60 protein-coding genes and 1 tRNA gene (1 of these 61 running past the window's edge) are annotated in these 57,179 nt (G+C 56.0%); 45 read left to right on the top strand and 16 right to left on the bottom strand.

The window, feature by feature from the left end:
* A protein-coding gene (locus VEI50_12565) for a Fe(2+)-trafficking protein (GenBank protein HXX75953.1) crosses the window boundary here: on the bottom strand, positions 1–236 show its 5' portion. Its footprint begins 49 nt before the window's first position; 236 of the gene's 285 nt are visible here — the first part of the coding sequence; the start codon lies at positions 234–236; its stop codon lies off the left edge, out of view.
* A gap of 132 nt (positions 237–368) precedes the next feature.
* Here VEI50_12565 and VEI50_12560 point away from each other — a divergent pair.
* From VEI50_12560 to VEI50_12550, 3 genes are all read left to right on the top strand, one after another.
* Positions 369–455, top strand: a tRNA-Leu gene (locus VEI50_12560).
* Between the two features lie 224 nt (positions 456–679).
* Positions 680–1,441, top strand: coding sequence for a hypothetical protein (locus VEI50_12555; GenBank protein HXX75952.1), 762 nt, complete (start codon positions 680–682; stop codon positions 1,439–1,441).
* Positions 1,442–1,593: 152 nt separating this feature from the next.
* Positions 1,594–1,878, top strand: coding sequence for a sulfurtransferase TusA family protein (locus tag VEI50_12550; protein ID HXX75951.1), 285 nt, complete (start codon positions 1,594–1,596; stop codon positions 1,876–1,878).
* Here the strand turns inward: VEI50_12550 and VEI50_12545 are convergent.
* On the bottom strand, positions 1,875–2,657 hold the full coding sequence (locus tag VEI50_12545; GenBank protein ID HXX75950.1) for a ribosomal RNA small subunit methyltransferase I: 783 nt from the start codon (positions 2,655–2,657) through the stop codon (positions 1,875–1,877). The genes VEI50_12550 and VEI50_12545 overlap by 4 nt on opposite strands.
* Before the next feature lie 63 nt (positions 2,658–2,720).
* Between VEI50_12545 and ccsA the strand changes: the two genes are divergently transcribed.
* From ccsA to tyrS, 22 genes are all read left to right on the top strand, one after another.
* On the top strand, positions 2,721–3,524 hold the full coding sequence (gene ccsA, locus VEI50_12540) for a cytochrome c biogenesis protein CcsA (protein ID HXX75949.1): 804 nt from the start codon (positions 2,721–2,723) through the stop codon (positions 3,522–3,524).
* Entirely contained in the window at positions 3,508–4,929 is a 1,422-nt protein-coding gene (gene hemA, locus VEI50_12535; GenBank protein HXX75948.1) for a glutamyl-tRNA reductase, read from the top strand. The genes ccsA and hemA overlap by 17 nt, the downstream gene beginning before the upstream one ends.
* Positions 4,930–4,934: 5 nt before the next feature.
* Positions 4,935–5,294, top strand: coding sequence for a hypothetical protein (locus tag VEI50_12530; protein HXX75947.1), 360 nt, complete (start codon positions 4,935–4,937; stop codon positions 5,292–5,294).
* 9 nt (positions 5,295–5,303) lie between these two features.
* Positions 5,304–6,251 (top strand): hydroxymethylbilane synthase, encoded by a 948-nt coding sequence (hemC, locus tag VEI50_12525; protein ID HXX75946.1) that lies wholly within the window; start codon positions 5,304–5,306, stop codon positions 6,249–6,251.
* On the top strand, positions 6,248–7,813 hold the full coding sequence (gene cobA / locus VEI50_12520) for a uroporphyrinogen-III C-methyltransferase (protein HXX75945.1): 1,566 nt from the start codon (positions 6,248–6,250) through the stop codon (positions 7,811–7,813). Before hemC ends, cobA begins: the two co-directional genes overlap by 4 nt.
* 45 nt (positions 7,814–7,858) lie before the next feature.
* Positions 7,859–8,251: a CBS domain-containing protein gene (locus tag VEI50_12515; GenBank protein ID HXX75944.1), complete on the top strand. Its 393-nt coding sequence runs from the start codon at positions 7,859–7,861 to the stop codon at positions 8,249–8,251.
* A gap of 4 nt (positions 8,252–8,255) precedes the next feature.
* Complete coding sequence (gene hemB / locus VEI50_12510) at positions 8,256–9,227, top strand: porphobilinogen synthase (protein HXX75943.1); 972 nt, start codon at positions 8,256–8,258, stop codon at positions 9,225–9,227.
* Between the two features lie 5 nt (positions 9,228–9,232).
* On the top strand, positions 9,233–10,183 hold the full coding sequence (locus VEI50_12505) for a bifunctional riboflavin kinase/FAD synthetase (protein HXX75942.1): 951 nt from the start codon (positions 9,233–9,235) through the stop codon (positions 10,181–10,183).
* A gap of 2 nt (positions 10,184–10,185) precedes the next feature.
* Positions 10,186–11,664, top strand: coding sequence for a tRNA lysidine(34) synthetase TilS (tilS, locus tag VEI50_12500; GenBank protein ID HXX75941.1), 1,479 nt, complete (start codon positions 10,186–10,188; stop codon positions 11,662–11,664).
* A gap of 1 nt (position 11,665) precedes the next feature.
* On the top strand, positions 11,666–12,205 hold the full coding sequence (gene hpt / locus VEI50_12495; protein ID HXX75940.1) for a hypoxanthine phosphoribosyltransferase: 540 nt from the start codon (positions 11,666–11,668) through the stop codon (positions 12,203–12,205).
* A 102-nt stretch (positions 12,206–12,307) separates the two neighbouring features.
* The gene (gene ftsH, locus VEI50_12490) at positions 12,308–14,119 is read left to right on the top strand and encodes an ATP-dependent zinc metalloprotease FtsH (protein HXX75939.1); all 1,812 of its coding nucleotides are present in this window, start codon (positions 12,308–12,310) and stop codon (positions 14,117–14,119) included.
* Between the two features lie 197 nt (positions 14,120–14,316).
* Positions 14,317–15,180: a dihydropteroate synthase gene (gene folP / locus VEI50_12485; GenBank protein ID HXX75938.1), complete on the top strand. Its 864-nt coding sequence runs from the start codon at positions 14,317–14,319 to the stop codon at positions 15,178–15,180.
* The gene (gene glmM, locus VEI50_12480; protein HXX75937.1) at positions 15,173–16,522 is read left to right on the top strand and encodes a phosphoglucosamine mutase; all 1,350 of its coding nucleotides are present in this window, start codon (positions 15,173–15,175) and stop codon (positions 16,520–16,522) included. Before folP ends, glmM begins: the two co-directional genes overlap by 8 nt.
* 29 nt (positions 16,523–16,551) lie before the next feature.
* Positions 16,552–19,104, top strand: coding sequence for a DNA internalization-related competence protein ComEC/Rec2 (locus VEI50_12475; GenBank protein HXX75936.1), 2,553 nt, complete (start codon positions 16,552–16,554; stop codon positions 19,102–19,104).
* Positions 19,105–19,296: 192 nt separating this feature from the next.
* Positions 19,297–19,488, top strand: coding sequence for a hypothetical protein (locus VEI50_12470; GenBank protein HXX75935.1), 192 nt, complete (start codon positions 19,297–19,299; stop codon positions 19,486–19,488).
* A 99-nt stretch (positions 19,489–19,587) separates the two neighbouring features.
* On the top strand, positions 19,588–20,619 hold the full coding sequence (gene mtnA, locus VEI50_12465; protein ID HXX75934.1) for an S-methyl-5-thioribose-1-phosphate isomerase: 1,032 nt from the start codon (positions 19,588–19,590) through the stop codon (positions 20,617–20,619).
* A gap of 97 nt (positions 20,620–20,716) precedes the next feature.
* Entirely contained in the window at positions 20,717–21,136 is a 420-nt protein-coding gene (gene ndk / locus VEI50_12460; protein ID HXX75933.1) for a nucleoside-diphosphate kinase, read from the top strand.
* 80 nt (positions 21,137–21,216) lie between these two features.
* Positions 21,217–22,578 (top strand): tetratricopeptide repeat protein, encoded by a 1,362-nt coding sequence (locus VEI50_12455; GenBank protein HXX75932.1) that lies wholly within the window; start codon positions 21,217–21,219, stop codon positions 22,576–22,578.
* 87 nt (positions 22,579–22,665) lie between these two features.
* Complete coding sequence (gene gcvH / locus VEI50_12450) at positions 22,666–23,052, top strand: glycine cleavage system protein GcvH (protein ID HXX75931.1); 387 nt, start codon at positions 22,666–22,668, stop codon at positions 23,050–23,052.
* Between the two features lie 68 nt (positions 23,053–23,120).
* Positions 23,121–24,548 (top strand): dihydrolipoyl dehydrogenase, encoded by a 1,428-nt coding sequence (gene lpdA, locus VEI50_12445; GenBank protein HXX75930.1) that lies wholly within the window; start codon positions 23,121–23,123, stop codon positions 24,546–24,548.
* A gap of 70 nt (positions 24,549–24,618) precedes the next feature.
* Positions 24,619–25,098: a helix-hairpin-helix domain-containing protein gene (locus tag VEI50_12440; GenBank protein ID HXX75929.1), complete on the top strand. Its 480-nt coding sequence runs from the start codon at positions 24,619–24,621 to the stop codon at positions 25,096–25,098.
* The gene (gene tyrS, locus VEI50_12435) at positions 25,095–26,393 is read left to right on the top strand and encodes a tyrosine--tRNA ligase (GenBank protein ID HXX75928.1); all 1,299 of its coding nucleotides are present in this window, start codon (positions 25,095–25,097) and stop codon (positions 26,391–26,393) included. The genes VEI50_12440 and tyrS overlap by 4 nt, the downstream gene beginning before the upstream one ends.
* A 294-nt stretch (positions 26,394–26,687) precedes the next feature.
* On the opposite strand, the gene VEI50_12430 is transcribed toward tyrS, so the two are convergent.
* A complete protein-coding gene (locus VEI50_12430; protein HXX75927.1) occupies positions 26,688–26,873 on the bottom strand; it encodes a hypothetical protein in 186 nt (61 codons plus the stop codon).
* A 47-nt stretch (positions 26,874–26,920) separates the two neighbouring features.
* On the opposite strand from VEI50_12430, the gene ydiK reads away from it, so the two are divergent.
* The 19 genes from ydiK to VEI50_12335 all read left to right on the top strand — a co-directional run bounded on the left by ydiK (position 26,921) and on the right by VEI50_12335 (position 41,664).
* Complete coding sequence (gene ydiK / locus VEI50_12425; protein ID HXX75926.1) at positions 26,921–28,009, top strand: AI-2E family transporter YdiK; 1,089 nt, start codon at positions 26,921–26,923, stop codon at positions 28,007–28,009.
* Between the two features lie 171 nt (positions 28,010–28,180).
* Positions 28,181–28,444 (top strand): hypothetical protein, encoded by a 264-nt coding sequence (locus tag VEI50_12420; protein HXX75925.1) that lies wholly within the window; start codon positions 28,181–28,183, stop codon positions 28,442–28,444.
* 16 nt (positions 28,445–28,460) lie between these two features.
* Positions 28,461–29,171: a potassium channel family protein gene (locus tag VEI50_12415; GenBank protein HXX75924.1), complete on the top strand. Its 711-nt coding sequence runs from the start codon at positions 28,461–28,463 to the stop codon at positions 29,169–29,171.
* Positions 29,172–29,250: 79 nt separating this feature from the next.
* A complete protein-coding gene (locus VEI50_12410; GenBank protein ID HXX75923.1) occupies positions 29,251–30,336 on the top strand; it encodes a hypothetical protein in 1,086 nt (361 codons plus the stop codon).
* A gap of 71 nt (positions 30,337–30,407) precedes the next feature.
* A complete protein-coding gene (locus VEI50_12405; protein ID HXX75922.1) occupies positions 30,408–31,895 on the top strand; it encodes a M48 family metalloprotease in 1,488 nt (495 codons plus the stop codon).
* 30 nt (positions 31,896–31,925) lie between these two features.
* Positions 31,926–32,324 carry a hypothetical protein gene (locus tag VEI50_12400; protein ID HXX75921.1) on the top strand — a complete coding sequence of 133 codons (399 nt, stop codon included), beginning with the start codon at positions 31,926–31,928 and terminating at the stop codon, positions 32,322–32,324.
* Between the two features lie 79 nt (positions 32,325–32,403).
* Positions 32,404–32,964, top strand: coding sequence for a lipid-binding SYLF domain-containing protein (locus VEI50_12395; protein ID HXX75920.1), 561 nt, complete (start codon positions 32,404–32,406; stop codon positions 32,962–32,964).
* 73 nt (positions 32,965–33,037) lie between these two features.
* On the top strand, positions 33,038–33,517 hold the full coding sequence (locus tag VEI50_12390) for a hypothetical protein (GenBank protein ID HXX75919.1): 480 nt from the start codon (positions 33,038–33,040) through the stop codon (positions 33,515–33,517).
* Between the two features lie 82 nt (positions 33,518–33,599).
* A complete protein-coding gene (locus VEI50_12385) occupies positions 33,600–34,115 on the top strand; it encodes a hypothetical protein (protein HXX75918.1) in 516 nt (171 codons plus the stop codon).
* Positions 34,116–34,170: 55 nt separating this feature from the next.
* Positions 34,171–34,479: an asparaginase domain-containing protein gene (locus VEI50_12380; GenBank protein HXX75917.1), complete on the top strand. Its 309-nt coding sequence runs from the start codon at positions 34,171–34,173 to the stop codon at positions 34,477–34,479.
* A 204-nt stretch (positions 34,480–34,683) separates the two neighbouring features.
* Positions 34,684–35,361, top strand: a complete 678-nt coding sequence (locus VEI50_12375; protein HXX75916.1) for an ion channel — start codon at positions 34,684–34,686, stop codon at positions 35,359–35,361.
* A gap of 113 nt (positions 35,362–35,474) precedes the next feature.
* Positions 35,475–35,732: a MarC family protein gene (locus tag VEI50_12370; protein ID HXX75915.1), complete on the top strand. Its 258-nt coding sequence runs from the start codon at positions 35,475–35,477 to the stop codon at positions 35,730–35,732.
* Positions 35,729–37,060, top strand: coding sequence for a cation:proton antiporter (locus VEI50_12365; GenBank protein HXX75914.1), 1,332 nt, complete (start codon positions 35,729–35,731; stop codon positions 37,058–37,060). Before VEI50_12370 ends, VEI50_12365 begins: the two co-directional genes overlap by 4 nt.
* 73 nt (positions 37,061–37,133) lie before the next feature.
* Positions 37,134–38,186, top strand: a complete 1,053-nt coding sequence (locus tag VEI50_12360; GenBank protein ID HXX75913.1) for a hypothetical protein — start codon at positions 37,134–37,136, stop codon at positions 38,184–38,186.
* Positions 38,187–38,334: 148 nt separating this feature from the next.
* The gene (locus tag VEI50_12355; protein HXX75912.1) at positions 38,335–38,496 is read left to right on the top strand and encodes a hypothetical protein; all 162 of its coding nucleotides are present in this window, start codon (positions 38,335–38,337) and stop codon (positions 38,494–38,496) included.
* Between the two features lie 20 nt (positions 38,497–38,516).
* Entirely contained in the window at positions 38,517–39,161 is a 645-nt protein-coding gene (locus tag VEI50_12350; GenBank protein ID HXX75911.1) for a BON domain-containing protein, read from the top strand.
* A gap of 169 nt (positions 39,162–39,330) precedes the next feature.
* Entirely contained in the window at positions 39,331–40,227 is an 897-nt protein-coding gene (locus VEI50_12345) for an OmpA family protein (protein HXX75910.1), read from the top strand.
* Positions 40,228–40,245: 18 nt separating this feature from the next.
* Positions 40,246–40,932, top strand: a complete 687-nt coding sequence (locus VEI50_12340; protein HXX75909.1) for a lipid-binding SYLF domain-containing protein — start codon at positions 40,246–40,248, stop codon at positions 40,930–40,932.
* A gap of 561 nt (positions 40,933–41,493) precedes the next feature.
* The gene (locus tag VEI50_12335) at positions 41,494–41,664 is read left to right on the top strand and encodes a hypothetical protein (GenBank protein HXX75908.1); all 171 of its coding nucleotides are present in this window, start codon (positions 41,494–41,496) and stop codon (positions 41,662–41,664) included.
* Here the strand turns inward: VEI50_12335 and VEI50_12330 are convergent.
* The 13 genes from VEI50_12330 to VEI50_12270 form a co-directional block, all read right to left on the bottom strand.
* A complete protein-coding gene (locus VEI50_12330) occupies positions 41,652–43,010 on the bottom strand; it encodes an inositol-3-phosphate synthase (protein ID HXX75907.1) in 1,359 nt (452 codons plus the stop codon). The two genes, VEI50_12335 and VEI50_12330, sit on opposite strands and share 13 nt — an antisense overlap.
* Positions 43,007–44,071 carry a CDP-alcohol phosphatidyltransferase family protein gene (locus VEI50_12325; protein HXX75906.1) on the bottom strand — a complete coding sequence of 355 codons (1,065 nt, stop codon included), beginning with the start codon at positions 44,069–44,071 and terminating at the stop codon, positions 43,007–43,009. The genes VEI50_12330 and VEI50_12325 overlap by 4 nt, the downstream gene beginning before the upstream one ends.
* A 194-nt stretch (positions 44,072–44,265) precedes the next feature.
* The gene (locus VEI50_12320; GenBank protein ID HXX75905.1) at positions 44,266–45,330 is read right to left on the bottom strand and encodes a Gfo/Idh/MocA family oxidoreductase; all 1,065 of its coding nucleotides are present in this window, start codon (positions 45,328–45,330) and stop codon (positions 44,266–44,268) included.
* Positions 45,331–45,339: 9 nt separating this feature from the next.
* Positions 45,340–46,665, bottom strand: coding sequence for an aspartate aminotransferase family protein (locus tag VEI50_12315; GenBank protein ID HXX75904.1), 1,326 nt, complete (start codon positions 46,663–46,665; stop codon positions 45,340–45,342).
* Positions 46,662–47,504, bottom strand: coding sequence for a hypothetical protein (locus VEI50_12310; protein ID HXX75903.1), 843 nt, complete (start codon positions 47,502–47,504; stop codon positions 46,662–46,664). Before VEI50_12310 ends, VEI50_12315 begins: the two co-directional genes overlap by 4 nt.
* A complete protein-coding gene (locus VEI50_12305; protein HXX75902.1) occupies positions 47,501–48,244 on the bottom strand; it encodes an NTP transferase domain-containing protein in 744 nt (247 codons plus the stop codon). Before VEI50_12305 ends, VEI50_12310 begins: the two co-directional genes overlap by 4 nt.
* Complete coding sequence (locus VEI50_12300; GenBank protein HXX75901.1) at positions 48,241–48,966, bottom strand: HAD family hydrolase; 726 nt, start codon at positions 48,964–48,966, stop codon at positions 48,241–48,243. The genes VEI50_12305 and VEI50_12300 overlap by 4 nt, the downstream gene beginning before the upstream one ends.
* Positions 48,967–49,015: 49 nt before the next feature.
* The gene (locus VEI50_12295) at positions 49,016–50,026 is read right to left on the bottom strand and encodes a lysylphosphatidylglycerol synthase domain-containing protein (GenBank protein ID HXX75900.1); all 1,011 of its coding nucleotides are present in this window, start codon (positions 50,024–50,026) and stop codon (positions 49,016–49,018) included.
* A 114-nt stretch (positions 50,027–50,140) separates the two neighbouring features.
* The gene (locus tag VEI50_12290) at positions 50,141–51,097 is read right to left on the bottom strand and encodes a radical SAM protein (GenBank protein HXX75899.1); all 957 of its coding nucleotides are present in this window, start codon (positions 51,095–51,097) and stop codon (positions 50,141–50,143) included.
* Positions 51,094–52,095, bottom strand: coding sequence for a radical SAM protein (locus VEI50_12285; GenBank protein ID HXX75898.1), 1,002 nt, complete (start codon positions 52,093–52,095; stop codon positions 51,094–51,096). The genes VEI50_12290 and VEI50_12285 overlap by 4 nt, the downstream gene beginning before the upstream one ends.
* 323 nt (positions 52,096–52,418) lie before the next feature.
* On the bottom strand, positions 52,419–54,092 hold the full coding sequence (locus tag VEI50_12280; GenBank protein ID HXX75897.1) for a SulP family inorganic anion transporter: 1,674 nt from the start codon (positions 54,090–54,092) through the stop codon (positions 52,419–52,421).
* A 193-nt stretch (positions 54,093–54,285) separates the two neighbouring features.
* A complete protein-coding gene (locus VEI50_12275; protein HXX75896.1) occupies positions 54,286–55,377 on the bottom strand; it encodes a hypothetical protein in 1,092 nt (363 codons plus the stop codon).
* 309 nt (positions 55,378–55,686) lie between these two features.
* Complete coding sequence (locus VEI50_12270; protein HXX75895.1) at positions 55,687–56,616, bottom strand: hypothetical protein; 930 nt, start codon at positions 56,614–56,616, stop codon at positions 55,687–55,689.
* A gap of 369 nt (positions 56,617–56,985) precedes the next feature.
* On the opposite strand from VEI50_12270, the gene VEI50_12265 reads away from it, so the two are divergent.
* Positions 56,986–57,179 (top strand): cation transporter (locus tag VEI50_12265; protein ID HXX75894.1); only part of this gene is annotated, 194 nt, incomplete at its 3' end.

The following is a 57,179-nucleotide window of genomic DNA, read 5'->3' as shown; positions in this document are numbered from 1 at the left end:
GCTTGTTCCCCCAATTTCAGAAAGGCCTTCATTTGTTTCTTGACGAGTTCTCTGCCGCTCTCATCCCCCAGGTTCACTTGATACTCATTAATGACCATGACCCGCATCGCTTCCCATTTCTTCCAGCAAGGCCGACAGACCTTTGCCTTAATGTCCGCCTCAAACCGCCCCATGAAGAGGGTTTCGGTAATGGCCTCTCCGGACTGTCCGCAGGTCACGCATTGCACTTCAGACATGTGTATTGGCCTCCTCAGACGTGAGTTAAGTGGCGTGATTGTAACACTCGATTTTAGGCCAAGGGAAGGGGGAGTCGGCCGATTGACCCATCAGGAACTTCATGTTAGAAGTGGCCCCCTTATGAGATTTATGCCCGGATGGCGGAACTGGCAGACGCGCCGGACTCAAAATCCGGTTCTCGCAAGAGAGTGGGAGTTCGACCCTCCCTCCGGGCACCATCCTTTGAGGCTACCAGATGAGCGCTTTGGGGGCTGTAATTGTCGACATCGGAAGGGATGAACTTGTTCGCACGAGGGGCGGTCGACCCCCCTTGACATGAGCCCAACAGTAGCCTATAGTCCGCCGCCTAGCATGATGAAAATCCTTAAAAGTTTCGTTGAGTATCCTCATCTTCATGTCGTCCGTCATTTATCCATTTCTCTAACTCACAAGGAGGCAGCACATGCGTAACGTGTTGGCACTAGGAGCGGCACTTCTTCTTGTCGGCTCCGTGAGTGTGGCCATGGCCCAGGAGCGCTTACAGTCCAACCAACAGGGGATGGGCGTCGGCGCAGGCGTCGGAGATGTTTCAGGGTCCTCCACTCGGGTAACCACATTCGATCGGACCAATTTCATCGAGAGACTATCTCAGCCAGAGACGATCTATGGCCGAGTTCTCGCCGTCGATATTCCTGGGAACAAGATGCACTTAGAGACCGGTGGAAGCTCGCATGATGAAGGACGGGCTGGAACTGGGGCCATGAGTTCTCTGACCGTGTATCTGGATGATAAGACAAATATGGAGGCCATCAAGGCTCTCCAAGCTGGTGACGATGTCACGCTACAAGTTGTCGAAGCGACGACGTCCACTCAACAGTTCGGGACAGGACGCAAGCTCGTCCGTGAGGTGTCGGTGCTTCGTGCCAACGAGAAACTGGCTGGCTTCGGTGGGCTGGGACAGCGCCCCAATCCGATGACCGAGCGTGGAATCGAAACCAACAGCGGTGGTGTCACAGGTGGTCCGGTCGGAGGAGTGCTACCCGGCACCGCCACTGGAACTGTAACAACCGGCATTTCTGAGTTTACCGGTGCTGCGCCGTGCTGGAATTGTGAACCGCAGCCAGGGTGGGGTTACCAGACGGTTGCGCCTGAAACCAAGGTCCAGAACAAGTCGGACTACGGCACGGACGTTGCCAAGCCGAATCTTGTAAAGGGTCTGCAATAAACCACCAGTAGCATCATCGTGATGTGTGAGAAGGGGCAGCGTCAGCTGCCCTTTTTTTTGCCATTTTTTCCTCGGAAGGACAATCCTTGCGAGGTTCTCGTCTCCTTGATAGGATCCAGGCGAAGATAGACTACTGCTTGGGCTGTACGCTGATGAAAAACACCCACGACTCCCTCCCACCAAAGGACTCAACTGGATCCATCCAACCAGATGTGGAGTTGGACCTCCGAGGCGTGATCTGCCCCTACAACTTCGTCAAAACCAAACTGAAGTTGGAAACGATGGAGGGGGGGCAGATTCTGTCCGTACTTCTCGATGATGGAGACCCAATCCGGAACGTGCCTCAAAGTGTTCGCAACGAAGGCCACACGATTCTCTCCCAGGAACAAATCGACCGTGTGCATCGGGTGATCATCCGCAAGAGCGCTGCAGGTTAAGCGGGACTGCTATGCCCCGATCGTCGCGTGGGTCGACGATGCGAGGACAAACCTTCGATCACAACGGTCACGGTGTCTGCCTTTGGGGAGCGCCGCACGTGTTTCAACAGCGTGCTGGGTGTTCCCTCAAGCGTCTTTTCCCCCGATTTCGTTAAGTTCTGGGCAATGGTCACCCTCCTTGTCGGAAGCGTCCGTGCGAGGGCAATGAGCATGGGCGCAATGCTCTCGGATGCCATGAAAACCACGACTGTTCTCCGCTCATTTCGAAGTCCTGAACAAAATTTCGTGAGGGAAGTTTTCAACCGTGGCAGGTGTCCCTCAAAGAGTACCGAGTCTCCGGAGTAGCCGGAAATCGCGACGGCTGCGGTCAAGGCCGATGGACCGGGAACGGACCGAACCGGGATTCCCGCTCTGTGTGCTTCCTGAATCAATCGGCATCCCGGATCATAGATCACGGGTGTACCGCAATCGGATACGAGCGCGACGTGACAGCCGTTCTTGAGGCGATTCAGGAGAATGGCAATTTTTTCATCACGATTCCGAGGCCCATAGCTCGTAACGGTCCCGGTGGCGCGGTGATGTGCGAGGAGAGTCTGGGTTACGACCGGATCTTCCGACGCGATCAGGGCTACAGTCTTTAAAATCCGGAGCGCACGAACGGTGAGGTCGTCCGGGTTGCCAATGGGCGTGCTCACCACGTAGAGGGTGCCGAATCGGGCTGATCCGGACGGTCGATCGCCGTTATTTCGGGACTTTGGTTGACTCCCTTCTCGAACCATCGATATAATTCCTCTCCTAAAGACTGATCAGTTTGTCCTTACAAGTTGCGGGGATAGACCTCGATGGCCGCCGTGTTTTTTATGGTGACGATGGCGCTCTATTTTGGCGCCACTGTCTTATTTCTGGCCTATCTTCTCCGGCGTGCTGAAGCGCTCTCCACTGTGTCTCTCGGCATCACCGCGGCCGGTTTCTGCACGCACACCGTGGCTATTGTAGCCCGGATGATGGGAGCAACAGGAGGTTCACCACCGACATTCCATGAAGCCCTCTCATTTTTCTCATGGATGCTCGTCCTCGTGTTTCTCGCAGTGGAGTTTCGCCATCGGATTCACGTGCTCGGCTCGTTTATTGTCCCGCTCGCGCTCGTTTCCCTTGTCTCAGCGGCTGCGCTCCCCGATACCGCCCCCACGCTCAGGCCAATGTTTGGCACCTTGTGGGTCCATGTGACCTTGAGCATGTTGGGCACGGTCGGATTTGCCGTGGCGTTCGTAGCCGGTGTGATGTATCTGATTCAGGACGGTCTTCTCAAGTCCAAACGGTTTAACGTGCTGTATTCGAAGCTGCCCGCGTTGGATTTCCTGGACCAATTGAATCAGCAGTCGATTGTCATGGGGTTTCCGCTGCTCACGCTCGGCATCATCACCGGCGCGATTTCGGCCGAATTCGTTCAAGGATCCTATGTGAGCTGGAATCCCGAGCAAACGTGGGCCCTGGTCACCTGGCTGTTTTATTTCGCTGTGCTCGTTGGACGGCTGACGGTGGGTTGGCGCGCGAAGCGGGCCGCCTATCTGACCATTATTGGATTTGCAGGAGTCATTCTGACGCTTGTCGGTGTCGTGCTGAAGAGTTATGGACCGGTCTCTTAACATGCACATTGTTGTCGTCGGACTCAGCCATAAAACAGCTCCGGTGGAAGTGCGGGAAAAGCTGGCGGTTCCCGAAAGCCGCTTGGGTGAAGCCTTGGCCAGGCTTTGCTCCTATTCCGGTGTGAGGGAAGGTCTGCTGCTTTCGACATGCAATCGTGTCGAAGTATATGCGGTGGTCGACGACATTGAGGCGGGGTACGGCCGCATTCAGGAATTTCTGGCCGATGCGCATCTTTCGCTGCCTTCCGAGGAGCTGACGCCGCATCTCTATTGGCATTCGGGAGATCGTGCGATCGGCCACCTGTTCCGCGTCGCTGCGAGTCTCGATTCCATGATCGTCGGCGAATCTCAGATCCTCGGCCAATTGAAGGATGCGTTCGAGGTGGCATTGACCCATAAGACAACCGGCGTGATCTTGAACAAGGTCGTGAAGAAGGCCATTTCCGTCGCGAAGCGGGTCCGGACCGATACGAAGATTGCGGAGATGGCGGTGTCGGTCAGTTACGCCGCAGTGGAGTTGGCGAGAAAAATATTCTCCGACCTCTCCGGGAAAACCGTGCTCTTGGTCGGGGCCGGTGAGATGGCGAAGCTGGCCGCACGGCACTTTGTGGCCAACGGCGTCCGACATGTCCGCGTAACCACGCGGAGCCCTCACCATGCACTGGAATTGGCTGACAAGTTTAACGGCACCGCGGTGCCGTTCGAACAGTTCGGAGAAGACATGGCATCGGCTGATATCGTGCTTGTTTCCACAGGGGCGGCGCATTACCTCATCGGCAGCGACGATGTGCAACGAGCGGTCAAGCAACGTATGAATCGTCCGATGTTCTTGATCGATATCTCGGTTCCACGCAACATCGATCCGTCGGTTCGCCATGTGGACAACGCGTTTTTGTTCGATATCGACGACCTCAAACTCAGAGTCGAGCAAAATATGGAAGATCGGCTGCGCGAAGCGGAGAAGGCCGAACAGATGGTGAGCGAGGAAGTGAAAGTGCTCCGGCAATGGTTCCAATCACTCGAGGTCACTCCCACCATCGTGGCGTTGAAAAATCGTGTGGATGACATCAAGCGGGTTGAATTAGAGAAGGCACTCGGACGGCTCTCTCATCTTTCGATCCAGGAACGAGAGCTGGTCGAAGGCATGGCCTCTACGATCGTGAACAAGCTGATTCACAGTACGCTCGTGACATTGAAAACCGAGGTCAACTCATCCGATGGTGTTGCGTTTGTGGAGGCGGCCAGGCGGTTCTTTAACCTCGGGGAGACCTCATCTTCGGACCAGAATGGGCTCTCTTCTTCATCGGCTGCTGAGTCCGACCACGAAAAGGGGGACGACGAACCGCGATTTGAAAGTCTGAGATCCCCATCAATTATCCAGAACCCACGAGGGACAGGGAAGTAATGTCTATGTCGGGTTTGATCGCGCGGCTGTGGAGGAACGTCAGGACACGAGAGAATGCTTCGCCGAAATTGTTCACCTGTCCCAAATGTCGGGCGACGTATCTCGGCTATGGGTCTCTCCCGGACTGCCCGCGGTGTGGATATGACTATCGAGGGCAAGAACGATTCCGGTGGGATTTGCTCGTGTACTTACTCTCGATCCTCGGCCTCATCAGCTTTCTCCTGGTGTCGTCATCCTATCGTAGTATTTTAGGCGAGCCTTCTACTGATCGCGTGCGATTGTCGGGCGGTGAGGGAGCCGAGAAGTTGCCGGGGTCGGATCGACCCGCGACGTTTCGTACCCCGTACCATGAGCCGGCTCGATGAAAGGAATCCATGGTCGTCTCGATCCCTGAGCGTTCCACCATTGTTCTCGGGACGAGAGGCAGCAAACTGGCGGTGCAGCAAAGCGAATGGGTGCAGGCCAGGTTGAGAGCACTTGCGCCAGAGGTCACGGTGACCTTGCGGCGGATTCAAACGTCCGGAGATAAGATTCTCGATGTTCCGCTGGCGAACATCGGAGGCAAGGGACTGTTCGTCAAGGAAATTGAAGAGGCGCTGTTGGCCGGTGAAATCGATCTTGCCGTCCATAGCATGAAGGATGTACCGACCCAATTGCCAAAAGGACTGGCCATCCTCTGCGTTCCTCAGCGTGAGGATCCCCGTGACGCGCTGATCAGCCGAACCGGGTGTACGTTTAAAGATCTTCCACACGGGGCAAAGGTCGGCACGAGCAGTCTGAGACGTCAGGCGCAATTCCTTCATGCGAGGCCGGACTTGAAGATTGAAATGCTGCGGGGCAATTTGGACACGCGACTCAGGAAACTGCGGGAAGGCCACTACGATGCCATCGTGCTGGCAGTTGCGGGGCTGCGCCGACTCGGCTGGACTCACGAAATTACGGAGTATCTCGATCCGCACATCAGTCTGCCCGCGATCGGTCAAGGGGCGCTGGGGATCGAAGGCCGGCAGGACGACGTCCTGGTCCGTTCGTTGCTCAGTCGATTGGACCATCCCTTGACGAGAGTGGCGGTATTGGCGGAGCGAGCGTTGCTGGATCGACTCGAAGGCGGGTGCCAAGTGCCCATCGCTGCGCATGCGACAGTCAGCGGAACGGGTTTGCGGCTTGAAGGACTTGTGGCCAGCGTGGACGGCAAAGAGATGATTCGAGACGTCGTGGAAGGTACGACCGAGCATGCCAGCGACGTAGGTAGACAGCTGGCAGAGCGATTGCTGGCTCGCGGAGGGGACAAGATTCTCAAAGCGATCTACGGGACGGCATGACGACATCAATGCGACGTGGAAAGGTATTTCTGGTCGGAGCGGGACCCGGTGATCCAGGGCTCATCACCATTAAGGGGAAGGAATGCCTTGAGCGTGCTGATGTCGTCATCTACGATTATCTGGCCAATCCGGATTTGTTGAAATACGTTCCGGCCACTGCAGAACGAATCTATGTGGGCCGGCGTGGACGAGGACAGTACCAAAACCAGGCGGATACCAATCGCGTCCTCATCGAGCGGGCCAGGGCCGGGAAAATTGTCGTTCGGCTGAAAGGCGGCGATCCATTTGTTTTTGGCCGGGGAGGGGAGGAAGCAGAAGCGGTGGCAGCGGCCGGAGTGGCATTCGAGGTCGTGCCGGGGGTGACTGCGGCGGTGGCTGTCCCGGCCTATGCAGGAATTCCCGTCACCCATCGAACCATGGCCTCAACGGTCACGATCGTGACTGGTCATGAAGATGCTGAGAAACCTTCTCCTTTGTTGGAATGGCCGAAGCTTGCCGGTATGTCGGGTACGCTGGTGTTCATGATGGGGATGAAAAACCTCTCCACGATCGTGGCCAATCTACTGTCGGAAGGACGTGCCCCTGATACTCCGGTCGCGCTCGTGCGTTGGGGGACGAGAGCCGATCAGCGGACGATCGTGGGAACCTTATTGGATATCGTGGGAAAGGCCGAAGCGGCCCGATTCGAACCACCAACTGTCATCATCGTCGGGGAAGTTGTGCGCCTGCGGAAGCAGCTCAACTGGTTCGAGAAGCGGCCGCTGTTTGGAAAACGTGTCATGACGACGCGGGCTCAAGAGCAGGCCGTGGAATTTTCACAGCTGCTTATGGCATATGGGGCAGAACCGGTTGAACTGCCGACTATTCTCCTTGTCCCGCCCGACACGTGGAAAATTGTCGACGAGGCCATCGGCCGAATCACTCAGTTTGATTGGTTGATCTTCACCAGCGTGAACGGTGTGAAGCCGTTCATGCAGCGTGTGCAGGCCCTTGGAAAGGATGCGCGCACGTTTGCCACTCTCCGAATCGTGTGTATCGGGCCCAGGACCGCCCAAGAACTTGGACGATACGGATTGAAGGCTGATGTCATTCCGGTTGAGTATCAGGCGGAAGGGGTGATTGCAGCCTTGAGCAAGGTGGGCGTGCGAGGGAGTCGAATCCTTATTCCTCGTGCAGAAGTGGCTCGTGAAATCTTGCCGGATCAGCTCCTTGAATTGGGCGCGCGGGTCGAAGTCGTTCCGGTATACCGAACAGTTATGCCACATGTGGATATAGAACCATTCAAGCAGCAACTTCGAGAGGGCCGGATCGATGTTGTCACGTTTACGAGTTCCTCGACCGTGCGGAACCTGGTCGAACTCCTCGGAGGCGCCGAGTCAGCCCGACACCTCATCGGCCACACCGTGGTTGCCTGCATCGGGCCGATTACTGCGAAAACCGCTGAGGAATACGGCCTAGCCGTCGCCATCGTGCCGACTGAAAACACGGTGCCGGCGCTGGCAGAGGCCATTGCAAAGCATTATAGTGAAGGAGTCGGTGTGGGGATGACCACATCGCGATAATATGTCCGTCGTCGATCTGTTCTGATCATCGGAGGGAGGGTATTCATGGTTCCAGTGAAATCATTCATGGTGCCGAGAGAAAAGTTCGTGACAGTGGCACGGGACACGGATGCACAAACGGCTGCTCGCATCATGCGCGACCGCGGCATCGGAAGCCTGTTTGTCACCAATGAGCGGGAGATCATCGGTATCCTCACGGATACGGATATGATGCGCCGGATTGTCGCAGCAGGAGCCGATGCGACCAAGACGAATGTGGAGCAGATCATGTCCGCTCCGATTTTGACGATCGAAGAAAATAAAACGCTGTTGGACGCCAACGATCTCATGGCGCAAGCCCATATTCGCCATTTGGGTGTGACGAGGGACGGTAAGTTGGTCGGCATGATCTCAGTCCGCGATCTCGTCGTGTTTCTGACGAATCTACCGAGAAAATAACACCATGGCCTTTCCGATTCAGCGGTTGCGTCGCCTGAGGGAGCACGAGTTGCTCCGAAGAATGGTTCGTGAAACTAGTTTGTCGCCGGCAGACTTCATCTATCCGCTGTTTGTGGTTGAAGGGAAGGATCGGCGGGAAGAGATTGCCTCAATGCCGGGCCAGTTCAGGCTTTCGATCGACCTTTTAGTAAAGGAAGCCGGCGAGATCAAAGCATTGGGGATTCCAGCGATCATCCTCTTCGGCATTCCGAATCAGAAGGACGAACGAGGAAGCTCCGCATTCGATCCCAACGGGATCGTACAGCGGGCGGTGAAGGCGGTGAAAGACCAGGTGCCAGGTTTGCTGGTCGTTACCGACGTCTGTATCGACGAATATACCAGCCACGGTCACTGTGGGATTGTCAGGGATGGGCGCATTCTGAATGATGAAACCTTGGAGTGTCTTCGCGCGATGGCGCGAACGCATGCACAAGCGGGTGCCGATATGGTGGCTCCGTCCGATATGATGGATGGGCGGGTGGGGGCGATTCGAGCCGAGCTGGATCAAGCAGGATTCCCCGAACTTCCCATCATGTCCTATGCGGCAAAATTTGCGTCGTGTTTTTACGCTCCATTTCGGGACGCAGCATTCTCCATCCCGCAATTCGGCGACCGGCAGTCGTATCAAATGGACCCGGCCAATCGTCGAGAGGCGCTGCATGAGATCGCCCTCGACATCGAAGAAGGGGCCGACATTGTCATGGTCAAACCGGCGCTGCCCTATCTCGACGTCATCGCGGCCGCGCGAACGCAGACGTTGCTGCCAATCGCCGCCTATCAGGTGAGCGGGGAGTACAGCATGGTCAAGGCAGCGGGCAGAGCCGGATGGCTCGACGAATCGCGTGCCATGATGGAATCCTTGCTCGCGATCAAACGGGCCGGTGCGGATGTGATCCTCACCTACTTTGCCAAAGACGCAGCCCGGCTACTACACTGACCACGATGCTGAAAGTGACGCGTGGGCTTTCCGACGCCAGTCCACGTGCCCATCCTGTCGCCACCATCGGCAATTTTGACGGCCACCATCTCGGCCACCGGCTGTTGCTGCAGACCGTGGTGGAGTCGGCTCGCAAATCGCAGGGGACGGCGCTCGTGTTGACGTTCGAGCCCCATCCCGTCAAAGTTCTCGCTCCGCACGTCGAACTGCTGTATCTGACCAGTCCGGAGGAAAAACTGGCTCGCTTTGAGGCTGCCGGGATCAATGAAGTTGTCTTGCTGGAATTTACTCCGGCCTTTGCCTCGATGACACCAGAGCAATTCGTCGATCGCGTCCTGCACCAGCAACTCAAATTGGCGGAACTCTTTGTCGGTGAACATTTTGCATTTGGGAATGGGCGGGCCGGTCGTATCGCTGATCTCATTCAATTCGGCGGCCAGTACGGATTTCAGGTCTATCCAGTCAGGCCGGTGGTGGTTGAAGGAACGGTGGTGAGCTCCACGCGGGTTCGTCAGCTTATTCAGGCAGGAGAGATGGAACGAGCCGCGGTGCTGTTGGGGCGCGCCTATGGGATCCGAGGTACGGTCGTTCATGGGGCTCAGCAAGGACAAGCCTTAGGGTGGCCCACCGCCAACCTCCGCCTTCCACTCCACCGCGTGATGCCGCCGGACGGAGTCTATGCCGCGCGGACCGTTTATGACGCGCAGATGTATGAGGCGATTGCGTACATTGGGACAAGACCAACATTTGGAGAGGGAGAGCGTCTGATTGAGGTGTACCTGCTGGATCAGTCGTGTAATCTCTATGGTAAAGAAATTACCGTTCAATTTGTCGCGCGAGTGCGAGATGACCATGCGTTCGCTTCCGCGGACGAGCTGTCGAAGCAAATCACCCGCGATGTCGAACAGGCACGGCTTAGCCTCAAACGTTTTCCTGAAGGAATGCAGGAAGCATGACGATGGAGACGACGATCAACAAAAAAACGTCCACGCCAAATGTTCGTCCCGCCCTTCTGAACGAAATGGTCAGAACGGTCAGGGAACGAGCGTTGTTCTTGCCTGGTCAGCATCTTCTGGTGGCTGTGTCGGGGGGACCTGATTCAATGGCATTGCTGTCTTTGCTCCATCGGTTGGCCCAGTCCTGGCGCCTCTCTCTGACGGCGGTCCATTTTAACTATGGTCTACGTGGAGAGGAATCGGATGGAGATGAATCATTCGTTCGCACCTGGTGCGACGAACGACGAATCCCTCTTCTGGTTCAACGGCCGATGTTGTCCAAGAAATCTCGAGCTTCTTCGCTGCAGGCCGCCGCTCGAGAGGTTCGCTATGCCGCCATGCGACGGATCGCCCGCGATCTGAGGGTTGACCGGATTGTTGTCGGGCATACGGCGAACGATCAAGCTGAGACGATGCTGATGTGGATGTTGCGAGGGGCAGGGTTGAGTGGGTTGGCCGGGATGCCGTATAAGCGGGAGGGCCTCATCGTTCGCCCTCTCTTGGCCTCGACTCGAAAAGACATCCTGACATATCTCGATCAACAGGGGGTGCCCTACCGATCTGATTCAAGCAATGAGAAGCCTCTATACCGCCGTAATCGGATTCGAATGGAGATCATGCCGGCCTTGGCAAGGCTGAATCCGGCCGCTGTCCGTGTGCTCCAGCGGCATGCAGAGTTGCTTCGAGACGAGGAAGCCTATTTGGAGCAGATGGTAGATGGGCTGATGTCGTTGGTCGTGAGCAAGAGTGACGAAGGGCGTCTGCGATTGGACCGGCAAGGGATCGCGGTTCTTCCTGTGGCGTTACAACGGCGGCTGATCCGTCGGGTTCTTCGGGATTGCGATGAGCAGGAGCGGGCCTCCGGCTTGGACAGTATCGAAACCGTCCGACGATTTCTTCTGAAGGGACAATCGGGGAATCGATTGACGCTGCGATCCGGCACTTTGATTCAGAAGCAAGATTACGCCGAACTCTCCCGTTCTCGAGACGGGCGTCTCACAGGTGTGTCTGCTGAGGATCGAGGCTTGACCGAGGCATGCCGTTTGACCGTTCCTTCGGTAGCGTACTGGGGTAGAAGGAATTATCAATTTCAGGTACAACTCATGCCGCGCGATGAGGCAGTGCGATTGCCTCTGGAGCGGTCGGTTCATCGGGCCTTGTTTGACGCGGATCGATTCTCGACGCCCCTCTTTGTAAGGACGTGGCAAGCGGGGGATCGTTTCTGTCCAAAGGGAATGAGAGGGCGCACCAAGAAACTCCAGGATCTGTTTACTGATTTGAAGGTTGGACGGGAAGAACGAGCGGACATTCCGCTTGTGGTGGCACCTGAAGGAATTCTCTGGGTTGTTGGAAAACGACAGGACGATCGGTTTGTTCTGCGTGATTCGACAACCAGGTGTTTGGTTGTTACGGTGACGGGTCAACGGGAAGGAGCGCTGTAGGATGGAACGACTTTTCGGTCGGCCGATTGTGACGCAAGAGGAAATGCGCACCCGGATTCGAGAGCTTGGCAAGCAAATTACGGCCGACTATTCCGGGAAAGACTTTGTGCTCATCGGGATTCTAAAAGGGGCGTATGCGTTCTATGCCGATCTTGCCCGGGCGATCAGAATTCCTATGCGGGTCGATTTCATCGTCGTCACCAGTTATGGGGCACAGGCAAAGACATCCGGCAAAGTGAAAATGGTAACCGAGCCGACCGAAGACATTAAAGGAAAGGACGTCTTGCTGGTGGAAGACATCGTCGATTCCGGTCTGACGATCCAATACCTGGTCAAACAGCTGTCGAAACGCAAACCACGGTCGGTGAAGGTCTGTACGCTGCTCAGCAAGCCGGAACGCCGGACGATCGACGTTCCGTTGGCTTACATAGGTTTCAACATCCCGGACAAATATGTGGTCGGCTACGGGCTAGATTACCAGCAAAAATACCGGAACCTGCCCTATTTGGCGGTGCTCGATATGGATGGAAAGCGGGAGTAGAGTTTGGCCGGACGGTTGTCAGTCGGAATACCCTTGTGTTAACATCACCGAAGTTTGCGGTTTTCTTCGCTGGTTAGGCTTGCTGCCTATAAGGAGAGCTGGATGAATTCCAGAGCAAAGAACCTTCTTTTTTGGGTCGTGGTCGGGCTCTTCATGATTCTTCTGTTCAATCTGTTCAGCGTTCCGACGCACGCGCCGGAAGAAGAAGTCATTTTCAGCGATTTTATGGCCAAGCTCGACAAGGGCGATATCGAAAAAGTCATTATCAAAGCGAGCCATATCAGCGCGATTCTCAAAGATAAGACTCGCATTCGAACCTACTCTGCGGAATACCCGGAACTCGTCAAAGTCCTTCGGGAAAAGGGAGTACAGATTGAGGCGAAGCCGCCGGACGAAAGCCCTTGGTACATTACGTTTCTCGTGACATGGGGACCGTTCGTTCTGTTCCTAGGTCTCTGGTTCTTCTTGATGCGCCAGATGCAGATCGGTGGCAACAAGGCCTTATCGTTCGGGAAAAGCCGCGCTCGGATGCTGACGGAAGAACGGAAGAAAGTGACCTTCTCCGATGTGGCTGGTATCGATGAAGCGAAAGAGGAAGTGCTAGAGATCATCGAGTTTCTCAAGGATCCGAGGAAATTCCAAAAGCTCGGCGGCCGTATCCCCAAGGGGGTGTTGATCGTCGGTCCCCCCGGAACCGGGAAAACCTTATTGGCAAAAGCCATTGCAGGAGAAGCCGGGGTCCCGTTCTTTAGCATCAGCGGGTCCGACTTTGTGGAAATGTTCGTGGGGGTTGGCGCATCCCGTGTTCGTGATCTGTTCGAACAGGGGAAGAAACACGCGCCCTGCATCATTTTCATTGATGAGATCGACGCTGTCGGACGACTCCGTGGCGCAGGGCTGGGTGGTGGCCACGACGAGCGGGAACAGACCCTTAACCAGCTGCTGGTCGAAATGGATGGGTTTGACACCACGGAAGGCGTCATTTTGATCGCGGCGACCAACCGCCCGGATGTGCTAGATCCGGCATTGTTGAGACCGGGTCGGTTTGACCGACAAGTCGTCGTGAACCGACCGGATTTGCGCGGACGTACGGAAATTCTCAAGGTTCATACGAAGAAGGTGCCGGTTGCCGTGGACGTTGAACTGGAGAAGATTGCTCGTGGCACGCCGGGATTCTCCGGGGCCGATTTGGAGAACCTCGTGAACGAAGCGGCTTTGTGGGCGGCCCGTCAGAACAAGAAGGAAGTCGAACTGGTCGATTTTGAGATGGCCAAGGACAAAGTCCTCATGGGAGCCGAACGGAAGAGCATGATTCTGAGCGATGAGGAGAAACGGATTACAGCCTATCATGAAGCTGGCCATGCTCTTATGGCGAAGTTACTTCCCGGCACGGACCCCGTTCACAAAGTCACGATTATTCCCCGTGGGCGTGCGTTGGGCGTGACCATGCAGCTGCCGACGGACGATCGGCACAACTATTCGAAGGAATTTCTCTACAACACGCTGGCCATTCTGATGGGTGGACGTGTGGCGGAAGAACTCGTGTTGAAGAACATCACCACCGGAGCTGGAAACGATCTGGAACGGGCGACCGACTTGGCCAGAAAAATGGTGTGTGAGTGGGGAATGAGCGAGAAACTGGGACCGCTCACGTTCGGCCGAAAAGAGGAAGAGATTTTCCTGGGGCGAGAAATCGCGACGAAACGCGATTTCAGCGAGCAGGTTGCGCTGGATATCGACAGCGAAATCAAACGGCTTGTGAGTGAAAATTACGAACGGGCCAAACGGCTACTTACTGACCACATGCGCAGTCTAAAAGCATTGGCAGAAGCACTTTTGGAAAAGGAAGTGCTTGATGCGCCGGAGATTGATCAGATTCTCATGCAGTCCACGTCTCAGACCGTACCTGCCTAATCACTGCATTCCGTCATCCCGCAGCTCCTTATCGGGGCACAGGAGTTGGGGGAGACACACAGAGTTTCCGTTCGTGTTTGGAAGGAAATCCTACCCAGGCTTGCTCGTGTGTTTTTGCGCGCATGAAACGGGCAGAACGAGATCGAGGTTACCATTCAAATAGGAGCTATCGGGTTCATGAGCGGGGTTGACGATCCGTGATTCTGCGGGCCAAAGATCGAACCATCGGGGTCAGTGATCGCCCTTTGGTGATGGGCGTGGTTAATGTCACTCCTGACTCATTTTTCGACGGAGGGAAGTATGCGACGACGGATGCCGTAGTCCGCCATGCACTTCAACTCACGGAGGAAGGGGCCGACTTGCTGGACATCGGAGGTGAATCCACTCGTCCCGGTTCGGACTCTATTGAGGCGGGAGAAGAACTCCGACGCCTGTTGCCAGTCGTGACGGCTGTGGCAAAGGCGGTGACCATACCAATCTCAGTCGATACGAAGAAATCAACAGTGGCGCGGGCTGCGCTGGAAGCGGGAGCGGTGATCATCAACGATGTGACCGCACTGCAGGCTGATGCGGCCATGGCGGATCTGGTGGCGGCGACGGGGGCGGGAGTCGTGCTCATGCATATGCGGGGGATGCCAAAGACGATGCAGGAAGCTCCGTCGTATGACGACGTTGTCGGCGAGGTGACGGAATTTTTCCGGGAACGCGTCAAGTTCTGTAGAGAACGAGGGATTGGACAAGACCAGATCGTGCTTGATCCGGGGATAGGATTTGGTAAGCTGCTGGTACATAATCTGACGTTGCTAGGACAACTTGAGTCCTTTGCTCAGTTTGGCCGACCGATTCTGGTTGGAGTATCGATGAAAGCGTTTATCGGACAAGTACTGGGCCGCCCGTTGGAAGAACGGTCTTGGGGGACGGCAGCAGCAATCGCCCTTGCAGTCAGCAAGGGAGCCGGAATTCTTCGTGTCCATAATGTCAGAGGGATGAAAGAGGTCGTGGCCATGGCGGCGGCGATCACGCGGTACGCCAACGCATCCGCGCGAGTCCAACATGCGTAAATTGTTTGGCACGGACGGAGTTCGAGGGGTCGCGAATCTCGAACCCATGACGAGTGAGACTGCGATGCAGCTTGGCCGAGCTGCCGCCCATCTCTTCATGCGTCGAGCCGGGCGCCACCGGATCGTCATCGGCAAGGACACTCGCGTCTCCGGTTATATGTTGGAGTCCGCGTTGACCTCCGGTATCTGTTCGATGGGGGTTGACGTGCTGTTGGTCGGTCCGATGCCGACTCCGGCTATCGCCTTCCTCACCAGAAGCCTTCGGGCCGATGCCGGTGTGATGATTTCGGCATCGCACAACCCCTATCAAGACAATGGGATCAAATTCTTTTCAAATGACGGTCTGAAATTGCCAGATGAGATGGAAGCGCGCATCGAGCAACTCATCGTGTCGAATGAAATCAGCCATCTCCGTCCGACGGCCGATGCGATCGGCAAGGCATTCCGTATCGACGACGCCGAAGGACGCTACATTGAGTTCGTCAAACGGTCGTTGCCAAAGGATCTGGACTTTCAGGGCATCACGCTGGTTGTCGACTGTGCCCACGGGGCCGCCTACAAAGTGGCGCCTGCTATCTTGCGCGAGCTCGGTGCGACAGTGAAGGTAATCGGAAACAGCCCTGACGGGATGAATATCAACGCTGGCTGTGGAGCCGTCCATCCCGAACTTGTACAGAAAGCCGTGTTGGAGCATGGCGCTCATGTGGGGATCGCGCTGGATGGTGACGCCGACCGAGCCATGTTTGTGTGCGAAAAGGGAAATGTGATCAACGGAGATCATATCATGGCGGCGCTGGGAATCGACCTTCATCGACAGGGTCGCTTGGCGAAGCAGACTGTCGTGGGTACCGTGATGAGTAACTTCGGTCTTGAGCTGGCTCTCTCAAAAGCCGGGATCACGCTGGCCCGAACGGCGGTGGGAGATCGCTACCTCCTCGAACGGATGTTGGGTGACGGTTTCAACTTCGGTGGGGAACAGTCCGGGCATTTTATTTTTCTCGATCACAACACGACGGGCGATGGATTGGTTTCTGCCTTACAGGTATTGTCGTTAATGAAGCGGACGCAAAAACCTTTGTCCGAGCTGGCCCAAGCGATGACGGCAGTTCCGCAAGTCTTGGTCAACGTTCAGGTGTCTCACAAGCCCAATCTTGATACGGTTCCGGATCTCGAGGAAGCGATCCGCGCGGGCGAACGTCGTCTGAACGGAAGCGGGCGGGTGCTGGTTCGATATTCAGGAACTGAATCGTTGTTACGCATCATGGTTGAGGGCGAACGCGACGCCCTTATCCAGGAAGTTGCGAATCAGTTGGCCCAGGTCGTTCGAACCCATCTAGGATAATCATCACTCCCCTCAAGTGAGGGAGGCCAATGCTGCCGTCCCTCACCTTTGCTTTCATCGCCGGACTTCTCGTCGGGTCACAGGTTCCCTATTTCCCGCTGGTGATCTCCTGCGTACTGCTGCTCGTTGCTTTTGTTAGTGTCGCCGTCGAACGTTCCGCTTTGATTCCCACTCGTCTCAGGTCGTGGTGGTTTGCCTGCCTGCTGGCGGGTATCGTCTATTGGACGGCGATGGCTGGGCCCGTTGTTCGTGATCCCGGTGCGACTCAATTCGATGAGGCTGTCCTGGACGTGAGCGGACGGATCATAGTGCCTGTTCAACAATCGTCTGATCGCATGCTGCTGATCGTGAGGCTAGACGAGGGGACCTCGGAATCGCGACCTTTCCAACGTGTCAGACTGACATGGCGGGCGCCGGAGCGGCAGGTCTTCCACGGCGACCGGATTGGGTTCCACGCGCGCCTACGCCCTCCAACAGGCTCATCGAATCCGGGAGGATTTGATTACGCGGCGCATCTCGAGCGTCAGGGTATTGATGCGGTGGCCTCGGTGACCGGAGCGGACGCGGTTCAGGTTCTGCAATCGGGTTTGACCGACGGACGGTGGACGATTTGGAATCAAATTGATCGCTGGCGAGGGCGCATTCGAACGGCTGCGATCCAAACTCTCTCTCAGCCGGCCCTTGGTTTATATCTGGGAGTCGTCATTGGAGACCGTGGTTATTTTGACGGATCGCTCCGCGACGAATTCATGGTAACGGGGACGGTCCACCTGATCTCGATTTCTGGATCCCACTTGGGTCTGGTCGCCATCGTCGTGTTTGTAGCAATCCGCCGAGGGCTCCTGCTGTTACCGGGCGGATGGCTGCTCCGACTTTCTCGATACATGACGGCAACCCAACTGGCGGCACTGGGCACGATTGTGCCGGTCGTCGGCTACGCCTGTCTTGCCGGTGCAGAAGTGGCCACGTTGCGCTCCTTGATCATGGTGTTGGTGGCACTGTTGGCCCTTTGGCTTGGACAAGAACGTCGCATCTTTTATGCTCTGGCGGTAGCGGCTCTCGTTCTGCTCCTTCCCGATCCACAGGCGGTGTTCGACATCTCATTTCAGCTGTCGTTTGTGTCAGTACTCGCGATCGCTGGATGGATGGTGTGGTCGAGTGAGTCACGGACAGACGATGTTGACGAACGATCCCGTCCTGTCACGTGCAAAATTTTGCGGTGGGGCCAGGATGCGATCGTGATGAGTGGCGTGGTCACGATAGCCACACTTCCGTTGGTCGCTTTCTATTTCAACCAGATTCCTTGGCTTGGCGTCATCACGAATCTCGCAGCAGTGCCGATCACCGGCGCCGTGCTTGTCCCTTTAGGTTTGGGTGCCGGCGTCTGGCAGCTGATGGCTGGTGAAATGCACTTGCCAATGGCTGGAGTGATGCAATGGCTCTTTGACGGATTCATATCGGCTGTCCGTGTCACCGCCACGATTCCCGGAGGAGAATGGCATGTGGCGGCGCCGGCCCTCGTTACTATAGTGACGTTTTACGGATGTCTCGCTCTGGCTGTTTGGTTCAGTGGTGGACGGCTTATTCGAGGAGTTGCCATCGGAGGTGTTGCGGTTATCTTGCTGTGGTGGATCTGGTCGCCCAGGTTGTGGCTTGACGGGGACCGGTTTCGGATCACATTTTTGGATGTAGGACAGGGTGACAGTGCGGTCATTGAATTGCCTGATAAAGAGGTCATTGTCATTGACGGTGGCGCGGCCTACGAGCGATTTGATATGGGGCGAGGCGTTGTGGCGCCCTATCTATGGAACCGAGGGATCCGGACGATCGATCATCTCATCGGTACGCATCCCCAACTGGATCATCTCGGTGGACTGACCTGGTTGATCCGACACGTTCCTGTCAAAAGGTACTGGGGCTCCGGCGAGCGACGAGACGAAATCTTCTATCAACGATTTGTCGACTCATTACACGAGAAAGGACTCGAGGAGCACGTTGCCCATGAGGGGCAAGAGATTGTAGCGGACGGTCCCTGTAGGCTTCTCGTGTTGAATCCGCCGATGGTTCAATCGACGCACGCGAACGGAGCGACGACTCGGAGGGTCGGGAGCATCCTCAATAACCGATCGGTCGTCAGCCGATTGGAGTGCGGCAGGCACTCATTTTTGTTTGCCGCTGATGTTGAACAGGATGCTCTGTCTCGCACGGAGCGACAACCATTTATGCAATCGGTTGAAGTGGTAAAGGTGCCTCATCACGGAGCAGTGAGTTCCCTCGATGAGGAATGGTTAACCTTGTTGCGCCCCACGTACGCCGTGGTGTCAGCCGGTAGGTATAACCCGTATGGACACCCGAACCCCAAAGTTCTCCAGGCCTATTCAGGGCAAGGGATCAAAATCTTGCGCACGGACGAGGACGGAGGAGTCTGGATCACAGGCAAGTTGTCAACTTCCATGCTCTCAATTCATAGGACCCGAGATAAAAAATTGGAACCGATACGGCTCTCAGCGTGTGTGTGGAGCTGTGAACAAGCCAATTGGAGTCGAGTCTGGAGACGGGTTGTTGACGGATGGCAAGATTAAACAAAGATGCACCGACAGACTGTACAATCAAGGTCATCCATGACGGTTTTCGGCACTGTTTCCACATCTCCAGGTTGAGCCCTTACGCATAAGGCTTCAATTTTATTCATATCTGACCGAATGCTAGCAAGGCATAGCATGTGCAGCCCTCACAACGCACCCGTACGTGCAGGCTTACCAAGGGAGTCGGGTATGCCCTCAAAACTCGTGCGAATTGTCATTCAGCTACCCGCAGACCTGAAAGTACAGTTGGATAATCTGAAACAACAAGGTTATACGACCAGCGGATTCATCCGAGCCATGCTTGAACGAGAGCTGGCCAAGCTTGATCCGAAGCCCCTCCACTCTGTCTCGAATGGAAAACGCGCTGGCGCACGTTCCTGATTTCTCCTTGCCTCACCCGTAAGCTGTCACCCTCGTGCCATTGGGGTTCATCTCGCTGGGCCTTGCACTCTCGGTTCATTCTCGCTACAAGATGACAACATGGTTCCTACGGTTGAATGGAGCGATGGCGCAGTTCGCCTGCTCGATCAAAGCCGCTTGCCTGAGTCCGTCGAGTTTCTCGATTGCCGAGAGTACCAAACAGTCGTGCGAGCAATCCGTGACCTTAAAGTCAGAGGGGCTCCTGCGATTGGAGTGACCGCGGCAATGGGGATCGCGCTGGGAGCGCAGGCGGTGAAGGCGACTGTCTGGAGCGAATTTGAAACCGCCGTCCTTGCGATTTGTGACCAGCTCGCTGCGACGAGGCCGACCGCTGTCAATTTGTTTTGGGCGATCGATCGGATGAAGCGGAAACTGGGTGAACTCCGCAGTCAGTCGATCGTATCCATCAAAGCAGCCTTGGTCGCTGAATCTCAGGCAATCCTTGACGAGGATATTGCGCTCTGTAAAGCGATGGGTCGGCACGGGGCAGAATTAATTAAACACGGCCAGACGGTGCTTACCCATTGCAACGCCGGCGCGTTGGCGACGGCCGGGTATGGTACTGCGCTCGGTGTGATCAGAGCGGCGTGGGAACAGGGGAAGCAAATCAGGGTCATTGCCGACGAAACCCGCCCCGTGCTGCAAGGCGCACGACTCACAGCGTGGGAACTGATGCAGGACAAGATTCCGGTGACGTTGATAACCGACAATATGGCCGGTGCCCTGATGCGCAAGGGGAACATTCATCTCTGTGTCGTTGGGGCCGATCGCATTGCAGCCAACGGCGACGTGGCCAACAAGATTGGAACTTATTCGGTAGCGGTGTTGGCGAAGGCCCACAGAATTCCCTTTTACGTTGCGGCACCCTATTCGACGATCGATCTCAAGACCAAGTCCGGGGACGACATTCCGATCGAACAGCGCAACCCAGCGGAAGTGACCTCCATCCACGGAAGTCATCCCGTCGCCCCGGCCGGTGTCGACGTATACAATCCCGCCTTCGATGTCACGCCGGCTGAATACATCACCGGTATCATTACTGAACGAGGGGTGTTCCCACCGCATGAACTCGCTCGAACATTTTCCAGCTGATCCGTGCTCTTCTTGCAAGGTCCGTAGGCCATCCTTATAATGAGATCGTTGCATTGGGTCATCTTCGGCTACTGAGAGGGGAGGAATACTTCAAGCAATGAGTGAACGAACGCTCGCGATCATCAAGCCTGATGCGGTAAAAAAGCATGTCATCGGTGACATCATCAGCCGGTATGAGAAGGCAGGGCTCAAGCCAGTCGCGATGAAACTAATGCATCTGTCGAAAGCAACAGCAGAAGGATTTTACGCCGTTCACAAGGCCAGGCCGTTTTTTGAGAGCCTGTGCACCTTCATGTCGTCCGGGCCAGCCGTTGTTCTCGTGCTGCAGGGCGAGAACGCCATCAAGAAGAATCGAGAAATCATGGGGGCGACGGACCCGGCAAAGGCTGAGAAGGGGACGATCCGCGCCGCACATGGGGCCAACATCGAATATAACGCCGTCCACGGATCGGACTCGCCGGAGACGGCGCGATTCGAGATTGGGTACTTTTTCTCAGAAATGGAGCTCGTTCGATAGCGTCACTCAAGTGGGCATGACACGTCTTGCCAGTCACCTTCACACATCTTCGAGGGGCGATACTCCGGTTCGGAGGACTTATGATGCTGCCCCTCACCGCATGCCACCATACTGCCTATCCCGTTGCACCTTCTATTCCGCCGGTCGAATCCGGAATTAATCTGCAGCTCGATACCCAGACGAGGTCTCTCGAGGAAGCCTACCGCGCCTATGTTCAAGGCCGATATTCCAAGGCGTCGATACTGTTCAAGCGGTTCATCGAGGCCAATCCACAATCTCCACGACTCAGTGAAGCCCGTTGGTGGCTGGCTCGATCCTACGAAGCGCAGGGCAATGTCCCAGGCGCAATCGCTGAATATCGAACGTTGGCAGGGGCTTCTAGTCCGCCGAACGATTCCGCCTCCGGCTACCAAGCTCATGCCGTCCGACGGCTCGATGCCCTCATGCAGAATGGCGGGACCGCTGTTTTGTCGGAGATGCGCTCGGTCGTCTTGTCGGTGAGCTATGTTGATTGGAGCCGGATCGCAGATCTCTCTTCTTGGATCGCGAAGGTGCGCAAGGCGGGCGTCACGACCTTATTGATCGATGCCGGGACATCCATGGCTGATCTGGATCGGTCTCCCGCCACAGGAGTGTATTTCAAAACATCCGTGGTCCCGCTTATCGACGATTTGCTGGGCCGCGTGATTCCGCTCGCCCACGCAGAAGGAGTCGCTGTCTTCGCTCGGCTGGACCTCCATCAAGCGGCCTGGATGTCTCCCAACCCAGAGTGGGTCAATGCAGTTCGAGGCCCGAGCGCACTACTGTCACAATCGAGTAGTTTGGTGGACGTTCTCAATCCGGAATACCAGCAAACAGTCAGCCGTATCGTCGACGATCTATGTCGAACCGGCATCGACGGACTGGTCTTGCAGGCCAGAATGAAAAAAGGATTCGCGGAGGAAATCAGCCCAACGTCCTGGGCTGTGTTTGAACGGCAATTTGGCTCATCGACCAAGGGAGAACCCCCCAGTCCATCATTTTGGAGATGGGCAGGGTGGAAAACGCGCAGCTATCTCCGATTTGTCGGGCAATTACGGGATCAGGTACGCCGAGAGCGGTCGACTCGTAGTATGGTGATGACTGTTCATGCAAGCGCAGTTCTGGATCCGAAAGCATCGCTGATCGATTACGGGGAGGACCTGCTCGAAACCAGACTGAGAGGATTCGATGCTTTAGTACTTCTAGAGTCGGAAGCTTCGACCGGAGGCGGGATCGGTCGGACGGAACTCGTGAAACGGCTGGCTCAGGCGACGACGGGAGAGCGACCCCTCTGGCTCGGTCTGGCACTCACTCGATCGGATCCGGATATGATACCAGAGGCAGTTACCACGACGCTGACTGCAATGTCAGAACAACCTCACACCCCGCTCGTCCTGATGAACGGGGCAGTCGTTCCTTGACAAAACGGGCACTGTGCCACTACGATCCGCACGCCCATTTCGTCGCGTGAGGCCCACAGTTATTTGGCCGGCCACTTAGAGGAGAGTATGATTCCAGCAAATCTTCGGTATCATCAGGAGCATGAATGGATTCGGGTCAACGGCACGCAGGCCACATTGGGGATTAGTCATTTTGCGCAGGATGCCCTTGGCGACATCGTCTTTATTGATCTCCCCAAAGTCGGAGCCTCGGTGACGGCCGGGCAGCAGATCGGTGAAGTGGAATCGACGAAAACCACCTCGACGATTTATACGCCGATCAGCGGCACCATTGTGAAGGTCAATACCGATTTAAAAGACCATCCGGAAGTCGTCAACTCTGATCCCTATGGGAAAGGCTGGATGGCGGTCGTTGAGCTTTCAAACCCAGGGGAAGTAGAGAAGTTGATGACGGCAACACAGTACGAGACCTTCCTCAAAAACCAAAAACATTGAACCGTTGTAAAATAGGTTCGATGGCATCGCGCATTGTCTGAACCAATCGGCAATAGTCCGATGAGGTTATGACTCTTCCAAAGCACATCGCCATTCTTGGTGCCGGGCCTGGCGGCTACGTCGCAGCGATTCGAGCGGCGCAATTAGGCGCGCGCGTCACCGTCATTGAAAACCAGGCTCTCGGTGGCGTTTGTTTGAACTGGGGTTGTATTCCCAGTAAAGCGCTACTGTCTGTGGTTGAACTCGGCGACAAAATGAAAAAGGCGGACGAGTTGGGAGTCATCCTGCCTGGGCAGGCTCGGTACGACCTGGCCCGGATGGTCGCACGCAAGAACAAAGTCGTAGCTGGGTTGGTCAAAGGGATTGCCACGCTCTTCAAGGTGTGGAACATCGATCAGCTGGAAGGTACCGGATCATTCCGTGATCACCGGACGATTGATGTCAGAAAAAAGGATGGGACGGAGTGCCAACTTTCTGCTGACGCCATCATCATCGCAACCGGTTCGTCCTGGCCCAATCTCCCGCAGTTTCCGATCGATGGGCGACAGATCTTGACGAGCAAGGATCTGTTGGACCTCGAGGCCATTCCTTCTCGACTCTTGATTGTCGGTGCGGGCGTCGAAGGCTGCGAGTTTGCCGCGCTCTATAGCGGGTTGGGGACTCAAGTGACGATGGTGGAACTCATGTCGCGTGTGTTGCCGACCGAGGATGAGGAAATTGCGTTGACGATGGAGCGGGAGCTCAAGAAGCGGGGAGTGACGCTGTACACGGGGACGACGATTGACCAATTCGAGCGATCCGACATCGCCGTGACGGTGCATCTCAAAGACGGCACAACGGTGACGGTCGATAAACTTCTCGTCTCCGTGGGCCGAGGGTTGAACAGCCACGGCATCGGACTCGAGCAAGTCGGTGTCCAGACCGGTCGGAGAGGGGAAATCCTCGTCAACGACCGGTTGGAAACCACTGTGCCCGGCATCTATGCGATCGGTGATGTCGTGGGCAAGGCGATGCTCGCGCACGTCGCTTCGGCTCAGGGGAAGGTCGCGGTCGAGAACATCATGGGACATCCGACCACGGTCCGATATGATGTCATCCCGGCAGGAATCTTTACCTTGCCAGAAATCGGGCGCGTCGGGCTGACGGAACAACAGGCTCGTGAGCAAGTCCAAGCGGCTGGGCAACAGCCTGAGCAGACGCTCAGGATCGGACGATTCCGCTATGGGGGATTGGGAAAAGCGCAAGCGACCGGGGATGTGACGGGCCTATTCAAAGTGATCTCAGAAGCGAAGACGGGAACCATCTTGGGCGTCCATATTTTGGGGGCCCATGCCGCCGACCTGATCCATGAAGCGGCGCTCGCAATGCAGGTTGGAACTCGGGTCTCGCAACTGGCGGAAATGATCCATGCTCATCCCACGCTCTCCGAAGGTCTGATGGAAGCAGCCGAGGATGTCGATGGTCGGGCGATTCATCAGGCAAGAAAGAAGCTGTGAAGCGCGCTGTCAGCCATCAGCGATGAAGAAAAGCTGACAGCTGACCCCTGATTGCTAAAAGCTGATTCCAATGTGGCACTCGTTGGTGATCAAACTAGGCATGTTGGTGGCCACCATGGGAGTGGTGTTCTGGATTGGCTGGTCAGTCCCAAACACAGTGACTCGGCCTGCGCACAGCGGAGTTCAACCGGACCCTGATCCGAAATCGAGTCTGGCGTCGGAGATCGTAAGGCTGCCAGCTTCCGCGTCGTCCGTACCACCTCTTGGTATCTCCCCCCATCAGACTGGTTCAGTAGCCGGAGGGAGACAAGAACGGGCAAAGCTGGACCTGAATCGGGCTAACGCGCAGGAGCTTGAGCAGCTTCCCGGGATCGGTCCAGTGCTGGCCGAGCGGATCGTCGACTACCGCAAAGCCGGCAAGACGTTTCGAACGATCGATGATCTGCGGGAGGTGAAGGAGATCGGTAAGAAGAAATTCGAGCAGATTCGTGCGTTGGTCATGGTTACTCCGACGACGTCACAGCCGCAGAAGGCCAAGAAAGTGACATGAGCGAACTATCCCGTCAACTCGACTTGATTCTTCGCGGGGCTGTGGAGGTCATCCAGCAGGCTGAACTCGAATCCAAACTCAGCCGCTCCATCAAAGAGAAACGCCCGCTGCGGATCAAAGCCGGCTTCGATCCGACCGCCCCGGACTTGCATCTGGGCCATACGGTGCTGATCCACAAGCTCAAACACTTCCAGGAGCTGGGGCATCATGTGATTTTCCTGATCGGGGATTTCACAGGGATGATCGGCGATCCATCGGGACAGTCGGAAACTCGCGTCGCCTTGTCAAAAGACAAGGTGTTGGAGAACGCCAAGACCTACGAACGGCAAATCTTCAAGATCCTCGATCCCTCGAAAACATCCGTCGAATTCAACAGCCGGTGGATGAGTACGATGACGGCAGAAGGATTGATTTACCTGAGCGCGCACTACAGTGTGGCCCGCATGCTGGAGCGCGAAGACTTTCACAAGCGTTACGCTGATCGGAAGCCCATCAGCATCCACGAGTTCATGTACCCGCTCGTTCAAGGGTATGATTCGGTGGCGCTCAAAGCGGACGTGGAGTTGGGCGGGACCGATCAGAAATTCAATCTATTGGTGGGTCGCGATCTTCAACGTGATTATGGCCAGGAAGCACAGGTAGTGATCACACTGCCCTTGCTTGAAGGAACGGACGGGATCAAGAAAATGAGCAAGAGCGTGGGGAACTATATCGCGCTCGAGGATCCGCCCGGCGAGATGTTCGGCAAACTGATGTCCATCAGCGATTCGTTGATGATGCGCTACTACGAACTGCTTACCACCGAAGATCTCGGTCGCATCAAGAGGCTTCATCCAATGGAAGCGAAGCAATTACTCGGGGAGCTCATCGTAGCTCGCTACCACGCGGCAGAGGCTGGAAAACAGGCGCGGACGGCCTTTCAGCAGAAATTTCAGGAGCGGGAGTTTCCGGCTGTTCCAGACAAGCGCCTTGTCCTCACGAGAAACCTAACGGTTACTCCCCCTCCTGGTGAGTTGGCGGTTAGCGGTGAATTAGTCACCAAGAAGGTGAGCGATGAAATCGCACTCAGTTCGGCAGAAGAATCCGTGCTCAATATCCGCGTCGTGGACCTGGTCAACGAGACAGATATTCTCCCAAGTAAGAGTGAGGCACGGAGATTGATTATTCAGGGCGGGCTTGAGGTAGATGACCAAAAATACACCGATCCCAATACGGTATTGTCGCTACAACCGGGCCGTTCCTATCGACTAAAAATCGGCCGTCGAAAATTTGCCATCGTACAGTTTCACCCCTGAGCATTCGTTCCATTCAAGCGAAATTCCTCGTTCATAGTGAGTGGATGACCCCAATCTTCATCTGCGAGTCCCTCGCCATACGGAACGGGTGCGGGCCTTTCAAGAAGGGGAAACGGACCGGCTAGCCAACAATCGTATTGCTTTGTTTGCATAAGTTGCCTAGGATCATCCTCCCAGGAGCGATGAATTCGGACCCAGAATGCGTTCTTGAAGGTCACGCATGATGACCAACCGACTGATGCCGAAAGCCGTTGACTCGGTGGGAAGATGCGGGAGTGGCCTGTGCCGATTTGATCAAGACACTTCGATGGTGGGCCTGTAAGTTGCGTGATGCCGGAGCAATAATCGTACGAGCTCCCGTCCGGGCAAGTAATTTGTCGACGTCCCAAACAGGGCCGTCCGAGAAACCGAGGGCTGCATCCACCGAGCGGCGGATGCGGCCCTTGTGGTTTTGAGCGCCGGCGCTATGAAATCTGCCATGCGCACATCCCGCATCTGGCCGTCATCGATCGGAAAGAGGGGAACCCATGAAAGATCGTCCGTCTGATCTCACTCGTGACACATTGGCGGTAGTGTTCCTGTTCGCCTTGATCGCGGCGTCAGTCTGGATCCTGTTGCCCTTCCTCGGCGCGGTGATCTGGGCGACGATGATTGTGGTCTCCACCTGGCCCATCCTGCTGATGGTTGAACGTCGGTTATGGCGAAAGCGGTGGCTCGCCGTCACGTTCATGACGCTCCTCTTGCTGGCGGTGTTCCTCGTGCCTTTCGCGATCGGCATCACGGCTCTCGTCGAAAACTTCGCTGAGATTGCCAACTGGACGACATCGCTTTCCAGCTTTAAGCTGCCTTCGCCGCCTTATTGGCTGGGGAAAATTCCCGTCGTGGGTCCGCGCATGACCGCGAGCTGGCAACAATTTGCTGCGCTGAGTCGTGAAGAGATGGCGGCTCGGGTGTCACCGTATTTAGGCGGAATCATTCGTTGGATCGCAGGACAAATCGGCAGTCTCGGTTTGCTCCTCGCACAGATCTTGTTGACGGTGATTGTCGCGGCTGTGTTCTATGCAGGTGGGGAATCCGCAGCGGAAATGGCCATGAGTTTCGGCCGTCGACTGGCAGGGGACCGGGGTGAACAGGCCATGCACCTGGCCGGCCAGGCGATTCGAGGAGTGGCGCTCGGAGTGGTCCTAACGGCGCTGGTGCATGCCGCACTCGCTGGAATCGGACTGGTCATTGCGGGGGTACCGTTCGCCATCCTGTTAACCCTGGTGATGTTCATCTCAGCGGTTGTACAGGTCGGTGTGATCCCTATTATGTTGTGTGCTGTGATCTGGCTCTATGCGACCGGCAACTCCACGTCAGGGACGGTGCTCCTCGTCTGGTCGATCGTCATTGCCCCAGTCGATAATGTTTTGCGCCCCATTTTGATTAAGAAGGGGGCGGACCTTCCGTTGTTGTTGATCTTTGCCGGTGTGATCGGAGGCTTGATCTCTTTCGGGATGGTTGGGCTTTTTGTTGGTCCGGTCGTGCTCGCAGTGGCTTATACACTCTTCACCGCCTGGATCGACGAAGGTGCGACCACCGCCCGGACAGAAAAGGCATCGGGCTCAGGTTCATAGATGAGATGAGCAGCGGAACGAAATCGTCATGACGATCGGCCAGTCAATTTTCTCTCAAGTTGTGATATAAAACCTTGCAAAACCGGACAAACGGTTAGCTTTACATCGAGCCTGTTGGACGATGTCCACTATCGAAAATGAGAGATCGTCGGACTGAAGAAGGAGGAAAAGATGGAAGCAACACGTGTGAACCCGTGGGTCGCCTGCGGACTGATCGCGGTCCTGGCCGGCTGTACCACCTATTATAAGGTAAATGATCCGGCGGGATCGAAGCTGTACTACACGACGGACATCGACCAGACCAAGGCGGGCGCCATCACATTCAAAGACGAGAAGAGCGGCAGCACGGTAACGCTGCAGTCCTCGGAGGTTAAAGAAATTTCCGAGGAAGAGTTCAAAGCTGCAGTGAAGCCGGAGGAGAAGAAGGCGAAATAACCGGTCAGCAGCGGGAATGGCACAGCGGAGTTCGGTCGGTTGGGTGGGACTGAATGAGCTCTCAGCGTGGTGGCGAGCCTATCTTCGCCACCGCTATGGCTTTCTGTTCTATTCACTTCTCCTGACGCTTATTGCAACGCCGGTCGTGAAGACCTTCGGCCTCTCCAGCGAATTACTGCTCCTCCAGGCGTTGGTCGGTGTGAATCTGCTGGCCGCCATTCTTCCGCTCGAAACCAAAAAGAACCGCTGGGTTCTACCGGTTATTCTCGTGGTCGCGATCATTCTCAGGGCTGAATCCCTGCGGGTCGGCCACGTGACGCTGTCAACCGCGAGCCTCATGCTTTGGACGGGTATCGCGCTCTACGCAGCTTTCGGCGCTCTCCGTCTCGTCTTGCGGGCGTCAGCCGTCACAGTCGAACATCTCTATGCCGCCCTCAGTGCATATCTCTTGGCTGGACTGTTCCTGGGTGTGCTGTATTGGGGGCTCGAAGATCTCAGGCCCGGCTCGATCATGGTCGCTGGCGCGGGACTGTCCCCTCAGTCGTTTGGACTGACACAAGGCATTTACTTCAGCTTTATTACGCTTGCGACCGTCGGGTATGGGGACATCGTGCCAGGCAACGATGTGGTTCGCGGCTTGGCGATTGTGGAGGCCATCGCAGGGCAGTTCTATCTGGCCGTCATGATCGCCCGGTTGGTGAGCCTCTACATGCGCGAGGCACGGTAATCCAATTTACCAGACCACCGAAAAGACTGGATTGGAAATGAAACGACCCAGCTGGTTTATGGGAAGACTGACAAAGCCGATGTGCGGATGGTCCTGGCTCGTGTCGATGGTTCTGGCATTGCCGCTTATAGCCAGCTGCGGAAGTCTCGGTCCGAGCACCCTCGGGCGCGATCGGTTCGACTATGTGTCGGCGATCAGTGAATCCTTGAAGCAGCAGATTCTGTTGAACATCGTCAAGTTACGTTATGCGGATGTACCAGTCTTTATGGACGTGGGGCAAGTCATCAGCGGGTATGAACTGGAGGGCACGCTCTCAGCCGGTGGCCAGATCGGCAACAAGACCGCGCCCGGCGCGCTGGGAGACTTTGTGGACCTTCACGCTGGTGGGCGCTACCTCGACCGACCGACGATCACCTATTCCCCACTCACGGGAGCCGATTTCATTAGGACGATGATGACGCCCTTTCCTCCGGGTTCGATCATGTTTCTCATCGAGGCGGGATGGCCGGTGGATGTGATGCTGCAAGTCAGTGTGCAAGCCATTAACGGTCTGCGAAACGAAAAAGGCGGAATGCATGGGCATCCGGCCGATCCTGAGTTCATCGAAGTTGTTCGGCTGTTGAAGAAGATCCAAATCGCAGGCGGTGTGGGATTCAGAGTGCAACAAGAAAAAGAGGGCCAAGAAGCGTCGATGCTGATGTTTCATACTCGCCGTCTGACTCCGGAGACCGTCCAGGATATCGCATCTGTGAAGCAGCTGTTGCGTCTGAACCCCGAGGCGACGGACATCCGTGTCACGTATGGAGCGGATGCTCAGAGTGATAGAGAGATCGCGCTCCACACCCGTTCCGCGTATCAAGTGCTCGTTGACCTCTCCATGGAAGTGGCCGTGCCTCCGGAGCATATCGCAGAGCACCGCACCATCGGCCTGCCGGCCACTCGCGCGGAGGGAACTGCGCTCCTCCCACGAATCATCACGATTCACAGCAACGCTGAGCGGCAAACGGACCCATTCGTGCAAGTGAAGTATCGTGGTTACTGGTATTGGGTCGACGATCGGGACCTCCTGTCCAAGCGGGTCTTTACGTTTTTGACGGTCCTCTTCACGTTGAGCGAAACAGGCGAGAAAATTCAGAAACCGATTCTGACGATCCGCGCGAACTAACGGAGTTGCCGGCTGACGTCGGATATTGAACAAGTCAGAGATTCTCAGTCTATCAAGGAAGGAAGCCCGGGATGAAGATCAAGGTGATGCGAAAAGTCCGATCAATGGGTTTGATGGCTCTGCTGGGCCTTATGGCCGGCATGTGGACCGGCTGTTCCGTGAATCCGGTTAGCGGCATGCCTGAAGTGACACTCGTCTCCGCCAAACAAGAACAAGAGCTTGGCGATGAAGAGGCCAAGAAGGTCGCAGAACAGATGGGGCTGCTCGATGACAACCAGTTTGCTCCATACCTCACGCAACTGGGGCAGCGATTGGCTGAACAATCGCCACGAAAGGATGTTGCCTATCAGTTCTACCAGGTCGATATGGCCGAGCCCAATGCTTTCGCGTTGCCAGGGGGGTATGTGTACGTCACGCGCGGCCTGCTCTCATTGGTGAATTCCGAGGACGAACTGGCCGGCGTCGTGGGGCACGAGATTGGACATGTGGCAGCCCGGCACACGGTTCAGAGAATCTCGCGCCAAGGTCCCTTCGCACTGCTCACGAATTTGGTTGCGGGAATCACAGGATTAGTCAGCCCAATGGTCGGGAGTATTATCGGGGGGGCTGGCGAATTCGCGCAGAGCCTCGTGTTTTCGCCATACAGCCGAGGCCAAGAAAGTGAAGCAGATAAAGTCGGGCAGGAGATGTCGGCCAATGCTGGTTGGGACCCTGCCGCCTTATCGACGTTTCTCAATACGCTTGAGCGTGAGGTCGAGCTGAAGAGCAAAGGCCCTCGGAAGCCGAGCTTCTTTGATTCTCATCCGGCAACGCCCCATCGAGTGGCCAAGACCGCAGAACATGCCAAGGAGCTGACGCGTGCAAGCCGTTCTCCGATCAGCGCGTCCCGTGAAGCGTTTCTCGCGAGATTGGATGGATTGGTCGTCGGTCAGCGAGCAGCGAATGGGATCATCAAGGGGCAGACTTTTCTCCATCCGGATTTCAACTTCTTGGTACAGTTTCCGGAGAAGTGGCAGATCGAGAACTCCCCGCAAAGAATTCTGGCCGCGGCGCCAGATGGTGAGGCGGCGGTCGTGCTAGGCGCTGCTGCCGAAGGAAACGACCCGCTGGACGGCGCTCGTGCTGTCGAGAAGGCGACAAAATCAACCGACATCGTTTCGAAAACGCAGACCGTCACCATCAACGGGCTGTCTGCTGCCCACACCCAGCTTGAAGCGGACGGCAAGGTCACGCTCGATATCACGTGGATTGCACATGGAGGGTTGATCTACCAAGTGGTCGGTCTTGCTCCGACAAAAAAATTCGACACGCTGCAAGCCGTTTTTAATTCGGTGGCGCACAGCTTCAGACCCTTGTCTGCTACCGAGCGAGCGAATATCAAAGAAAAACGAATTCGTCTCGTCAAGGCCCGCGCAGGGGAGTCGATCGAGGCCTTGGCCACTCGTACAAGTTCCGCCTGGAAGGCAGAGGAAATAGCCGTCGTGAACGGACTCAAGTCCACAGTAAAACTTACAGAAGGGCAAGTCATCAAAGTGGCGGTGGAAGAACCATATAAATAAGACACAGGCACCACCACGATAGGGGGCGTGATGGAACGACCGACGCATCTGACGATCATCGCATGGCTCACCTTCGTCCAAGGATTCATGGTTACCTTGGTGGCCTTGCTATGGTTCGGAATCGCGAGCTACTTTTCTCCGGATTCCTCCGGGATTACGTCGCCATTGATGGTGATGATAGCAGAGGCCAAGGGAGCAGTACTGGTTGTCCTCGCTCTCTTGTATCTGGTTTTTTCAGTAGGTGCATGGCGCATGCGGAGTTGGGCTTGGTGGGTCGGACTCTTGGCCTCGGCGCTGAGCATCCTTTACGTTGTACGTGCCGTACTCGGTGGCGGGTCGATCATTGTTGGTCTGTTTGTGCTCATCATTCCGCTCGTCCTCATCTGGTATCTGCTCTCTTCGACGGGCAGGCAAATCTTTGGGCACTAGACAGACCAGGTGCAAGAAAGATTGTAGTGGATCAAATTTGTCCGGTATTGTATAAGGGTCCCCCCGGGAGGAAATACCTATGAGATACAAAGCGCCGATGGCCATGCTCCTTTGTTCGGTCTTGGGTGTATCACTGCCGGGGTCGATCGTGTCGGCAGGGCAGTCGCCGGAGGCGGCGCAGATTGAACGCGACGCTGATGCAGCACTCAAGAAATTGCTCGAGGATACGCCAGAAGCGGAGACGTTCCGGAAGGAGGCCAAAGGGATTCTGATATTCCCGAGTATCGTAAAGGGCGGCTTTATCATCGGAGCCCACTACGGGAAGGGAGCGCTGAAAAGAGGAGGATCGACGGCCGGGTATTACAGTACGGTGGCTGCGTCCTACGGTTTGCAGGCCGGCGTGCAATCGTTCGGCTACATCCTGTTCTTTATGAACGACAAGTCGCTGGAGTATCTGGATAACAGTGAGGGATGGGAGGTCGGCGTCGGTCCCAGCATTGTGGTGATGGATAAAGGCGCGGGGAAGAGTCTCACAACGACGACGGGCCGCAGCGACGTGTATGCCTTTATCTTCAGCCAGGAAGGGCTGATGGCTGGCCTGGGATTGCAGGGTTCAAAGATCACAAAGATTAATCCATAGCTTGTGGCAGTACGGAGGTGGCCAGAGACAGCTGTGGGAAAAATTGTGAATTAACCAAGGAAGGAGACGTGTCATGATGGTGCTGCGAATCGCGGTTCTCGTGCTGTCGTTCCTGTTCATGGGGCAGGCTCAGGCTCAGGAAGCGAGCCAAATGAACATGGACATTTTGAAAGAAAAGATAAAGGCGGACAAAAAACTCGTCGTCGCCACCAATATGAATCTCACCGATGCGGAAGCTAAAAGTTTCTGGCCTCTGTATGATGGCTATCAAAAGGAGCTGGACCAGATCAATCAACGGGTGCTCTCCGCCATCAAGGGCTATGCCGACGCGTATAATGCCGGCAAGGGCGAAATCTCCAACGACGCAGCGAAGAAACTGTTGAATGAAGCCCTGGCCGTGGAAGAGTCGGAGCTCAAGCTACGGCAATCCTACTCGGTCAAGTTAAGCAAGGTACTGCCCGCCACAAAGGTCGTCCGGTATCTGCAGATTGAAAACAAAATTCGGGCGATCGTGAAGTTCGAGATGGCCGCACAGATTCCCTTAGTCAGCTAACAGAGCCGAGCAACGCGAAGGGCGCGACATCCGGGCTCTGTCTTCGTGTGTGCAATCAAAACGAATGTGAGGGAGGTTCTCAATGCTGTTGTTCACAAGGGTCTTGGTTCTGGGAACCATGTTGTGCGCGCTGCCGGTCATCGGGATGGGGCAAGATGTGGCTCCAAGTGCCGATCCGTCCGGTGGTGGCAGCCAGACGGACATGGATATCTTCATCCAGAAGATCAAGGCCGACAAAAAACTGCTGATCGCGACCAATATGGATTTGAACGATGCAGAAGGGAAGAAGTTTTGGCCGCTCTACGATGCCTATCAAAAAGAATTAGCGCTGATCAATCAGCGGCTCGGAAAAACGATCAAGGCCTACGCCGACGCGTATAACCAGGGGAAAGGGACGATTTCAAACGACGCAGCGAAGAAACTCTTGAATGAAGCCTTGGCCGTGGAGGAGGCGGAGGTCAAACTCAAGCGCACCTATGCGGACAAGATCGGCAAGGTGTTGCCGGCGACCAAGACGGCCCGTTACATCCAATTGGAAAACAAGATCCGAGCTGTCATCAAGATGGAATTGGCGCAAGACATTCCGTTAGTCGATTGACCGACAGTGGCGCGGCATTCCGTGGCGAAGGGAAGGAGACTCTGCGACTGCTCTGGTGAGACAGTCAGCGGAGCATGAAGGTGTGCAACCACTATGGTTTAGGCACAACGACGGACATAGCTATAATCTGAAGAGCAACAAGCCAGTAATGATGATGGGGTCCATGCGGCCTGCCACAGTCATCGGCGTCGATGCTTCGGCAAATCTGTACCACGGCATGGCTGTCGCGGCCTATCCAGGCGCGAAGGGATGGGGCGGGCTGCTCTTGCTCAACGATGACGTCCATTATGCGCGCGAGACGGCGAAGACGAACGGCGCGAAGCTCGATACGTTCAACTCCTTGAACGAGCCAGGGCCGGAATGACCAACGCCGGTCGCGTGTGGTGGTGCAACCCGCTCTCAAGGAAGCACACTATCGACAGCCAGTTCTCTGTCGGCGGAATGAGTCAACTTCCGCGAGTGGAAATCTTTTATGCCCATGCCAACATGGGACGCGACTTCATTTTGATTTGTAAAACTCGAAACCGAGCAAAGGCATTGGCAGGAATGCCGGGAAGGATGACTCATCATGCCGATCGTAACGCGTCATCCGGTCTTGGAGCGGATTCTCGATCAGCGGTGCTTCTTCTTGTTCCTGGCCCTGCTCGCACTCCTCATGGCCCTACCGTTTCTGGGCCAAACCGTCCACGGCCGTCTGATACTCACATTTGTTAACGTTACGGTCCAGCTGACCGCGATTGCGGCAGTCGGGCGCTCGCGCATTTCATTGGTCATTGCATTGCTTTTGGTTGCACCGGCGCTTGCTTTTCGGCTCCTGGCTCTGGAGTCGAACCTACCGGGACACCTCATCTTGTCATGGGGTTTTAGCGCCCTTTTCTACGCGTTCGTCCTCGCTGAGCTTTTACATTACGTCTTACGTAGAGACTTCATGACCGCAGACAAACTGTACGGTGCCGTGGTCGCGTACTTGATGGTTGCCATATTATGGGCCCAATTGCATGGTGTCCTGCAATATTTCTACCCCGGTGCCTATGCACTGGGAGGAACGCCAAAGGCCCTCGACATGGCGGAGCTGATCTATTTCAGCTTTACGGCCCTCACAACCGCCGGATTCGGTGACTTCACTCCCATGCTGATCCAATCGCGCTTTCTAACAATCCTGGAGATGGTGACGGGCGTGATGTATGTGGCTATTCTGATCGCGCGCCTGACCGGTGTGTACCCGGTTGTGGAGAAGAAGCCCTAACGGATTCGACATCATCCGTTTGTGAGCAGACTACATGTTGACTGAAGGTACGTGTCTGTGTCGAGCTGTGTGTCGTGCTGATAGCTAGTTCTTCTCGCGGACTACGCCTCTGCATGAATATGCTGGGTACCAACCGTCCGGGCAAGGTTGCGACGTTGGCAATGGTTCTTTTAGTCGCTACCATCGTGGCCGCTCTGCTGAGTCCGATAATTTACGAACTCTACCGCAACGCGGACCGGGTTTCACAAGTCGTGGGGGCGACCGGCACGACCATCATTGTGCGTCTCTCCGCATTTCTGCTCTTCTGCATCGGCATCGAGGTGCTCTGGCACGGCGCTGCGGAGTTCAACACCAGCGTGATCAGACCATGACGAGAAAAAGCGGAGATACAACATTGATCGGTAGGTTGGCGAATGTGTGCGCCGGTCTGACGCTATGGCAGTGGTTGATCGTTCTGTCGGTCGTCATTTCCGTGATTGGGTTCATCGTCGAATGGCAGCGAGGATTAGTCCTTGAATACTTTCGTCAGGGACGACCTTTCGACCGGTTCGCCCTCGTTCTCATTGCCATAGTCATCTTACCCCGGCAGTTTGAGCGGTTTGGATTGCCTGGCATGCTCGGATTGATTCTTGCTGGTGCGCTGCTTGGGCCTTCCGGTTTAGCTCTGGCTAAAGAGGTCGGACCGGTTGGCCATTTCTGGAGCGAGATGGGTCGGGTGTTCCTGATGTTTATGGCAGGGCTTGAAATCAGTCTGAGCGACTTCCGCCGGTATGCCAAGCCATCCAGCCTGTTCGGGGTCACCACCTTTGCCGGGCCCATGATTGGAGGGTACGTACTCGGTCAGATGTTCGGCTTTAGCACCAATGCCTCTGTGCTCATCGGCTCTCTCCTCGCGTCTCACACGTTGCTGGGCTATCCGATCATCGAGAAGCTGGGATTGGTGCGACGACCGTTCGCGCTGACGACGATCGGGGCGACCATCTTCACCGATATCGCATCGTTGTTAGTCCTAGCGGTCTGTCTCTCGGTTCACGTGAGCGGAATCCTGGATTGGTACACCCTGGCCGAATTGGTTGGAGCGCTGACGGTTTATAGCGTATTCGTAATGGGCGCCATTCCCTGGTTCGGTCGCGTCTATCTCCGGTGGCGACACGATGATGAAGTCGCCCAGTTCCAATTTGTCCTCGCGGTTATCGTCATCTGCGCCGTCGGAGCGAAATTGATCGGGTTGGAGGACATTGTGGGAGCCTTTCTTTGCGGCATCGCAGTCAATCAGGTACTCAAGCACGGGGCAGCGCGGGAAAAGGTAGAGTTCTTGGGGAAGGGTTTCTTCATTCCCGGATTTCTTTTGTTCATTGGGGCGACCATGGATCTTCCCGCATTCGGGCGCAGCCTAGTTGAGAGACTCCCCTTCGTGCTCGGCATGATCGGCGTCTTGTGTGTCGGCAAATTCGGTGCGGCAGCTTTTACTGCCTGGTTCTATCGATATAGTCGAGCTGAGGGGTTTTCGATGTGGGCTTTATCGTTGCCGCAACTCGCTGCCACATTAGCCGCAACGGTGACGGCGTATAATTCGATTAATCTAGCCGGCGAACGATTGATCGGAGAAGAGGTTGTCAATGCCGTCATCGTGTTGATGGTCTTGACGGCAACAGTCGGACCGATTTTGACGGATCGATTCGGACGGTACGTGAAATAGGTCTCAGCGCATAAGCCTTGCTAAGGTTCAACGCTCGATATTTGTGTCTCAGCGATCTCTACACGATGGTGGAGTGACGTACGCACGACGGCGGCGCCTGAACGGTCGTCCAGTCGGCAGAAAGTGGACGCGAGTCCAATCGAGCCCGCTGGCACGGCGCGCCTGGCTCATCTCGGTTCTTTTCCTACCAATTTCTCCCCACCTGGCGTTTGGGCAGGAACCACCGCCGCTTCCTCGAGAGGAGGGGAGTGCCCAATCTCTGAAGCGTGCTCAGGAAGCTGTTTTCGAAAAGACTCGTGGGCTTGGGGCAGATGAGTCGGCACCCAGATCAGGAGAAGAGGCGGTTGGGCTTCGATCATTGATCAAGCTATTCGGATGGCAGCCACTGACTACCGAAGAGGAAGACAAGGCGAAGACCCTGTCCAACCTCGCAGCCAGAATGGGAAACGATCCCACTGCCATCATTGGTCGAGCCCAGACCCTCTTTCGGTATGATGCGTTGGAAGGAGGCAAGCGGACAAACAATCTTGTCACCCGGTTCGATGTCCCCTATCAGGGAAATTTTGTCTTTCGCGCCGACATACCGTACGTATGGTCAACGCCGAACCAGGCTGGTGCGAGCAATGAGAACGGGGTGAGCGATCTCTTCGTACGAACCGGTGGCCGTGTCTATTCAGATCCAAGGAATGCAATTTTTATCGGGATGGATTTCACGTTCCCGACGGCGGAAGACACGCTGGGGAGTGGTAAATATACCGTCGGTCCCGGCGTAGCAACGGCTCACGTGTTTCCCGCATGGGATTCTCTGTTATTCACCCTGATCGAACATCAGGTTTCGGTGGGTGGAGATCCCTCTCGGCAGTCTATATCCACGTCTAGTGGCCAGATTTTTTTTAATACGATTTGGACGGATCAATGGTGGACACGCATAGAGCTCACCCCTCAAGTGCTTTGGGATCAGAGGGCAAAGAGTAGCATGACGCTAGAATTCGAAGGAGGATATCGCTTCGTCCACGATTGGGGGCTGTGGGTGAGGCCCGGTGTCGGGCTCTGGGGCAGAAATATTCCCGGCGGCTATGAGTGGAATATCGAAACCGGAATCCGACGCATGTTTGTTGGGTTTTGAGTGCCGCGCGATCTCCTCGCTCCCATCTCTATGTTCATCATAGCCTTTAAGAAATGTGCAACCGGAACACCCCAGGCCGTGCATGGCATCTTGAACAAGAGGGGGTCGCAACGGTCGGCTGTGGAAATCGAGGACAACCATCGACTAGATGACTGACCCGAAACACCCCACGAGGCAACTGACTCTCTTTACGCCACAGCCATTTGAGATGCTTAACGTCTTGTTAATGCGATTGTTTCTTCCTGGGCAGTTTCACGACGGGCGCCTGGCACTCATGCTGCACTTGGCCGTGACTGTACAGCGCTCTTAATCGAAAGAGGGGAGGACACCATGACCCAAGGCAGTGGTCGGATCATCTTGGCTAGCCTAGCGGTGATCGTCGCGCTCGGCGTGACCGGATGTATGCAGGTGTATGAGCAAGCCGCTAAAGCGGCTTTTGAAGATCGCTCCAATGATGATCATATCCTTGATGCGAAGGTTGACACCAATATCCTCTCCGCCCTGGCCGATAAGGATAAAAGTCTGCTGCTCGACGTCAAGACGGACGTCTGGGAGCAGCGGGTGATGCTGACCGGCACGCTCGACGATCCCAAGGTGAAGGCGGACATGGTCCAGCTGGTCCAGAAAGCGGATTCGCGTGTGAAGAAAATCTACAACGAGATCCAGATCGTGTCCAAGGAGGAGAAGGAACAGCGTCGGGAGGCGGCCCAGAACAAGGATGAGTCCAAGAAAGAAGGGGTCGGACAGGCCGTCAATGATTTTTGGATTGAAACCAAGATCAACGGGCAGTTGCTCTCAACTCGGGGAGTCACGTCGGTCAACTACCGGTGGCGGTCGGTCCGGGACGTCGTATACCTCATCGGCCGGTCTCGGAGCCAGGACGAACTGAACACTGTCCTGGGCATCATCCGCAAGACCGAAGGGGTGACAGACATCAAGCAGTTCGTCGAGATCAAGCCGATGTCGACGTCGTAGTGCCGTCGAGAGTGGGTACCATTCAAGAATACTGTTTCATGCTCCAGGTTGCTCCTCGCGAAACTCCGTTGGCTTGGTGGCCTGACAGCCGGGGTGGAGCGTAACTGTGCGTTTGGCGGGGCAAAATATGACAGAAGCAGCTAATCTCAAGGAGAAGGAGACTACTACCATGAACACTGTGAAGTGCTCGGTTTTAACCCTGAGTCTGTTGGTCTTCGCTGGCAATGCGAGTGCCCTCAATTGGAACGGAATCTGCTGCGATGGCGGCTATGAGTACCGTCACCCGACCTCTTGGGAAATAGAACAGCAACGGTTGAAGGATGAACTTGCCGCTGCACGGAAGCAGCTGGCGGATCGTGAACGAGAGATCGCGTCTCTCCGGTCTGGCGCCAGTGGATCCCTTCAATCGGCCCAGACAAACCTCGATGGGTCCAAGGCACGAGTAGCGGATCTTGAAGGGCAGCTGGCCGCCTCGCAATCAGAAATCGCGGCGCTTCAAGCCGGAGCGGGAGAGAAGGACAGACTCGCTGCGGACCTTGCCGCAGCCAAGCAGCGAAACGCAGATTTGGAAAGCCAGCTCGCCAGCCTTCGCGGCGAACTTTCTGCCGAAATGTCGAAACTCAAAGATGCCCAGCGCAGTTTGGTCCGGGGCCTTCGTCCTCAAATCGAGAAGGGCGATATTATGGTCGATTTGGACAACGAGCGACTCTTAATCAATCTCGCGTCTGGCTACCTGTTCGGGAGCGGCGAGGACGAACTGAAACCCGCGGGCACCGATGCACTCAAACAGGTCGGGACCATTCTCAAAGACTTCCCGGAATATAAGGTAGCGGTGGAAGGTCATACCGATAGCCAGCCGATTAAATCCCCCTTGAAGGAGAGGTTTCCCACGAATAAGGAACTTTCTGAAGCACGCGCAGCCAATGCGGCAAAAGCTCTTGCCGATGGGGGGCTCACCGGAGCCTCTACAGCGGGTTACGCCGACACCAAGCCTACTGCACCGAATACAACTGATGCAGGCCGGGCAAAGAATCGGCGCGTCGAAGTGCGCGTGACGCGTGGGTGATCGACATGCAAGTCATTAGTGCGTAAAATTGCGGAAGGAAGAGGAATCAAGAGTGGAAAGAAACAGGAGCATCATGAAGTGACGGGCGGCACAATGGGCAGGTGGAACCAAGCAGATAAGGAGGCTTCCGAGCGAGAACGATCCGTGAGGTCCGGTACGTTGATCATCCTGCTGCTTTCTCTGTCAATGAGTGTCTCGCTTCATCCCTCGATAGCCATTGCGGGGCAGTCCGCTGAGGCCGCGCAGATCGATCGCGAGGCGGATGCGGGACTTAAGAAACTGCTCGAAGATACACCGGAGGCGGAGATGTTCCGCAAGGAGGCCAAGGGTATCCTTATCTTTCCGAGCATCGTGAAGGGTGGCTTCATTATTGGGGCTCACTACGGGAAGGGTGCCCTCAAAAAAGATGGGACAACGGTCGGGTACTATAGCAATGTCGCTGCGTCGTATGGCCTTCAAGCCGGCATCCAATCGTTCGGCTATGTCATGTTCTTCATGAACGAGAAGGCGTTGGAGTACTTGGACAATAGCTCGGGATGGGAGGTCGGGGTCGGTCCCAGCATCGTGGTCATGGATAAAGGCGCGGGAAAGAGCCTCACGACGACAACAGGGCGGAGCGACGTCTATGCCTTCATTTTCAGCCAACAGGGGCTGATGGCGGGGTTGGGATTGCAAGGGTCAAAAATTACCAAAATTGAACCGTAGAGAACGACAGCCAGCTCGTGAGCGATGCCCTTCTGTGCTGGGGCACACTCCTGCGGTATTCCGAATAGATCCTCCTCCAAGAGCAGCGAGGTCTCGTTCATGTGCTGCCGAACAACCTGCCAGCATCCTTTACCTTCACTACGCCCAGTCACTTGCATGGACTGCGGGGTTTCCGATCTCCAGACCTTCTATACGTTAAAGGAGAAAGGACTCCACCTTTGTCCGTCGTGCTTCGGCTCTCGGATTTCACGTGGTATGGCGAAGGAAGGAGAGCCACAAACGGATAAGGGATACGGAGCCAACTCTGTGGACTCGTGAGATGCTACGAAACGACTGAGGCCGCTCTCTTTTCCGACATCAGCGCGCCCGGTAAGAGGAACCGCATCCATGATAAAAGGGCCGTGCCCAAGCTTCCTTGCAGTCCCCCCAAGCCGATGATCACTACCAGGGCTCCTGCTAGGCGGTGATTGAATTCTGAGTAGGCCTTTCCTTCAGGCGATCCGTCCCAACCAGAGGTCATAGGGCCCATGGTCGTGGAGATCGCTTCGTAGAAAGTGATCCATGAGCGTCGTCTCTGGGATGATGAGTCTCGTGCGGATTCTCTGCTCGTGTGAGGGAAGAAGGCTGACAGAGGAGAATGACCAGACACCACAGAACGCCGATTCCGACCCAGCCGTATTTCGAGAACGAATCCTGGTCCTCATCGAGACGTTGTATCATCAGTGGCCGTGAGACATCTCGCCCTCGTAGTAATCCAGCCCGGAGTGGTCCAACACCTCCTCACCGACGAGGATCCGGAGCGTATTGGTCAACTTCAGGTGCTGAACAAAGAGATCATGCTCGGGCTTTAAATCAGGCCGAGACATCGGTGACTTAAAGTAAAATGATAACCACTCCTGAATCCCGGAGAGTCTGGCCCGTTGCGCAAGGTCCAGAAAGAGCACCAAATCCAACACGACCGGGGCGGCGAGGATAGAATCGCGGCAGAGAAAATCGATCTTGATCTGCATCGGCTGCCCCAGCCAACCAACGATGTCGATATTATCCCATCCTTCTTTGGCATCACCGCGCGGTGGGTAAAACTCGATACGCACCTTGTGGTAATAGTTTCCATAGAGGTCCGGATAGAGGTCCGGTTGCAGGATCGCATCCAATACGCCGCTCTTACTGACCTCTTTTGCGCGGAAGGAGCCGGCATCATCGAGCACTTCGCCATCCCGGTTGCCGAGGATATTCGTGGAAAACCAGCCGCGGAGCCCCAACATCCTGGCTTTCAGGCCTGGCGCAACAACCGTCTTCATCAAGGTCTGTCCTGTTTTGAAATCGCTCCCGGCAATCGGTGCCCGTCGTTGGGCCGCCAGTTGCACGAGTGCCGGAATATCAGCCGAAAGATTCGGAGCTCCATTGGCAAAGGGCACACCAAGGGACAGAGCCGCGTACGCATAAATCATCGAAGGGGAAATCTCCGGCGCATTCTCCTTAAGACCCTGCTCGAACGCTTCCAGGGTTTGATGCACGGAGCCGGGCTGGGAGTACACTTCAGTCGATCCGCACCAGATCATGACCGACCGGCGGATTCCGTTTGCGGCGACAAAGTTCTCGATATCCCGCATCACTGCTTCAGCTAGATCCATTTTTGTCGTTGCGGTTTTGATGTGGGTCCCCCGCAGGTTTCGGACATACCGCTGCTCGAAGGCGCCGGGCCAAGGCTTGACGGCTTCGAGTTCATGCTTCACATGTTCCAGCTGATCGTGCGGCACGACGCCTGCGGCTCTGGCCGTCTGGTAGGCATCGTCCGGAAAGATGTCCCAGCCGCCGAAGACCAGATCGGATAGTTCGGCGAGCGGCACCACCTTCTTGATCGGAACAAATCGAGGAGCGGTGCGTTTGCCGAGCCGTATCCGCTGGAGCTGGGTCAACGATCCGTAGGGTTTTGCCAGACCCTTGTTGATCAATTGCGTGCCGGCAATCAGGGTAGTTGCCACGGCGCCCAGACCTGGCAGGAGGACCCCGAGCCTTCCCTGCGCCAGAGCGATCGTCCTGGCCAATTCAGGATAACGCGAACTGTTTTCACTCATGATTGTTCTCCTCTGTTACGGCCTTCAGTGCGGGCAAGCCACACCAAGATGATGAAGTAGATCGGAGAGCCGATCGCGGTGAGGGCCAGAAACCACGAAGCCTTTCCAAAAGCCGAAAGTATGACGACCAGATAAATGAAATCTCGCCGCCCCAGTGAATCCATCAAATGAGACAGCCTGGAGGTTGTCGATCGAACGACGGACGTAAAGAGCGGGCCGGTCGACTTTTCACCCCGCATGGTGTGCCAATAGACGAATCCGGCCGAACAGATTGTTCCCAGTATCGCGAGAACACCCAAACAGAGCGGCCAGGCTTCGCCGACGCTCAGACTCCATCCGATTCCCATACAGGCAAACACCGCGACGTGCACGACGTTGTCGCCCCAGAAATCCAGAATGCCGCCCCAGCGCGACTCTTCAAAACGCAATCGCGCCAGTTCTCCATCGCATCCATCCAGGATGGAGTGCGCAAGAAAGAGAAGCGCGCCGACGAGCTGATAGCCCCAGTACGAAGAGAGAAAAAACGGGGATCCCAAGAGTCCAATGCCGACACTGACTGTGGTCATCGCGTTGGGAGTGATGGCACGTGACACGAGTCGTCGCGTGATCGCCAGCGACATTGGTCTTTCGAAATGTCGAGACATAAATGCTTCTGTATCCTTGATCAGCCCTCGCAGAAGATGACGCTCAGCTACCCGTTGATCCTTCATGGTCTTGAGGATAAACAACCCGTCGACTTTTTCTTCAACGATGGTCGCGTTCGCACCGACAAACGCTCCCCCCAAGCCGTGACCTCGCAAAACATGCTGCAGGACCGAGGACCAATCTAAAGACCTCGACGGTTCAACCCATGCTGCTACGTTGCCACACACAGAGACTCGATCGGGTTGAAGCGGTTGATCCAACAGCTGTCGCAAGAACTGTTGAGTCGGAAGTACGTTCGAGGTCAACAGCACGATTCGTCCTTGAGGGAGGTGAGTGCTCACGTCGGATGGCGATATTGCGATGGCAGAAGTTCCGTCCAGAATCTGTTTGATCCCAGAAGGGTCGGAGGTTGCCACGAAGGGAGTCGAGAATCCTGCTCGCTGGGCCGTCAATATAACTCGTCGGAGAAGGGATAAGCCCAACACAACCGTCATGGGCGAAATGGGCTTCTCGTGATCCTGTTCTTGTGGAAAAACCACAATGAGCGTTGGACCATTACGCCTGACTGGCACAGGATAATCGGACACTGCGGTCTCATTTGAGAGAAGAGTCACCGCGGCACTCCCGTGTCCATCTTCTCAACTGAGATTGAGTCCGGGATCGGAAGCCAGGCGCCGTCTTGTCGGTTGGATAATTGAGCCAAGGCCAGCATCTGGACACAGAGAGCCGCTTCGGAGAAATTGTGACCTCTCGTCGTTGCCTCCGCCATCTCCGCAAGAAATCCGTTGACAACGCCACCGAACCACTCCGGATGGTGGGAGCCTTCGGCCAGGCTCGACGCCAAAGTCCAACGACGCGGTTCTTCATGTGAGTTGGGCTGCGAGAGCACAACGGAATTATTCTCAAGACGTATTGTGCCGCGGTCACCGGAGATCTCGACCGTATTGCGTCTATCGTCGGCCGCCCATGTCAAAAACAGTTCCGCGGTTGCGCGCGGAAACTGAATGTGGACCGTTGCCGTGTCTTCGAGAGGAGAGTCAACGTGACGTCTGGTCTCCAGCCTGGCACTGATCGCAGTCGGCCTCTGATTCAACCAGCTGAGCATGACATAACAGGCATGCCATCCATGGTCGACAAGCACTCCTCCCCCTGCGACTTGTGGATCGAGACGCCAATTGCCCGGCTGGCCGGTGACGGCTGCCGCCGGCTTGATACGAAGGGTTTGCCAGATGCATCGGGTGATGGATCCGATTTCACGTCGTTGGAGAAGCTCACGGACGAAGACGATATTCGGAGCGTGGTGCCAATTGTGCACCGTATAGAGAACTTTTCTTTCGGCTCCGGCCAACACTGAGAGTTCAACAAGATCGTCAGGGCATGTCACCAACGGTTTCTCGCACAGCACATGCAATCCTCGCTGCAGAGCGGCTCGAATGAGGTCAGCGTGGCCGGATGGAGGCGTGCAGATATCCACGAAATCAGGCCGCTCCTCGGCCAGCAACATCTCACCAGAGTCGTACCAGCGTGCGTAGGGGAGCAGACGTTCGGCTTCGGACTGCCTCGCTTTGTTTGTATCCGACACCGCTACAATCTCAACATCCTGGCACGCCAACCATCCAGGCACATGGCCGTTGGCCGCCACGTTGCCGAATCCGATGAGTGCTCCGCGTAGCATTGCTCCCGCCTATTCGAGCTGATAATCCCGCGTCACTGCGGCCAAGGCCTCGTCTAAGAGCTCGAGGCCTTGCAAGGCCTGGTCTTCGCTGATGACCAGGGGTGGACTGATTCGTATGATGGGTGAGTAACACATGGCGACCAGTCCACGGCGCAAACATTCCTGGAATAAAGCCCGCGTCACGTCCTTCGGGAGCGGTTCTTTCGACTCCCGGTTCCGGACTAACTCGAGGCCGAGCATCAAGCCTCTTCCCCGGACATCGCCGATGCATCGATAACGATCTTGCATGGAACGGAGCCTTGCCATCATCACGTTCCCGACACGCTCGGCATTCTTCACGAGGTCGTCCTTGATGATAATTTCCAATGTGGCCAGACCTGCTGCTGAAGCCAGCGGGTTCCCTCCGTAACTCGACGAGCTGCCGCTCGGGTTGGCGAACGGCTTCCGGCTGGTCAGCTCATCAGTTGAAATCAGCGCGGACAACGGAAATCCCCCCGCGATGCCTTTCCCGACCGTCATGACATCGGGAACCAGTCTTTCATGGTCGCATCCCCACATCGATCCGGTTCGACCGAATCCGGTTTGCATTTCGTCGGCGATGAGCAACGCACCATGTTCTTTGGCAATGTCCTGGACCGCTTGGAGAAAGCCCGGAGGAGGCACAACGTTCCCCGCTGTTCCTTGAACCGGTTCCACGATGATCGCGGCAATCTCACCTTGCGTCTGGTACCGAATGACCTGGCGTAAATGCTCGGCGCAGGCCAGCCCGCAGCTCGGAAACGTCAATTTCCACGGACAGCGATAACAGTGTCCATAGGGTGCTGAATAGAGACCTGGCATGAACGGTCCGAGTTCCTTCTTAAAGTCATCTCCGAGTAATCCCAAGACCCCGCCCGTCTTTCCGTGAAAGCCGCCCCAGAAACCGATGAACTCGAACTTGCGGGTGGCAGATTTTGCGAGACGGAAGGCCGCCTCTACCGTCTCCGCGCCACCCGAAAACATTTGAATTCGGCTGAGCCCCTTCGGGGTGACTGACGCGAGGAGGGTCAGAAATTTTGCGCGGACTTCAGTGGTAAAGCTGCTGAACGTCAGACGCTCGCCTTGTTGTTTCAAGGCCTCCACATAGTGGGGATGGCAGTGACCGACACTGCCCACTCCGATACCGGCGACAAAATCGAGATAGCGCTTGCCGTCTTCATCGATCAGCGTACAGCCGGTGCCATGCGCCATTGCCAAACCGGAGTAGAGAGCGATCGACTGCAAGCCAGGAGACATGTGTTGCTGTTCCTGTTCCACGATGCGCATGGAGCGCGGACCTGGATTGTGACGTTTCATGCGGCCCGTTCTCCCAGAAACCGCTCAGCCAGATAGGCTGCGATATGTTTCGCCGCCTCGTCACGATAGAGCGCAAAGCTCGGCCAGGCATTCAAATCGATCAGGGTGATGGCACCTCCATCACTCACGATCGCGTCTCCTCCATAGATTTCAAGGCCGAGAGCCGCTGCCGCGCGGTGGACAAGGTCGACTAGCATTTTCGGATTGAACGAGTGTCCCGCGACCCGTTGATCTTTGTGATAGAACCATCGAAACCATGTGCCGTCTCTCGGTTTCAGATCAGGCCGACCGATGCCGTAGAACTTGAGAAGATCGCCTGCAATGTGGTCTTGTACCACGGCTGATGGAACCCCGCGTAGAGCCAGGCGCCGCAACGCTTGTTCTGCTTCAACTCCACTGGCAGCGAACGAAACGTCCTCTTCTTGCGTACTGTGCACATCTCCGCGTTTCACCCAGACCGGATCGGCGGACGTGATCCTTGGTGCATTCGTCGGTATGATCCGGCTCGCAGGCGAAGAGACACGTGCCTGCTCCAGCAGCAGCACCATCCGCTCCCGGTACGTATTGAGCACCGACACTGGGGTGTTGACGATGCGGGCCCCTCGTTGTTCCCATCGCTGAAGCTCTTCCAGAATTCGGATCTGCTCGCACATCATGAACATCGCCGGAGGAGGTCCGGAAGCTCTTGCGGGAATCTCGTCCGTTGTCTTGAGGCTGACGTGGAATCCCATTGCATCCAGATGCTTGCCGGTTAGCCGAAGAATCTCGGCGTCGTCAAATTCCCGTCCCGGCGAATGCGCCCGTTCTCGGAAAATCCCCCAACATTCCCGTTCGTTCACGTAACCTCCTCAGACGCTCGATCTGCCTGATTCAACCGGAATGTGCTCGTCAAAGCCTCGGCCAACGGCACATCCTCACCCCGGTCCACATCCACCACTGTTTCAATCGGAATACCAAAAACCGGTTCGCCGATCGTGACCAACCAACCCAAGAAATCCCTCAGTCTGTTGAGCTCTTTCGGTACTGAGAGCTGCCTCACTCGCTCTGGCACAAGGTACATGCCTGCCGTTACCATCGTGCCGGTGTAATTTCCGAGACTCTTCACGCGACCCGACTGATCCAACAGGGCCCAGAGCGGACGCTCATCTGCCACGAACGGTGTGACGGCCAGCACCGTCGACTCCGGTGGTCGGCGCGCAGCCGCTTCGACAAAGCCTTTGAAATCTTCCGGTGAACACCACGCGTCTACGGTTGAAATGAGCGCAGGCCCCTCTTTGATTCGCCCGGCCACCATGAGAAAACTTTCAAGGGATGATGCCGTGGTCTTGATAATGACCTCGATGTCTACATCGGGGAATCGAGAACGGACCCAGCGCTCGCACTCTCGCCCCCCTTCCTCATTGAAAATGATCACCGACGATTCAATCCCGGCCGCCAGAAAATTGCCGATCACTCGTTCGATGAGCGGAGTGCCCGCTATCGGCACGAGAGGTTTCGGCTCCGTATATCCGGCCTGCCGGAGACGGGACCCTTCGCCTGCAGCGATGATGCCCCCCCGTATGATTCCCTTGTGCGTCATACGAACAACGTTCTCACGTCTTCCAACCCATGCGCAACCGGATCGTTGGGACAACAGGCTTCTCCTTGCTGAGACGCTTGCGAAGTGAGCCAGACATGGGCTATCCCGACTGCTTTGGCTCCCGCCATGTCGCGCTGGAGAGAATCCCCCACGAATACAGCCTGCCACGGTTCGGCCTGGAGATCCTTCAATGCCGTATAAAAGATTTCAGGACTCGGTTTGAGATGCCCTACCACCTCAGAATCGATGATGGTCTGGAAGAACGGATCCAAACCGGCTTCACGGCAGACGGCTGAGAGGTTTCCATAGAAATTCGAAACGATCCCGAGGCGATAGCGACGGCTGAGATCCTGCAACACGCACAGATTCTTCGTGAGGCGCTCGAGGGCTTCGGCCGTGAACCGATTGGCAACTCGTGCCACCGTGGCCTGATCGCTCACCTCAAGCTCTCGCGCCACATCCTGTGCGAGGCGGCGAACGGTGTCTTGGAGAGATAGCGTGGACGGGATCCTACCTACGAGTGCATCGTCGGCTTTATAGAAAGCTCGAGCAAACCGCTCACTCGAAACGTCCACTCCTTCCTCCCGATACAAGCGAAGAAACCGTTCCTTCCAGGCCACACCGTCCGCATCCAATGTTCCGCCGAAATCGAAAAGGATCGCCGTGATCGACGATCGATCCAAACGCGGTCGAGCTATTTCATCCAATAGGCCTGGCTTCATTTCGCTCAATCTCACTCAGCAAGCAGCACGACAGTGGGCTGACCACGTGTCAGGCGAGCCGCGCTGGGAGCGTCTCAGCATCTTCTTGAGTGAACCACCTCAAGTGTCGCTTCCACAAGATGACAAAGCCTGGCAAAATCCAGGCCAATTCCCGAGCACGGCGAACAGCTCCGTATGCAACCCCTTGCGCAGCCGGAAGCCCGAGTAACACAAACACACCGACCCTCACTCCCTCGGCGCTGCCTAGGCGTGCCGGAACAAACCCAAAGACAATGTTAAAAGCCAGGACCATGGTTTCGACCGCCACAGCTGTGGTCCACCCCTCCGCCGGGGAGAGGATGTGAAGGACCAAGTAGGTCTCTAGAAGTCCGCCGCACCATCCGATAAGACACCAGCCTGTCGAAACAAGAAACCACCGCCATTGCTCCTTGTAAAACGTACGAAGTCGCGTAGCCAGCGCGTCCGCAGCAGGCTGATGGGTTTGCAGGTAGGAGGCCAGCGGTTTCCAATCAGATAACCGACGCAGGATCGGGGAAAGCGTGCCCGCTCTCAGGGCCCACGTCATGATAATGAGGCTCACTCCGAGTCCGCCGACAATCACCGTGTTTGCAAGCGTCACGACACTCGGCATCTCTATGTATGCAAGGCAAACCGTCAGGCCTCCAACCAGCAAGACCCATTCGGCAATCAGTTCCGCGTGCTTGTGAATGACGATCGAAGTCAGCGCCTGCCCGAATCCCACTGTGTCTCTTAACAGGTAGGCCTTGACTGGCTCCCCTCCAAGATTACCCGAGGGAACGAGATAATTGACGGTATCGCCCGCCAGGTAGACACCGAACAGCCTCAGAAAACCGTAGGCCTGGGCATCGCGGTCCATCACCACCCACCAGGCGACCATGAAGGCAAGTTGAGCAAACAGATAGAGTGCGATGAAGGCAAGCAGCCGAGCTCCAATGACGGAGAGGTTCGCCGCGACCGTTGCGAGCCCAACCGTCCAGAGAATCCATCCGATCACCCCAACTCCGGCCAAAAGCACGCCAACTTGATAGCATTTTCTCATCGTCTGTTACGGTTGCGGGTTAGCTTACGATCGAAGGGATAGCTGGGTTTGTCTCGTCGTCTATTTAGACTGAACTGAACAACCGAGCTACACCATCCCCTTCCATGTGGTCGACTAATTCGACGACGCCCCTTGCAAGCGCCAGGCGTCATAAGCGGAGACGGTTCTCACACAACCTACACTGCATGTGGCCTGGCAGGATTTCCCGGTGTAAAACTGCTCACGCAGGTCATCCAGGGTATAGTCCAGTAGGGGCTTCCTGAACGAGGCGCGGGTCTGCGCACACCAGCACACCATTCCGAATTCATCGACGTACAGGTATCGCGCACCGGCTCGACAACGAAACGGCGCTTGTGCTCCGTGGATCAAACGATCGCGATAGTTGCCCGCTTCATTCGCGGCCCGGCCAATTCTGCGCTTGACTTCTGCATAGAGAGCCAACTGATCGGGAGAGAGTCCGATTTGCCCCGATTCATCATGCAACAAGAGCACGCGCGGACTAAATCCATGCGAGGTTGCGAAATCGACGACCTGAAGGACTTCTTCTGGAGGTGCGCTGCCGATGACGGCGCTCAGAACAACGCGAAAGCGCGCATGTTGGGCCAGGAGCTCGAGTCTCGATCGCAGCGTCTCCAGCACCTTCATCGTTGTAGAGTTCCGTTTCACGCCGTCGACACTGACGTTCAGATCAGTCATGCCTTGGGTATTTAGCCCTTCGATCAGCTCCTTCGTCAGCAGAATGCCATTCGTGGTCATCATGCGGCGGCGGAATCCTAATCGGCGCATTTCTGCGAAGATCTGGAGGAGATCCGGATGCAGCGTCGGTTCACCACCCATTAATGCCATGGCCCATGTACGCAGCTGACGTAACTTCTCCATACGGCTCTGGAGGATGGCAATGGGAATGGGTTGTGAGGTGCTGTCGTACTCGGAGCAATAGCCACAGGAGAGATTGCATCGTCGCGTGACCACCAGCTGCGCTAAAAATGGTCCGTAGCGCAACCAGTCCCACCATGAGATAGGTTGAGAATCGGCACGGTGATTCAATGAAGGCATCGTTAACTGTTTCACGCGCCTCTCGATTCTCCTCCTGATGACTGTGGCATGATCAGCGGCGGCAGCATGCGATCGATGCGCATTCCCCACTCGTAGTTCCCTTCAACCAGGCGTGCGCACCAGCACTGACTGCACCCCTTCCTCGAAAGTCCGGCGAACGCGCGAGCCACTCCCAGGCGCACGACGTTGTTGGAGTGATCAGCGCGGTTGACTTGACCGCAGGGGAATAGCGTTCCCTCGGCGTCCATTGTGGCCAGAACCCAGCCCGCTGCACAAGGGGGCGTTGTATCCTCAGGAAACGTACGGAAATGCCGCAGGCTGGACCACTCATTCCCCACCACGGTACTGCGTCGCTTGATTTGCTCGATGTGTCCGAACGCTGCTCGAATGGACTGGGCGTCTAGTTGCCAGGCCGATCCGTCTCGAGCGGTCTCCAGAAATAAACTGTTCAACGCGGGCTGGAAGACCACCGGAATTGTTAAGTCCGCCGCGATCTCCATAAGTGAATCGAGGGTCCCGGCGTTGTGACGCCCGACGATGCAGGTAAACTCTACGGGGATTCCAACTGCTTGAGCGGCCTTCGCCCCTGTAATAGCCCGATCAAAACTTCCCGGTCCCCGCATAGCATCATGGGGTTCACGTGGTCCATCCAAGCTGATCTTCACTCGTGAAAGTTTTCGAACAGTGTTGATCTTTTTGGGAACCAGTATTCCGTTGGTATGCATGCTGACGGTGATGCCCCGTTGCACGAGCCACTCGACGATCTCGTCGATGTGTCGATGGACGAGGGGGTCCCCACCATCGAGATTGGTGTGTCGCATGCCGAGCGCATGAAACTCTTCCAACGCTTTGATTATCTGATCGCGCGTCATTTCCTGCGGCATTGGGGTATGCCGGTCGCAATAGGAGCAAGCCAGATTGCACTGCCATGTCACCTCGTAGGTAAGGGAGAGGGGATAGGGCCGAATCCCCAGCCGCGCGATCATCCCCCGAATCACCATTGATGGATGCATAGAATCTACTCGTGCCGACAATTCCGTATCGGGTAGGGGCTTGCTTCACATCGAAGATGAGCCTCAGCTGACCGATACAACCCCTCAACCCAGCCAATATAGGCTGGCCTAAGGTGAAAGTAAATATCTATGAGCTCTGTCATGTTTTCGGCTTGAGCCGCAGGGTGTTCTTTTACATATCTGGTAGTGTTGTTCGTGCAGCCTCATTATTCCCGTTCGGAGCTCTGCTTCAACGAGAACTCCGAGGGCTGAATTCGAACAACCAAAAGTACGCAACCGGTTCCCGGATGTCCGCTCTCTTCTATCAGCCTTCTTGAATTTTCTCACGCTTGTGTGCGTGCGAGGAATGCGTCGGTCGCGGTATTGAGTGACGGGAAGATGAAGTCGGTGTTGATGCGTGAGAGAGTACCGGCACGTTTGAGTGTGTTGCGCACGTCACGGTGAACGTTCGCAAGGCAGAAACGAACGTCCTTGGCCTCCAGTTCTTCGGCGAGGGATTCGAGCATTTCGGCACCGGTGACATCGACCACGTTGATTGTACTTCCATCCACAACGAGCCACTCAATGTCTGGGTGGCGAGCGACAAGCTCCAAGACCTGCTTTTTGAAATACCCCGCATTGAAGAACACGATCGCGGCGCTGAATCGGTAGACCATCAGGCCTGGTTGAGTTACCGCATCGTGATGGTCGGCCACGTTATGCCATCCTCTCATCCCCGGCACTCGACCCAACACAGCATCCGGCGGTCGCGACGTTCGCTTGATCAGCAGGAGCAAGGCGCATCCCACTGCCAGGAGGATGCCTTCCAGTAAGTCCAGCCAGATGACGCCAAGCGTGGTGAACAGGGCCAGCACAAACTCTGATCGGTTTACACGCCACATCTTGCGGAGCGCAGCCACATCGAAGAGTCCGACGGCGGCGACGATCAAAACCGCGCCCAACGCTGCCACCGGCAGATAGCGCAAGGGCTCTGTCAGGAAAAAGAGCACCACCGCCATCGTCGCAGAGGCAATCAGCCCAGCCACTTGAGTTTTGCCGCCCATTGCGTCGTTTACCGCAGTGCGAGAGTCAGCTCCGGTCACGGCAAAGCCCTGCGACATACCGGCGGCGATCTGGCAAGCACCGAGCGCGATGAATTCCTGATCCACGTCGATGTCGTAACGATTCCGGGCGGCAAAACTCCTTGCGGTCACCATGCCGCTGCTGAAGCTCACGAGCGCCACTCCGAGGGCGCCGCCGAGCAGGGGCTTCAAAAGCTCGGGATCAAATTGTGGCCAGCTCAGGGTTGGCAGTCCCGCCGGTAATGCACCTACAACCGCCACATCACTAGCCTCCAGACTCAAGCCATAGACCAGTGCGACGGCTGCCGCTGTGGCCAGTAACGGAGCTGGCGCGCGAGGTACCAGGCGTTTGCTTCCCATGATTATCGCGAACGTTGTCGCTCCCACGGCAAGCGTTGGCAGATGGGTTTGCGGCAGCTTACCGGCGAACTCGATGAGCCGTGGGATGATCCCGCGCGAGTGCATGGCGAAGCCGAAGACTTTCCCGATCTGACCAAGAAAGATGCTGATCGCCACGCCATTGAGATAGCCGACCAGGATCGGCTTCGCAAGGAAGTCGGCTACGAAGCCAAGTCGGAAGAGTCCTGCCGCGATGCACACCAGGCCGGTCAACCCTGCCAGTACCATGGAGAGCGACCGGAGGGCATTGGGATCACCGCCGGCAAGCGGCAGCACGGTGGCGGCAAATACGGCGCACGTGGCCGCGTCGGGGTTGACGATAAGCTGGCGTGAGGTCCCGAACAGCGCATAGGCTACGAGTGGAAGGATCGCCGCATATAGCCCGACGATCGGTTCAAAGCCGATCAATTGCGCATAGGCGATCGCAGTTGGAACTGCCACGGCAGCAACCGAGACACCGGCGACCAAATCAGCCCGGAACCATTCACGCCGGTAGTTCAGAAGCTTCCGAAGACCGGGTGCGAAACGGATGATCACTGTGCGGTCACTCCGTGGAATACGTGAGCATATAACTGTTCAACTGGTGCGAGGAATCAGAATTCTTCCGAAGAAATCGTCGGGCTACCTCAGTGAAGGGCTGTGGTTGTCGGGAATGCTCAGATTGATTTAGACAGAACCTTGATGAGCCCAACCGTCTGAGCGATGGTGCAGATTCTAAGTCTAGGACACGCTACTTCTTCTTCGCTCTTTCCTGAAGGCTCCTAAACATGTCCTTGATATAGGGCGCAGCGATCGCGCGAGATACAGGATGGAGAGCGGAAGACGTAAATCCCGCGACCTGATCGGTCGAGACTCGGCCGATGTAAAACAAGAAAGTGCCCTCCTTGGTTGGGAGCGCAGCGACTCCTTGAAGCATCGTATTGTAGTCGTGGCTGGCATAATACTGACGCTCAACCGCCATCACGGCTTCGCCCACATGGTACAGCATTCGGTGAACCAGAACATAGGTCGGGCGACCAAAGATATCGATGTTGAGCCAGTAGAACCTTTCCTCGAAGTTCTTGACCTCCTCCGCAGGCAGACCTTTCGGATAATTGATCAGAAAGTTGTGGAAGACAGGCAGATGCTTGGCCACACCAGACAGCTGCTTGGTCGATAGAAGCAGCTCATCTCCTGCCCGTCGTTGCTTCCCGTGGCCACGCTCATAAGGCGCGATGCCTGCCAGCCCCTCTGTATGGTAGCCCTTGTATCGAGCCAGCAGCCCCTCACGAAGCAGTTCTTCAACCTTCTTCACCGAGATCGCCCCGTCCTTGGCCTGCGACTGAAGCGCCCGAAAGCCCGCCATCTCCTTCGCGTCCAGATTCAACTCCTCGCCCGGTTCCGCGTTCAGATAGCGTTTGGCCTCCTTTTCCGCGTTCGGCTTCAATGCCACCCCGGCCAATTGATCCATGGTCCCTTCACCCGTAATAGTGCCATGGGCTGTAATCACCGACACTTCCCTGAGGATCATGGCCTGTCGATATATCGGAGTGATTTCCTCTGGTGTGGCCTTGACAAGAAACACCATGCCGAGCGCCAGTTCCCGATCCGATCCTTCTGTCGGTGACCAATCGACGATTTCACCTCGCCGGATTTTTTCCTGGTCACTATCCGAGATCTTCAACTCCTTCATGACATCATCCACCGTCGGCAGGTCAGCTGCGTCGGCGGTGGGTCCGGCGAAGAGCAGACTTATCAAGAGAGCTACAGCTAACAAGGCGACGCCTCGTTCGTTTGCCAGCCATTGGTGAAGATAGCCGATAGAAGATTGGGTCTTTATCATGTGATGTTCCATACTTGTTATCCCAAGATCAGTTCTTCAAGCGAAGGTTCATGAATTTATTCCAATTGCTTCAAAAACGGATAAGGCTTGCAGTTGTGTGAGCGGGAAGGACTTGTCGACAAGAACACGGCATTTGCCGCTCGGCCTACATCGGTGAACGGTGTACTTTATGCAAAAAAGCTAACACGGTGCCAACAGAGGCGGCAGGCTACCATCAGCGGTCACAATAGGTCAAGTTACGAAGACTCCGTCATTCCTGTGTGACGCTGTATTCTCCTTCTTCGCCTTCGCCAACTCTTCGAGAAGATGTCATACACGTGAAGTGCCTTTCTTAAGCGTCCTGTCGAAACCGACACAAGCCTCGATTGTAATCGTGCAAGAGGCCATCGAGGATTCACTGCCAGGTGTGGTTGTATAGAGAAGACGATTGACCGAAAGCGTGGTCTCGCCGACAAGTCTCTTGGCAGCTTCAGGGTCCGCGGGCGGTACTTGGCCTGTGAATAGTGCGATGGTGTTGAGGCGCAGCCGCTCGCTGATCTCGTTGGCAAGATCAGCGAGGCCGGCTCGGATGGATGCTTCGATCGCGTTCCGTGAGACGACAAATCCGACCAACCAGGACGGACCGGGAAGCTCCAGATGAAAATCCTCGACAGAGTGGTCCAAAATCCTGGTCAGATCGCCCGACAGGTTGGCTTTGAGCACGAGCCGGCCCGACGCCCTAGCGCCCTTTCCACCGCAGCTCAGAACAATACCGTTAGAGGTGATCGTGCCTGTAATCCATTCGATTTCTGTGTTCTGTTTTTTTGTCTCGGTCAGGGCGTCGGCTAATGAAGCCTGCGAATATCCGGACTCGCTTGGGAGGACGAGGCGGGTCACGTACATGTCCCGTCGTAGTTCGCCATTCGCGTCGGGGTCAAACGGAAAGGAGCGGTACCTATAGCTGGATCGATGCTCGTTTCCGACGTTGGACCCGGTGACATCGTCAGGGCCGGACACGAACAGAAATACGGGAGTGTCCGAGAGGTTCGGAACATTCAGCTCGAATCGGCCTCCTTCATCCGTCTTGGACTCGACGAGGACGCGCGAACTGGAGGCACCTTTGTTTAATTGGCAGAGGATGACGTGGGCATCTCGAATAGGACGAATACTGTCTGGGCTCGGCTGAGATCTGTTCACCACATAATGACGGATGAACGATGTAAGCTCTGTTACCTCATACAGATGGCCCCAAAGTTTCATGCGTCACCATTTTGACTCGGCAAGGCCACCGTTACCAAGAGCAGATTGAATTCAATCTCGCCTGTAGTCGCATACGAAGCTGAGCAGCAAATTCCGGATTCGAATCCAACACCCTGCACTTCGGGCACAATAAAGCGGACAGGCTTGCTTTGCGAGTAAAGTTTTCTTGTGCTAGGCTCCCGCGGGCTGAGTGGACCGTACATGACGCGTCTTCCCTTGAACCTGTTAGGTTTCAGCTGAGCCTCAAGGAGGAGGGAGGATAACACATCTCTGAATGCCCGGAGCAGCTCAGGCTCCTCCTCGAACGGACGGCCGGAGGGGACATTCCCTTCTGAGGACGCGCAGGCATTCTCCTGATAGGGAACGACCATGACCTTGAACCTGCTGCTGGTTTGCATCCCGTTGGCGGTTGGGCTGGATTGGTACGGCGCCAGTCCGATCGCAATCTTTATTGCTTCCGCCCTCGCTATCGTGCCACTGGCTGGACTGATGGGGCAGGCGACGGAGCAGCTCTCAATTTATGTTGGAGCCACCATCGGCGGCTTGCTGAGCGCGTCTCTCGG

The sequence above is a fragment of the Nitrospiraceae bacterium genome, from assembly GCA_035623075.1.
GTDB lineage: Bacteria > Nitrospirota > Nitrospiria > Nitrospirales > Nitrospiraceae > DASPUC01.
Note: the sequence above shows the minus strand (reverse complement) of the source record. Positions and strands in the feature narration are given on the sequence as shown.

Coding starts and splice junctions, on each gene's coding strand:
- VEI50_12555 (HXX75952.1), top strand. CDS start 680: ATGCGTAACGTGTTGGCACTAGGAGCGGCACTTCTTCTTGTCGGCTCC.
- VEI50_12550 (HXX75951.1), top strand. CDS start 1,594: ATGAAAAACACCCACGACTCCCTCCCACCAAAGGACTCAACTGGATCC.
- VEI50_12545 (HXX75950.1), bottom strand. CDS start 2,657: ATGGTTCGAGAAGGGAGTCAACCAAAGTCCCGAAATAACGGCGATCGA.
- ccsA (HXX75949.1), top strand. CDS start 2,721: ATGGCCGCCGTGTTTTTTATGGTGACGATGGCGCTCTATTTTGGCGCC.
- hemA (HXX75948.1), top strand. CDS start 3,508: ATGGACCGGTCTCTTAACATGCACATTGTTGTCGTCGGACTCAGCCAT.
- VEI50_12530 (HXX75947.1), top strand. CDS start 4,935: ATGTCGGGTTTGATCGCGCGGCTGTGGAGGAACGTCAGGACACGAGAG.
- hemC (HXX75946.1), top strand. CDS start 5,304: ATGGTCGTCTCGATCCCTGAGCGTTCCACCATTGTTCTCGGGACGAGA.
- cobA (HXX75945.1), top strand. CDS start 6,248: ATGACGACATCAATGCGACGTGGAAAGGTATTTCTGGTCGGAGCGGGA.
- VEI50_12515 (HXX75944.1), top strand. CDS start 7,859: ATGGTTCCAGTGAAATCATTCATGGTGCCGAGAGAAAAGTTCGTGACA.
- hemB (HXX75943.1), top strand. CDS start 8,256: ATGGCCTTTCCGATTCAGCGGTTGCGTCGCCTGAGGGAGCACGAGTTG.
- VEI50_12505 (HXX75942.1), top strand. CDS start 9,233: ATGCTGAAAGTGACGCGTGGGCTTTCCGACGCCAGTCCACGTGCCCAT.
- tilS (HXX75941.1), top strand. CDS start 10,186: ATGGAGACGACGATCAACAAAAAAACGTCCACGCCAAATGTTCGTCCC.
- hpt (HXX75940.1), top strand. CDS start 11,666: ATGGAACGACTTTTCGGTCGGCCGATTGTGACGCAAGAGGAAATGCGC.
- ftsH (HXX75939.1), top strand. CDS start 12,308: ATGAATTCCAGAGCAAAGAACCTTCTTTTTTGGGTCGTGGTCGGGCTC.
- glmM (HXX75937.1), top strand. CDS start 15,173: ATGCGTAAATTGTTTGGCACGGACGGAGTTCGAGGGGTCGCGAATCTC.
- VEI50_12475 (HXX75936.1), top strand. CDS start 16,552: ATGCTGCCGTCCCTCACCTTTGCTTTCATCGCCGGACTTCTCGTCGGG.
- VEI50_12470 (HXX75935.1), top strand. CDS start 19,297: ATGCCCTCAAAACTCGTGCGAATTGTCATTCAGCTACCCGCAGACCTG.
- mtnA (HXX75934.1), top strand. CDS start 19,588: ATGGTTCCTACGGTTGAATGGAGCGATGGCGCAGTTCGCCTGCTCGAT.
- ndk (HXX75933.1), top strand. CDS start 20,717: ATGAGTGAACGAACGCTCGCGATCATCAAGCCTGATGCGGTAAAAAAG.
- VEI50_12455 (HXX75932.1), top strand. CDS start 21,217: ATGATGCTGCCCCTCACCGCATGCCACCATACTGCCTATCCCGTTGCA.
- gcvH (HXX75931.1), top strand. CDS start 22,666: ATGATTCCAGCAAATCTTCGGTATCATCAGGAGCATGAATGGATTCGG.
- lpdA (HXX75930.1), top strand. CDS start 23,121: ATGACTCTTCCAAAGCACATCGCCATTCTTGGTGCCGGGCCTGGCGGC.
- VEI50_12440 (HXX75929.1), top strand. CDS start 24,619: ATGTGGCACTCGTTGGTGATCAAACTAGGCATGTTGGTGGCCACCATG.
- tyrS (HXX75928.1), top strand. CDS start 25,095: ATGAGCGAACTATCCCGTCAACTCGACTTGATTCTTCGCGGGGCTGTG.
- VEI50_12430 (HXX75927.1), bottom strand. CDS start 26,873: ATGGCAGATTTCATAGCGCCGGCGCTCAAAACCACAAGGGCCGCATCC.
- ydiK (HXX75926.1), top strand. CDS start 26,921: ATGAAAGATCGTCCGTCTGATCTCACTCGTGACACATTGGCGGTAGTG.
- VEI50_12420 (HXX75925.1), top strand. CDS start 28,181: ATGGAAGCAACACGTGTGAACCCGTGGGTCGCCTGCGGACTGATCGCG.
- VEI50_12415 (HXX75924.1), top strand. CDS start 28,461: ATGGCACAGCGGAGTTCGGTCGGTTGGGTGGGACTGAATGAGCTCTCA.
- VEI50_12410 (HXX75923.1), top strand. CDS start 29,251: ATGTGCGGATGGTCCTGGCTCGTGTCGATGGTTCTGGCATTGCCGCTT.
- VEI50_12405 (HXX75922.1), top strand. CDS start 30,408: ATGAAGATCAAGGTGATGCGAAAAGTCCGATCAATGGGTTTGATGGCT.
- VEI50_12400 (HXX75921.1), top strand. CDS start 31,926: ATGGAACGACCGACGCATCTGACGATCATCGCATGGCTCACCTTCGTC.
- VEI50_12395 (HXX75920.1), top strand. CDS start 32,404: ATGAGATACAAAGCGCCGATGGCCATGCTCCTTTGTTCGGTCTTGGGT.
- VEI50_12390 (HXX75919.1), top strand. CDS start 33,038: ATGATGGTGCTGCGAATCGCGGTTCTCGTGCTGTCGTTCCTGTTCATG.
- VEI50_12385 (HXX75918.1), top strand. CDS start 33,600: ATGCTGTTGTTCACAAGGGTCTTGGTTCTGGGAACCATGTTGTGCGCG.
- VEI50_12375 (HXX75916.1), top strand. CDS start 34,684: ATGCCGATCGTAACGCGTCATCCGGTCTTGGAGCGGATTCTCGATCAG.
- VEI50_12370 (HXX75915.1), top strand. CDS start 35,475: ATGAATATGCTGGGTACCAACCGTCCGGGCAAGGTTGCGACGTTGGCA.
- VEI50_12365 (HXX75914.1), top strand. CDS start 35,729: ATGACGAGAAAAAGCGGAGATACAACATTGATCGGTAGGTTGGCGAAT.
- VEI50_12355 (HXX75912.1), top strand. CDS start 38,335: ATGACTGACCCGAAACACCCCACGAGGCAACTGACTCTCTTTACGCCA.
- VEI50_12350 (HXX75911.1), top strand. CDS start 38,517: ATGACCCAAGGCAGTGGTCGGATCATCTTGGCTAGCCTAGCGGTGATC.
- VEI50_12345 (HXX75910.1), top strand. CDS start 39,331: ATGAACACTGTGAAGTGCTCGGTTTTAACCCTGAGTCTGTTGGTCTTC.
- VEI50_12335 (HXX75908.1), top strand. CDS start 41,494: ATGAGCGTCGTCTCTGGGATGATGAGTCTCGTGCGGATTCTCTGCTCG.
- VEI50_12330 (HXX75907.1), bottom strand. CDS start 43,010: ATGAGTGAAAACAGTTCGCGTTATCCTGAATTGGCCAGGACGATCGCT.
- VEI50_12320 (HXX75905.1), bottom strand. CDS start 45,330: ATGCTACGCGGAGCACTCATCGGATTCGGCAACGTGGCGGCCAACGGC.
- VEI50_12315 (HXX75904.1), bottom strand. CDS start 46,665: ATGAAACGTCACAATCCAGGTCCGCGCTCCATGCGCATCGTGGAACAG.
- VEI50_12305 (HXX75902.1), bottom strand. CDS start 48,244: ATGACGCACAAGGGAATCATACGGGGGGGCATCATCGCTGCAGGCGAA.
- VEI50_12300 (HXX75901.1), bottom strand. CDS start 48,966: ATGAAGCCAGGCCTATTGGATGAAATAGCTCGACCGCGTTTGGATCGA.
- VEI50_12295 (HXX75900.1), bottom strand. CDS start 50,026: ATGAGAAAATGCTATCAAGTTGGCGTGCTTTTGGCCGGAGTTGGGGTG.
- VEI50_12285 (HXX75898.1), bottom strand. CDS start 52,095: ATGCATCCATCAATGGTGATTCGGGGGATGATCGCGCGGCTGGGGATT.
- VEI50_12275 (HXX75896.1), bottom strand. CDS start 55,377: ATGATAAAGACCCAATCTTCTATCGGCTATCTTCACCAATGGCTGGCA.
- VEI50_12270 (HXX75895.1), bottom strand. CDS start 56,616: ATGAAACTTTGGGGCCATCTGTATGAGGTAACAGAGCTTACATCGTTC.